The sequence below is a fragment of the Rathayibacter sp. AY1D2 genome, from assembly GCF_002932695.1.
In the GTDB taxonomy this organism is placed as follows: domain Bacteria; phylum Actinomycetota; class Actinomycetes; order Actinomycetales; family Microbacteriaceae; genus Rathayibacter.
Genome location: NZ_PSVX01000030.1, coordinates 1 through 47,062 on the forward strand (window position 1 = coordinate 1; position 47,062 = coordinate 47,062).

The following is a 47,062-nucleotide window of genomic DNA, read 5'->3' on the forward strand; positions in this document are numbered from 1 at the left end:
CCGGTAGGTCCCGTCGGCCTGCCAGCGGAGGCCCCACGTGCCCTCCAGGCCCTCGAGGGCGGGCTTCGCGGGGAGGCGGTCGGCGAGGGTCAGGGGGTAGGTCACGTGCGGTCTCCTGGCAGTGCTGCTGGTCTGCACGAGGACGGCCCGCCCGGATCTCAGACCCCGGGCCGGGTCGCGGTACCACCTCGCTTGGACCGGTCGGCCGGTCGCTCCCGGAGGAGTGCCCGCTGACGCGTTCCCACTCGATCGGCTGTCACGGGCCGCACCCGTCCGGTTCTACTGGGCGCAGGCCGGAGCCGGCGCCGTTCTTCCGGAGACTCACCGGTGATGGCCGGGTCGAAGTCGTCCGGCGCTATCCTAGCGCGTCGGGGGAAGCGGAGCAGGAGCGGGTCATGGTGCGAGGAGTGCAGCGCGGACGGCCCCGCGCGTCGTCGCGCTCCATGCTCGAGGACGCCGCACTGGACCTCTTCGTCGAGCAGAGCTACGCGGGCACGACGATCGAGCAGATCGCTCAGCGCGCGGGCGTCTCGCGCAACACCTTCTTCAACTACTTCGAGTCCAAGAGCGACGTCTTCTGGGTCCTGGTCGACGACCGGCTGGCCGAGCTCCCGGAGGCGCTGGCCAAGACGGCGGCAGAGGCGCCGGTGATGGACGCGCTCGGCGACGCGCTGCTCGCGATCGGCTCCGGCTTCGGACCCGCGACGGTGCCGTGGGTGCTCACCCAGTCCGACATGATCGGCAGCGTCCACGAGCTGCAGGCGTCGGCCCTCGGCCGCCTCGCCCGGCAGGCGGCCGTCATCGCCCGCTTCGTGGAGGAGCGGAGCGCGCGCCCGCTGCCCTCGCACCTCTCGCGCGCCATCGCCTACGCGAGCGTCGGAGCCGCGGTGGCGGCCGTGCAGGCGTGGGCCGCGGCGGGCCCCACCCGCGGCGAGCTCGTGCCCTATCTCGACGAGGCGCTCGCGCCCGTCCGCGCCGGCTTCACCCCCGTCGTCGACTGACCCGGCTCCCGCCGCTCCGGTAGAATCGTCGCGGCCGGCGGGCGACTCGCCCCGGAGCCCCCATCCAGGCACCATCACCACCGACACGGTGCCGCCCATAGCGAACCGGAGCATCATGACCCTCGCCGACCGCCTCCCCGCGAAGCCCGCCCTCGAGGGCCTGGAGGGCACGTGGGGCCTCCGCTGGCAGGCCGACGGGACCTACCGGTTCGACCGCACCGGCCTCACCCGCGCCGACGTCTACTCGATCGACACCCCGCCGCCCACCGCGTCCGGGTCGCTGCACATCGGGCACGTCTTCTCCTACACGCACACCGACGTCGTCGCGCGGTTCCAGCGGATGCGCGGCAAGAGCGTCTTCTACCCGATGGGCTGGGACGACAACGGCCTGCCCACCGAGCGCCGCGTGCAGAACTACTACGGTGTGCGCTGCGACCCGACGCTCCCCTACGAGCCCGGCTTCACGCCTCCGTTCGAGGGCGGCGACAACAAGAGCAGCAAGGCCGCCGACCAGAAGCCGATCTCGCGCCGCAACTTCGTCGAGCTGTGCGAGCGCCTCACCGTCGAGGACGAGAAGCAGTTCGAGGACGTCTGGCGGGCCCTGGGCCTGTCCGTCGACTGGTCGCAGAGCTACCGGACCATCGGCGACGAGTCGCAGGCCGCCTCGCAGCGCGCCTTCCTCCGCAACCTCGCCCGCGGCGAGGCCTACCAGGCGCAGGCCCCGACGCTCTGGGACATCACCTTCCGGACCGCCGTCGCCCAGGCGGAGCTCGAGGACAAGGACCAGCCCGGCGCCTACCACCGCCTCGGCTTCCACCGCGAGGGCGGCGAGGACGTCTTCATCGAGACGACCCGTCCCGAGCTGCTGCCGGCCTGCGTCGCCCTCGTCGCGCACCCCGACGACGAGCGCTACCAGGCGCTGTTCGGCACCACCGTCCGCACGCCGCTCTTCGACGTCGAGGTCCCGGTGCTCGCGCACCACCTCGCGCAGAAGGACAAGGGCTCGGGCATCGCGATGATCTGCACCTTCGGCGACATCACGGACGTGGTCTGGTGGCGCGAGCTCGACCTGCCCAACCGCGCGATCATCGGCTTCGACGGTCGCCTGATCTCGGAGGCGCCCGCCGCGATCACGAGCGACGGGGGCCGCGCCGCGTACGAGCAGCTCGCCGGCAAGACCGTCTTCTCCGCGAAGCAGGCCGTCGTGGCACTGCTGAAGGAGTCCGGCGAGATGGTCGGCGACCCGCGCCCCATCACCCACCAGGTGAAGTTCTTCGAGAAGGGCGACAAGCCGCTCGAGATCGTGTCGACCCGCCAGTGGTACATCGGCAACGGCGCTCGCGACGCGGTGCTCAAGGAGCGCCTGCTGGAGCTCGGCCGCGACGTGCGCTTCGTGCCGGAGTTCATGCGCGTCCGCTACGAGAACTGGGTGAACGGCCTCTCCGGCGACTGGCTGATCTCGCGCCAGCGCTTCTTCGGCGTGCCGATCCCGGTGTGGTACCCGCTCGACGGCGACGGCAACCCCGTCTTCGACTCCCCGATCGTGCCGGACGAGGCGGCGCTGCCGGTGGATCCCTCCAGCGACCCGGCCCCCGGCTACACGGAGGACCAGCGCGGAGCGGCGGGCGGCTTCCAGGGCGAGCTCGACGTGATGGACACCTGGGCGACCTCCTCGCTGACCCCGCAGCTCGCGGGCGGCTGGGAGCGGGACGACGAGCTCTGGCAGCTGGTCGCTCCCTACGACCTGCGCCCGCAGGGCCAGGACATCATCCGCACCTGGCTCTTCTCGACCCTCCTGCGCTCGCAGCTCGAGGACGGCCGCGCCCCGTGGAGCACGGCGACCGTGTCCGGCTTCATCGTCGACCCCGACCGCAAGAAGATGTCGAAGTCGAAGGGCAACGTGGTCACTCCCGCCGCGATGCTCGAGCAGCACGGCTCGGACGCGGTCCGCTACTGGGCCGCCTCCTCGCGCCTGGGCACCGACGCGGCCTTCGACCCGCAGAACCCGACGCAGATCAAGATCGGCCGCCGACTGGCGATCAAGATCCTCAACGCGGCGAAGTTCATCCACGGCTTCCCTCTCGCCGAGGGCGCCGAGGTCACCGACTCGCTCGACCTCAGCATGCTGGCCACCCTCGACACCGTGGTCGCCGACGCGACGACGGCGCTCGAGAACTACGACCACGCCCGCGCCCTCGAGACGACGGAGGCGTTCTTCTGGACGTTCTGCGACGACTACCTGGAGCTGGTGAAGGAGCGCGCGTACAGCGAGGACGGCGCGTCCGCCGCGGCCGCCCTGCACCGGGCGCTCGACGTCCTCCAGCGCCTGTTCGCGCCGTTCCTGCCGTTCGCGACGGAGGAGACCTGGTCGTGGTCGCACGACGACTCGGTGCACCTGCGCCCCTGGCCGGCCGTCGAGGGCCTGGGCGGCGACCCCGCCGTCCTGGCCACGGCGAGCTCGGTCCTCACGGCCATCCGGCGCGCGAAGACCGATGCGAAGGCCTCGCAGAAGACGCCGGCCCGCTCCGCCCTGGTGACGGCGCCCGCCGAGCTCGTCGCGTCTCTCCGACTCGCCGCGGGAGACCTCGCGGCCGTCGGCAGGATCGCGACGCTCGACTTCGCCGAGGGCGACGCCGTCGCGGTCGGCATCGAGCTCGAGACCGAGGCGTAGCGCCGCTCCCGGGAGGCGGGAATGGTCCCGCCTCCCTCCCCACCGTCGAGAGGACCCCTCCCATGCAGCTCGGAACCCGCTGGTCGGTCGGCCAGGTGCCGCCGCAGACCCTCCCCGAGATCGTCGTCACCGCCATCGGCGACGTCGAGGGCGAGCTCACCGCGGCCGGCACGGCGACCGCCGACTGGCGCTGGACGCTCACCTGGCTCGAGGGCAGGCCCGTCCTCGAACTCGACGACGGCACGACGATCACCTACCGTCCTGACGATGATGCTGCCTACATCACGCAGCCGCAGGGCCGCGTGGAGGGCGAGGACGACGACGACTGGGGCTGACGCCCCTTCGCGGCGCGGTCGTCGAGTCCGGTGAGCGCGCGCGTCCTGCGATCCTGAGTCGGAGCCCTCTCCCCCGCTCGCGCTCTAGGCTCGCAGGATGAGCGCACCCGATCCCGTCGCCGTCCTGCTCGAGCCGAGCGGACTCCCCCACGGGCTCCCCGACTTCGCCGCCGTCGACCCCGAGGCCTACCGCCCGGCGTTCCTCGAGGCCCTCCGCCGGCACCGCGCCGAGATCGACGCGATCGCCGGCGCCTCCGAGCCGCCGACCGTCGAGAACACCCTCGTCGCCCTCGAGCGGGCGGGCCGCGAGCTGCGCCGGGTGAGCGCCGTCTTCTTCACCGTCGCCGCCTCCGACCGCACTCCGCTCACCGACGCTCTGGAGGCCGAGCTCGCTCCGCTGCTCTCGGCCCACAGCGATGCGATCAGCCTCGACCCGCGCCTGTTCGCCCGTCTCCGCGCTCTCGCCGAGCAGTCGACGGAGCTCGACCTCGACGCCGAGACGGCCTACCTCCTCGAGCGGAGGATCACCGGGTTCGAGCGCTCCGGTGCGCTCCTCGACGACGCGGGGAAGGCACGGCTCGGCGAGCTGAACGAGCAGCTGTCGACCCTGACCACGCGCTTCGAGAAGGACCTGCTCGCCGAGTCGAACGACCGGGCGGTCCTCCTCGAGGACGTCGCCGGCCTCGACGGGCTCGACGAGTCCGACGTCTCGGCCGCCGCGCGCGCCGCCGCCGACCGCGGCGTCGACGGCTGGCTGATCACCCTGCCCCTCTACTCCGGCCACCCCTGGCTCGCGCGTCTGCGCGACCGCGGCGTCCGCGAGCGCGTCCTGCGCGCCTCTGTCGGCCGCGGTGCCGAAGGCGGGCCGCACGACACCACCGCGACTCTGCAGCAGATCGTCGCGCTGCGGGCCGAGCGCGCAGCTCTGCTGGGCGCGGCCTCGCACGCCGATTTCGTGATCTCGGGCCAGACCGCGGGCTCGCCGGAGCGCGTCCTGTCGCTGCTGCGCGAGCTCGCCGCTCCCGCCGCCCGGAACGCGAGGATCGAACTCGAGCGGATGCAGGCCTCCGCCGACGCCGAGCAGGACGCCGCCGGAGCGCCGCGCTTCACGATCGAGGCGTGGGATCGCGCCTACTACGAGGAGCGCGTGCGGTCGGAGAGCTACTCCGTCGACTCCAGCGCACTGCGTCCCTTCTTCGAGCTGGAGCGGGTGCTCCGGCACGGCGTGTTCGCCGCCGCCACCGGTCTCTACGGCGTCCGCTTCTCGGAGCGGAGCGACCTGGCCGGCTACAGCGAGCACGTCCGCGTGTTCGAGGTGCACGAGGAGGACGGGACGCCGCTGGGCCTGTTCCTGCTCGATCCCTTCACCCGCGACTCGAAGCGCGGCGGGGCGTGGATGAACTCCCTGTCCAGCCGCACCTCGCTGCTCGGCGACTCCGCCGTCGTCGTGAACAACCTGAACCTGTCGGCTCCGGGCGCGGGCGAGCCCGCCCTTCTCAGCCTCGACGAGGTGGAGACGCTGTTCCACGAGTTCGGGCACGCCCTGCACGGCCTGTTCGCGAGCACGCGGTACCCGCGCTTCGCCGGTACCGCGGTGTTCCGGGACTTCGTCGAGTTCCCGAGCCAGGTGAACGAGACGTGGGTGCACCGCCCCGGGCTCCTCGCCGAGTACGCCCGCCACGTCGAGACCGGCGAGGCCCTGCCCGCGGGGACCGTCGAGCGCCTCGAGGCGTCCGCGCTGTGGGGCGAGGGCTTCGCGACGAGCGAGTACCTGGCGTCCGCCCTGCTCGACCTCGCCTGGCACTCCCTGCCGGCCCCGGTCGAGCCGCGCGACGCGGCCGCCTTCGAGCGCGACGTGCTCGACGGCGCGGGCCTCCTCCTTCCCGCCGTGCCGCCCCGCTACCGCAGCACGTACTTCGCGCACGTCTTCTCCGGCGGCTACTCCGCGGGCTACTACTCCTACATCTGGAGCGAGATCCTCGACGCGGACACGGTCGAGTGGTTCGAGGAGAACGGCGGCCTCGACCGCTCGGCGGGCGAGCGCTTCCGCCGCGGGGTGCTCGAGCTCGGCGGCTCCCGCGATCCGCTCGACGCGTACCGCGCGTTCCGCGGGCGGGATGCGCGGACCGAGCCGCTGCTCGCGCGCCGCGGCCTCCTCTAGCGGCGCCGGGGGACGAGCCAGGCGAGGAGGACGAGTCCCACGACCAGGCCCCAGAACGCCGATCCGATCCCCGCGATGGTCGTGCCGGAGGCTGTGACCAGGAGCGTCGCCGCCGCCGGCAGCCGCAGCCGCGCGTCCTCCACAGCGGCCTGCACCGCCGACACGAACACCCCCAGCAGCGCCAGACCGGCGACCGCCTCGATCAGCAGCGGGCTCGCGGAGGACACCAGCGCGGCGGCCGCTCCGGCGAACACGCCCAGCACGAGGTAGGAGGCGCCCGCCGAGACCGAGGCGACCCAGCGCTGCTCCGGCCGCGGCGAGGCCTCGGGACCCGCGGTCAGCGCGGCGCTGAGCGCGGCGTAGTTGATCGGCACGCCGCCGAAGATCGCCGAGACCCCGGAGAGAGCACCGGTCGAGACGATCCCGGGACGCGAGTGGGCCGCGAAGCCGAAGCTCGTCAGCACCGCGATGCCCGGGATGTTCTGCCCGGCCATGGTGACCACGTAGAGCGGCAGGCCGATCCCGACCATCGCTCCGATCTCGAACACCGGAGCGACGAACTGCGGCACGGGGAGCAGCGGCGCACCGGCGAGTGCCGCGCCGTCCGTCACGATCAGCAGCACGATCGCCAGGGCGATCGCGGCCGGCACCGCCCAGCGGGGCAGGAGCCGCAGGAGCAGCAGCCAGAGCAGGATCACCGGCAGCGCGAGCGCGGGGATCTCGACCGCCGCGCGCACCGGCGCCAGGACGAGCGGGAACAGGATGCCCGCGAGCATGGCGTTCGCGAGCGGCCGCGGGATGCGCGCGACGAGCCTCCCGAGCGCCGGCCACAGCCCGGTGACCACCAGCAGAGCGGAGGCGACCAGGAACGCCCCGACCGCGCGGTCGAAACCACCGGGGAGCGTCGCGGTCGCGGCCAGCAGGGCGGCTCCCGGCGTGCTCCAGGCGAAGGTCATCGGCACGCGGTAGCGGATGCTCAGCACGATGCAGAGGACCCCCTGCAGCACGCAGACCGCGAGGAGGCCCGACGCGGCCTGCGCGTCGGTGGCGCCCACCGCGACCACCCCGGCGAGCACGATCGCGAACGAGCTCGAGAAGCCGGTCAGGGCGGCGACGATCCCGGCGAGCAGCGGCTGGACGATGGCGGAGCCTCCCGGAGGATCGACCGGCACCGAGGCGACCGGACGCGCCGTCGGCGCGCTCCGCCAGGTTAGGGAAGCGGGAGCGCCTCGCCCGACGATCCGCCGGGCCAATCGCGGTGAACTGGCAGAGCGGGGCGGGGAGCGACTAGGCGCTCTTCTCCTGGCGACGGGGAGCGTGGGGGACGATCGTCGGGGCCGCGTTGTCGAGCACCGCGGCGCGGGTGACGACGACCCGAGCCACCTCGTCCGAGGAGGGCACCTCGAACATGATCGGGCCGAGCACCTCCTCGAGGATCGCGCGCAGTCCGCGGGCCCCGGTCTGGCGGAGGACCGCCAGGTCCGCGATGGCCTCGAGAGCGCCCCGGTCGAACTCGAGCTCGACGCCGTCGATCTCGAACATCCGCTGGTACTGCTTCACGAGCGCGTTGCGCGGCTCGGTGAGGATCTGCATGAGCGCGTCCTGGTCGAGCTGCGTGACCGTCGTCACGACGGGGAGACGCCCGATGAACTCGGGGATCAGCCCGAACTTGTGCAGGTCCTCCGGGAGGACCTCGCTGAAGATGTTGATCTCGTCTTCCTTGTTGTGCAGCGGGGCGCCGAAGCCGATGCCGCGCTTGCCTGCCCGCGACGAGATGATGTCCTCCAGCCCGGCGAAGGCGCCGGCGACGATGAAGAGGACGTTCGTCGTGTCGATCTGGATGAACTCCTGGTGCGGGTGCTTCCGCCCGCCCTGCGGGGGCACGGAGGCGACGGTGCCCTCGAGGATCTTGAGCAGTGCCTGCTGCACTCCCTCGCCCGAGACGTCGCGCGTGATCGAGGGGTTCTCGGCCTTCCGCGCGATCTTGTCGACCTCGTCGATGTAGATGATGCCGGTCTCGGCACGCTTGACGTCGTAGTCGGCGGCCTGGATGAGCTTGAGGAGGATGTTCTCGACGTCCTCGCCGACGTAGCCCGCCTCGGTGAGGGCCGTGGCGTCCGCGACGGCGAAGGGCACGTTGAGGCGCTTCGCGAGGGTCTGGGCGAGGTAGGTCTTCCCGCATCCCGTGGGGCCGATGAGCAGGATGTTGCTCTTGGCGATCTCGACCTCGTCGTGGATCGCGTCGGCGGCGGTGATGGTGTTGCGGGCGCGCACGCGCTTGTAGTGGTTGTACACGGCGACGGCGAGGGCCTTCTTGGCCTGCTCCTGCCCGATCACGTACTCCTCGAGGAAGCCGAAGATCTCCTTCGGCTTCGGGAGGTCGAACTCGTGGCTCGTCTCCTCGCTCGACTCGGAGAGGCGCTCCTCGATGATCTCGTTGCAGAGCTCGACGCACTCGTCGCAGATGTAGACGCCCGGTCCCGCGATGAGCTGCTGGACCTGCTTCTGGCTCTTGCCGCAGAAGGAGCACTTCAGCAGGTCGGCGCTTTCGCCAATACGTGCCACGGGGATGCCCCACTTCCTTGTCGTGCGTCTGTCGTGCGTCGGTCGGTCGTGCAACGGAGCCCGGAGCTCCGGCCGGTGCGAGCGGGACGAGCCCCCTGACACTGCTCCGAGCCTAGCCGCTGAGCCGCGAGGGCTCGGCAGGCGGGCCGGATTCGCCGTGCCTTGCGCCTCGTGTGGCGCTTTGCTACGGCGACGGAGGACGCAGAGAGGGGCCGGGCGGCGGATCGCTCCGCCACCCGGCCCCTCCCGGACGCCCTACGCCGTGAGAGCCGGCAGGCTCTTGCGGCTGGTGAGCACCTGGTCGATCAGCCCGTACTCGAGCGCGTCGCTCGCGCCGAGGATCTTGTCGCGGTCGATGTCCTTCTTGACCTGCTCGATCGAGCGGTTCGAGTGGTGCGACAGCGTCTCCTCGAGCCACTCGCGCATGCGCATGATCTCGGCGGCCTGGATCTCGATGTCCGAGGCCTGGCCCCCGCCCTGCTGCACGGCGGGCTGGTGGATGAGGATGCGCGCGTTCGGCAGCGCGAGGCGCTTGCCGGGCGTTCCCGCGGCGGTGAGCACGGCGGCGGCCGAGGCGGCCTGGCCGAGCACGACGGTCTGGATGTGCGGGCGGATGTACTGCATCGTGTCGTAGATCGCCGTCATCGCGGTGAAGGATCCACCGGGCGAGTTGATGTACATGACGATGTCGCGGTCCGGGTCCTGGCTCTCGAGCACGAGGAGCTGGGCCATGATGTCGTCCGCGGAGGCGTCGTCGACCTGGACGCCGAGGAAGATGATGCGGTCCTCGAAGAGCTTGGCGTACGGGTCCTGGCGCTTGTAGCCGTAGGCCGTGCGCTCCTCGAACGTGGGGAGGATGTAGCGCGAGGACGGTGCGGCTCCGGAGCCGAACGCCGTTCCGCCGAAGGTGGGTGTGGTCATTGTCTGTTCCTGATCTCTCGGCGCGTTCGCTGGACTACTCGTCGATGGCGGTTCCGCCACCGCCGGCCACGTCGGTCGCCGACGAGCGGATGTGGTCGACGAAGCCGTAGGCCAGGGCCTCCTCGGCGCTGAACCAGCGGTCGCGGTCGCCGTCCTCGTTGACCTGCTCGACGGTCTTGCCGGTCGCCTTGGCGGTGATCTCGGCGAGGCGCTTCTTCATGTCGAGGATGAGCTGCGCCTGGGTCTGGATGTCGGAGGCCGTGCCGCCGAAGCCGCCGTGCGGCTGGTGGAGGAGCACCCGCGCGTTCGGGGTGATGTAGCGCTTGCCCTGGGTTCCGGCGGTGAGGAGCAGCTGGCCCATGGAGGCCGCCATCCCGATGCCCACGGTCACGATGTCGTTCGGGACGAACTGCATCGTGTCGTAGATCGCCATGCCCGCGGTGATGGAGCCGCCGGGCGAGTTGATGTAGAGGTAGATGTCCCGCTCGGAGTCCTCGGCTGCCAGGAGCAGGAGCTTCGCGGCGATCTCGTTCGCGTTCTCGTCGCGCACCTCGGAACCGAGCCAGATGATCCGGTCCTTGAGCAGGCGGTCGAAAACACTGTTGGGCATAACCATGTCGGCCATGTATTGCTCCGTTTCAGTTGTCGCTTCGGAGGCGAATCTATCGGACGCCGCCAGGCCGATCCGGCCGTGTTCGCCCGGGGCGGAGCGGGAGTCGCCCGTGTTCGCCCGGGGCGGACCGGAGCCCCGCAACGAGAGGAGCCGCCCTCCGACGGATCGGGGGGCGGCTCCTGACGTGCTCGCGGGGACTACTCCGCGGCCGGGGTCTCCTCGGCGGGAGCGGCGGCCTTCTTCTTGGCCGGCGCGCGCTTCTTCTTGGGGGCCGGGGCGGGCTCCTCCTCGGCGGCGGGCTCCTCGGCGACGGGCTCGGCGGGGACCTCGGCGTCGGCGGCGGCCTGAGCCTCCTCCGCGACCTCGGTCTCGTCCGAGGCGACGGCCTCGTCGGAGGCCTCGACGGCCTCGTCGTCACCGGGGACCGCGGTGAACGCGGTCAGGTCGACGGCGTTGCCCTCGGTGTCGGTGACCTTCGCCTTGCCGAGGACGATCGCGAGCGCCTTGTTGCGGGCGACCTCGCCGACCATCTGGCCGATCTGGTTGTTCTCGGACAGGATCTTGATGAACTCGTTCGGCTCCATGCCGTACTGCGCCGCACCCTGGATGAGGTACTGCGTGAGCTCGTCCTGGCTGACCTGGACCTTCTCCTGCTCGACGACGTGGTCGAGGAGGATCTGGGTCTTGAAGGTCTTCTCGCTGGCCTCCTTGACCTCGGCGCGGTGCTCGTCGTCCTCGAGGCGGTTCTCGCCCTCGAGGTGGCGGTGCACCTCGTCCTCGACGAGACCGGCGGGCACGGGCACCTCGACGAGGGCGAGCAGCGCCTCGACGAGCTTCTCGCGGGCCTCGCCGCCCTGGCCGAAGGTCTTCTGCTGAGCGGCCTGCTCCTTGAGCGACTCGCGCAGCTCGGCGATGGTGTCGAACTCGCTGGCGATCTGCGCGAAGTCGTCGTCGGCCTCGGGGAGCTCGCGCTCCTTGACGGCGGTGAGCGCGACGGCGATCTCGGCCTGCTCGCCGGCGTGGTCGCCGCCGAGCAGCGGAGCGGTGAACGTGGTGCTCTCGCCCGCGGTGAGCGAGTCGAGCGCCTCGTCGATGCCCTCGATCAGCTCGCCCGAGCCCAGCTCGTAGGAAATGGCGTTGGCGGTGTCGACCTCGACGCCGTCGATGGAGGCGACCAGGTCGATCTGCGCGAAGTCGCCGTTCTTCGCCGGGCGGTCCACGGTGACCAGGGTGCCGAAGCGGCTGCGGAGCTTGTCCAGCTCGGCGTCGACGTCGGCGTCGGTGACCTCGGCCGCCTCGACGGTGAGCTCGATGCCGTCGTAGTCCGGGACGGTGATCTCGGGGCGCACGTCGACCTCGATGGCGAGCTCGAGGTCGCCGGTGAAGTCCTTGTCGCTCGGCCAGGCGACGATGTCGGCCTGCGGGCGGCCCAGGGGGCGGACCTCGGTCTCGCGGACGGCCTCGCGGTAGAAGCCGTCGAGGCCCTCGTTGACCGCGTGCTCGAGCACCGCGGCCTTGCCGACGCGCTGGTCGACGATGGCGGGCGGGACCTTGCCCTTGCGGAAGCCGGGGACGTTGATCTGCTCGGCGATGTGGCCGTAGGCGTGCGTGATGCTGGGGCCGAGCTCGTCCGGGGTGACCGAAATCGCGAGCTTCACGCGGGTCGGGCTCAGCTGTTCTACCGTGGTCTTCACGTGAGGGGATCTCCTGTGCTGGTTGGTGTCGGCGCCGGATGACGGTCGTCACGGGTCGATGTCGTCACGATGAGTACTCGTGGTCGGGGCGACAGGATTCGAACCTGCGACCTCCCGCTCCCAAAGCGGGCGCTCTAGCCAAGCTGAGCTACGCCCCGGATGCGCGGGCCTGGGCACCGTGCGTGAGACTCTCGTCGAGCCGTCCCCGCACGTGCGCTTGCGCGACACGCCGAAATGGCCTTCGCAAGTGTACTGCACCGCGGCAGCGGCGACCGGAACCGCACGGCGGAGGACGACCGGGGTGTCCACGGTGCTCGCGCGATGTACTACGCTGTCCTGGTGCCCGGTCGAGAGACCCGGTCGCACCGGTTCGCGGTCGTCAGACCAGCGATTCGGGGCTGTAGCTTAGTGGTAAAGCCTCTGTCTTCCAAACAGATGATGCGAGTTCGATTCTCGTCAGCCCCTCTCCTCTCGAAGAGCCCCGGACGTCCGGGGCTCTTCGTCGTTCCGGGCGTGCTCAGCCGACCGCGCCGCGGTGCTCCTCCGTCAGGACGAGGTACGTGGCGGCGTTCCGGCGGATGCCCTCGCGCTCCTCCTCCGTCAGCTCCCGCCGGACCCTCCCGGGGACGCCCGCCACCAGCGAGCCCGGCGGGACGACCGTCCCCTCGAGGACGACGGCGCCCGCGGCGATCAGCGAGCCGGTGCCGACGACGGCCCCGTTCAGGACGGTCGCGCTCATGCCGACCAGCACGTCGTCCTCGAGGGTGCAGCCGTGCAGCACGGCGTTGTGCCCGACCGAGACTCCGGCGCCGATGACCGCGTCGTAGTCGGCGTCGACGTGGACGACGACGCCGTCCTGGAGGTTGCTGCGGGCGCCGAGCTCGATCCGCGCGTGCTCGGCGCGCAGGACGGCGCCGTACCAGACGCTCGCCCGCTCCCCCAGGCGCACGGAGCCGATCACGGTGGCGCCCGGAGCGACCCACGCGGTGTCGGCGATCTCCGGGGCGCGTCCCCCGGTCAGGGCGAGGACGCGGGCGCCCTCCGCGGGACTCGACGGCATCGGGTTCTCCTCTTCTCCGGTGGTCAGCGCCCGGCGCGCAGGAAGGCGAGGACCGCCAGCACCCGCCGGTGGTCGGAGCCCGAGTCCTCGAGCCCGAGCTTCTGGAAGATCGCGGTCACGTTCTTCTCCACGGCGCCCACGCCGACGAAGAGAGCGGAGGCGATGCCCGCGTTCGTGCGCCCCTGGGCCATCTGCTCCAGCACCTCCCGCTCCCGCGGGGTCAGCGAGGCGAGCGGGTCGCGGTTGCGCTGCAGGAGCGAGGCGACGACCTGCGGGTCGAGGACGGTTCCGCCCGCCGCGACGCGCTCGACGGCGTCGCGCAGCTCCTCCACGGAGGCGACCCGGTCCTTCAGGAGGTAGCCGAGTCCGCCGTCGCCGGAGCCGAGCAGCTCCTGCGCGTAGGTGACCTCGACGTACTGGCTGAGCAGCAGGACCGACACCTGCGGGTAGCGCCGGCGGATCTCCAGCGCCCCGCGGACGCCCTCGTCGCGGAAGGTCGGCGGCATCCGGACGTCGAGCACGACGACGTCGACGCCGGCTGGGTCCCGCGCCAGATCGGCGAGCAGGGCGTCCGCGTCCCCGAAGGCGCCGACGGAGGCGAACCCCGCGTCCCCGAAGAGGCGGACCAGGCCCTCGCGCAGGAGGACCGAGTCCTCGGCGATGGCGACGCGGATCACGGGCACGCCCTCAGGATAGGACGGCCGGGCGGTAGGGGACGTGCACCCCGACCGTGGTCGGCCCGCCGACCGGCGACTCCACGCTCAGGATCCCGCGCAGGCCCCGGACGCGCCCGCCGACCCCCTCGAGACCGTGACCGGCGACCGGCGACGCCCCGCCGACTCCGTCGTCGACCACCCAGGCGTCGAGCCAGCGCTCCCCCGGAGCGCCGGAGTCGCGGGTGTCGAGGTGCACCCGCACCGATCGGGCACCGGAGTGCTTGGAGACGTTGGCGAGCAGCTCGGCGACGACGAAGTAGACGCTGCGCTCGACCTCGGGCGGCACGTCCGCCACGGGGTGCTCGGTGAGGACCTCGACCGGCACCGGGCTGAGCTCGGCGAGCGAGTGCACCGCCGCCTCGAAGCCCCGGTCCTGCAGGATCGGCGGCGCCACTCCGCGGGAGAGGGCGCGCAGCTCGTCGAGCGCGGCGCGCACGTGCTCGCGAGCCTCGTCGACCAGGCGGGCGGCGGACTCCGGGTCGGCGGCGAGTCGGTTGCGGGCCGAGGCCAGGTCCATCTGCACCCGGATCAGGCGCTGCTGCGGGCCGTCGTGGATGTCGCGCTCGAGCCGGCGCAGCGCGCGGTCCTCGGCGGCGACGGCTGCGCCGCGGGAGGCGCTCAGCTCGGCGACCTCGCGCTGGAGCGCCTCCGACTCCCACGGGCCGAGCAGGAGACGGTCGACCAGCCAGTGCAGGAGGGAGAGGCCGCGGGTGGCGAACGGCAGGGTCGAGACGAAGAGGACGGTCGTGGCGACCGTCGCCGCGGCGACCAGTCCCGCCGGAGGCTGCGGGGCGCCCAGCAGAGCTGCTCCGCTCTCGGCCAGCAGGCGGGCCGGACCGGGGGCCCCCGTGAGCGCGGCGGCCACCGTGCCCGGGCCCGCCCAGGTCCACAGCGCGAGGAGCAGTCCGGACAGCAGCGCGAGCACCGGAGCCACGACGAGCGTGTGCAGGAGAGCGAGCCAGTAGTGCCCGTCGATCACCGGACCGTAGAGGGCGAAGGTCGAGGGAGTGACGGCGGAGGGCGGTCGCCGCCACTGCGGCCGGGGGACGGCGGGCCGTCCGGCCAGCACGTCGAGGCCGACGGCGGCCCGCGAGAAGAAGCGCGCCGTGTAGAGGGCGGCGGGCAGGAACACCAGGCCGATCAGGACTCCGACGAGCCCGAGCGCGACGGCCAGCGCGACGCCGGCGCAGAAGGCGCCGAGGAGCGCGACCGGGATCGCGGCCACCAGCGCGACCACCTCCCGGGGCAGTCCGCGCCAGAGCCGGAGGTAGGCGCGCGAGGCCTCGCCGAGGGCCGTCGATGCTCCGCTCATCCGCGCCTCCTGTCCGCTCCCGCCGCCGCCGCGACCCGGTCGAGCGTACCGGCGGCACGGCTCCGGGCACCCGGGGGGAAGCCCCCGTGACGCCCCTCCGCGACCGAGGTGAGCCTGTCCTTCACCGGACTGAGCCGAGCCTGCGCTTCCTTGCGGCGCCGGGGGATCTGCGTACTGTTGACGATCAGTCACCCCCTCTCGAAAGGACCAGACGATGTCCACCACGTCCGTCACGTCGCTCACCTCGTCGAACCCGGATGTCGCATCCGGAGTCGCCCAGTTCCTCAGCCCCGTCGTCGTCGAGATGACCGCGCTCGCCGTCAACGGCAAGCAGGCGCACTGGCACGTCCGCGGCGCCAACTTCATCGGCGTCCACGAGCTGCTCGACGCGATCGTCGGCCGCGCCATCGAGTGGGCCGACCTCGCCGCGGAGCGCGTCGTCGCCCTCGGCCTCCCGGTCGACGCCCGCATCCAGACCGTCGCCTCGGAGACGCGGTCCGAACCCCTCACCCCCGGCTTCCAGCGCTCCGAGAACGCGATCGTCGAGATCATCCGCCAGATGGACGTCGCCATCGCGACCGTCAACACGGCGATCGCCGAGCTCGCCGAGATCGACTCGAGCAGCCAGGACGTCGCGATCGAGATCGGCCGCGGCCTCGAGAAGGACCGCTGGTTCCTCTTCGCCCACGTCAGCGAGAGCTGAGCACCACGCCTCGACCGGCCCGCGGATCCTCGGATCCCGCGGGCCGTCGTCGTTCCCGGGCCCGTTCGCGCGATCCGGAGCAGCCGATGTCGCGACGGGCGCGGGTCAGCCGCCGTGCGTGAAGCGGCCCGCCAGGAGGGTCGCGGCGACCGGCATGGATCGGAGGGCTCCCGCGTCGGCGGCGAGCGGATCGCGGTCGACCACCACGAGATCGGCTGGATCGCCGGCCGCGGGCCTGAGCCGGCGCACCCGGGTCGAGGCGACGATCGCCTCCTCGACGCTCACCCGCTGCTCCGGATGCCAGGGCTCGTCGCCGGGCAGCGCCCGCGCGACCGCGGCCGAGATCGCGACCCACGGGTCGAGCGGAGCGACCGGAGCGTCCGAGCCGAGCACCACGCGGGCCCCGGAGTCGAGCAGCGAGCGCAGCGGGAACGCCCGGCCGGTGCGTCCCGGCCAGTACCGCTCCGCCACCTCGCGGTCGTCGAGCGCGTGCGCGGGCTGCACTCCGGCCTCCACGCCGAGCGCGGCGAACCGCGGAAGGTCGGTCTCCGCGAGCAGCTGAGCGTGCTCGATCCGGCCCCCGCCGACCCGGCCGAGCGCGTCCAGAGCCAGCGTCGCCGCGGCGTCTCCGATCGCGTGCACGGTGGAGCGGATGCCCCCGGCGGCCGCGCGGGCGAGCAGCTCGTCCAGCTCGGCGGGCTCCACGGTGAGGACGCCGTAGCCGTCGTGGTCGGCGTACGGGTGGGCGCAGTAGGCGGTCCTCGTGTTGAGGGAGCCGTCGATCAGGACCTTGAGCGGGCCCATCCGCAGCAGGCCGTCACCGCCGTCGAGCTCGTCGCCCGTGCGCAGTCCCTCCGCGAGGGCGCGGTCGAGGTGGTCGCGGTAGACGCCGGTGTCGACGCGGAGGGAGCGGGTTCCGCCGTCGACGCGACGGGTCCAGTCCCCCGCGTTCCAGCGCATCTCGAGGTCGACGACGCCGACCACCCCGCGGGCCGCAGCCCGCCGGGCCGCCGCGTCGGCGAGCGCGTCGAGCTCGTCGTCGCCGAGGGCTCCGAGTGCGGTGACGAGCTCGAAGCAGGCGTCCTCGCGCAGCAGCTCGGGCTCGGGAGCGACGGCGTAGCGCCGGTACGCGGCGGAGTTCAGCCAGGCGCAGTGCAGGTCGCCGCTGATCAGCACGACGGGCCGCTCCGGAGAGACCTCGTCCAGGAGCGCGGTCGTCGGCGGCTCCGGCCAGAGGCCGTCGCGGAAGCCGAAGCCGATCAGCGTGCCGGTAGCGGGCTCCTCCGCCAGGCGACGTCGGACCGCGTCCGCCGTTCCGCGGGCCGAGTCCGCCGACGAGACGTCCAGGCGCGGGGCCGTCATCGCCCACTGGGAGAAGTGGACGTGCTCGTCCCAGAGGCCGGGGAGCACCCAGCGCCCGTCGAGGTCGCGCACCTCGTCGCCCGGGGCGGCGGCGGCGTCCGGTCCGACTGCTTCAACGCGGCCGTCGCGCAGGAGCACGGCACCGGGTCGGGACGAGCCGAGGAGGCGGGCGCCCCGGAGCAGGAGACCGCCGGTCATCGGGCGGCCTCGCGGAGCGCGGGGCGGACGGCTCGGCGGGCGCGGGACCGGGCCGGCGTCTCTCCACCGGCGCTCACGACTGGCACACCGGGCACCAGTAGAGCTTGCGCGCGCCGATCTCCTCGAGCAGCACGTTCGTGCCGCAGACGCGGCAGGGCAGGCCCTCGCGCTTGTAGACGTAGTTGCGCTCGGCGCGGCTGCGGACGGCTTTCGAGCGCTCGGTCTTCGTCAGGCCGCGGCGCGTGATCATCATCCCGGTCCGGATGCCGTCCTCGAGCAGGTCCGCCCAGTCCCGCCACAGCTCCTGTGCGAGCTCCAGCGGCACCTGCTTGCCGGGAGTGTGCGGGTCGAGGCCGGCGCGGTAGAGCAGCTCCGCGCGGTAGATGTTGCCGATGCCGCTGACCACGGACTGGTCCATCAGCACCAGCCCGACCGGCGTCGCCGTCCTGCGGAGCCGGTTCACGAAGCGGTCGCGCGCCTCGTCGGAGTCGTCGTCGGCCGGATCCGGACCGAGGCGGGCGAGGAGGGCCTCCACCTGGGCGGGGTCCATCACCTCGCAGGCGGTGGGGCCGCGCAGGTCGGCGACGGTCTCGTCCGTCATGATGCGCACGCGCACCGCGCCCACGGGCGGCGGCGGGAACTCGTCGAGATCGGAGTCGGTCTCGTGCTCCGTCTCGGAGAGGCGCACGGCGCGGCGACGCCGGGGAGCGCCGATGCTGCTGCCGGCCTTCCCGTCCGGGAACAGCGGCGAGACGTGCCCGAGGAAGTCCCACGCGCCGTAGAGGCCGAGGTGGACGTGCAGCGTCAGGTCGCCCTCGAAGCGCAGCAGCAGGTGCTTGCCGACGGCCGTGGACTCGAGGACCTCGCGCCCGTCGAGGAGCGCGGCTCCCTCGGTGAAGCGGCCCTGGGGGCTGCTGGTCGCGACGCGGTGCCCGACGACGTCGCGCTCGAACTGCAGGGCGATCCGGTGGACGGAGTGCCCCTCGGGCACTCAGCGCTCCTTCGCGGCGGAGTCGACGACCCGGCCGGCGATGTCGCCGGTGGCCTCGTACTCGGCGAGCTGCGCGATGCGGCGCACGTGCCGCTCCTCGAAGGTGAAGGGCTCGGCGACGAACGCGTCGATGAAGCCGGTGGCCTCCTCGACGGAGTGCTGGCGGGCCCCGATCGAGATGACGTTCGCGTCGTTGTGCTGGCGTGCCAGCACGGCGGTGCTCAGGTTCCACACGAGCGCCGCGCGCACGCCCGCGACCTTGTTCGCCGCGATCTGCTCGCCGTTGCCCGAGCCGCCGAAGACGACGCCGAGGGCCTCGACCCCCGCCTCCTGATCGCGGACGACCGCGGCGGCGGCGTTGATGCAGAAGGACGGGTAGTCGTCCAGCGGGTCGTAGGACGTGGGGCCGTGGTCGATCACGTCGTGACCGGCGGCGCCGAGGTGCTCGATCAGGTGACGGCTGAAGTCCAGCCCTGCGTGGTCCGTGGCGATGTGGATGCGCACGAGAGAACTCCTTCGGAAGAGCCGTCTGGGGCCCGCGGTGCCCGGGCCGGGAGCCAGAGTACCGCGGGTCGGCTCAGTCGAACTGCGGGTCGCGGGTCCGCGAGCGCTTGAGCTCGAAGAAGCCGTCGAAGGAGGCGGCGGCGACGATGCCGTCCCAGAGGGTCAGCGCCTGCTCGCCCCTCGGGATCGGCGAGATGACGGGGCCGAAGAAGGCGACGTCGCCGATCGCGATCACCGGAGTGCCGACGTCCTGGCCGACCCGCTCGATCCCGTCGAAGTGGGAGGCGCGCATCGGCTCGTCGTACTCGCCCGAGTCGGCGTGGGCGGCGAGCTCCGCAGGCAGGCCGAGCTCGGCCAGCGACTCGGCGATCACCGCGTCGACGTCGGTGCGCCCCCCCGGATGGATCCGGGTGCCGAGCGCGTCGTAGAGCGGCTTCACGTGCTCGCGGCCCTCGCGCTCGGCGACGGCGGCCACCAGGCGCGTGTAGCGCAGCGCGCGCGGGAGGAAGGCGCGGTACGAGTCGTCCACGTCCTTGTCCTCGTTGAGGACGGCGAGGCTCATGATGTGCCACTGCACGTCGAGGTCGCGCGCGGGGGTCACCTCGTCCACGAATCGCGAGGTCATCCAGGCCCACGGGCAGGAGGGGTCGAACCAGAAGTCCACAGAGGTCATGGGGACACGCTACGCCGCTCGCCGGGGCCGCGTCCGCGGTCCCCGGCGGCTCCGCAGGATCGGCGCCGCGGGGCTCCACGGCGGGTCCCGGCAGCTCTAGGGTGGACCGGCGGCGCCCGCACCCCGGCGCCCGCGGCAGCGCCCGAGACGAACGGATGGAGCACCCCCGTGCCAGGAGACAACCTCACCCGGAGCGAGGCGCAGGAGCGCGCCTCGCTGATCCAGGTGCACGACTACGACATCGCCCTCGACCTGACCCGGGGAGCCGAGACCTTCCTCAGCACGACCACGGTGCGCTTCTCCGCCACCGAGGGCGCCTCGAGCTTCATCGACGCCGTCACGGGCACGGTCCACTCCGTCACCCTCAACGGCGCGGAGCTCGACCCCGCCGACGTCGCCGACGGCGTCCGGATCCGCCTCGACTCCCTGGCCGCGGACAACGAGCTCACCGTCGTCGCCGACGCGCTCTACACCAACACGGGCGAGGGCCTGCACCGCTTCGTCGACCCCGTCGACGGCGAGGTGTACCTGTACTCGCAGTTCGAGGTGCCCGACTCCCGCCGCGTCTTCGCGGTGTTCGAGCAGCCGGACCTCAAGGCCGAGTTCCGCTTCACCGTCACCGCGCCGGCGCAGTGGCAGGTCGTGTCGAACCAGCCCACTCCCGAGCCGGTCCCGGCGGGCGAGGGGATCGCGACCTGGAGCTTCGAGCCCACCCCGCGCATCTCCTCCTACATCACGGCCCTCGTCGCCGGACCCTACGTGGTCGAGACCGACTCGCTCGTCTCCTCCGACGGCCGCACCATCCCGCTGGGGGTCTTCGCGCGGGCCTCGCTCGCGCCGTTCCTCGACGCCGACTACGTGTTCGAGAAGACGAAGCAGGGCTTCGCCTTCTACGAGGAGAAGTTCGGCGTCCCGTACCCGTTCGCGAAGTACGACCAGCTGTTCGTCCCCGAGTTCAACGCCGGCGCGATGGAGAACGCGGGAGCGGTGACCTTCACCGAGACCTACGTGTTCCGCTCCAAGGTGACGGACGCGATCAAAGAGCGCCGGGTCGTCACGATCCTCCACGAGCTCGCCCACATGTGGTTCGGCGACCTGGTCACGATGAAGTGGTGGAATGACCTCTGGCTCAACGAGTCGTTCGCCGAGTACGCCTCCACCCTCGCCACCGCGGAGGCGACGGAGTGGACCGAGGCGTGGACCACCTTCGCCGCGATGGAGAAGAGCTGGGCCTACCGCCAGGACCAGCTGCCCTCGACCCACCCGATCGTCGCGACCATCAACGACCTCGAGGACGTCCAGGTCAACTTCGACGGCATCACCTACGCCAAGGGCGCCTCGGTGCTCAAGCAGCTCGTCGCGTGGGTCGGCGAGAAGGAGTTCCTCGCCGGCGTCCACGAGTACTTCGTCAAGCACGCCTTCTCGAACACGGAGCTGCGCGACCTGCTGGTCGAGCTGGAGGCCACCAGCGGGCGCGACCTCACCGAGTGGTCGGCGCAGTGGCTCGAGACGGCCGGCGTGAACACGCTCCGCCCCGAGATCGCGGTCGACGAGAGCGGAGCGATCGCGTCCTTCGCGATCCTGCAGACCGCGGTCGAGGAGTACCCGACGATCCGCCCGCACCGCCTGGCGATCGGCCTGTACGACTTCGAGGGCGAGCGCCTCGTCCGCGTCGACCGCCTCGAGCTGGACGTCGACGGGGAGCGCACCGAGGTGCCCGAGCTGATCGGCCGCACCCGTCCGGCGCTCGTGCTGCTCAACGACGACGACCTCGCCTACGCGAAGGTCCGCCTCGACGACGCCTCGCTCGCCGTGGCCGTCGAGCACCTCGCGAGCATCGACAGCCCCCTGGCCCGCTCGCTGGTCTGGGGCTCGGTCTGGGACTCGACCCGCGACGCCGAGTCGGCGCCGCGCGACTTCGTCCGCCTCGTCCTGGGCAACGTCGCGACCGAGACCGAGTCCACGACCCTGCGGACGGTGCTCAACCAGCTCGTCGCCACAGCCACCCAGTACGTCGCTCCGGAGTACCGGGCCGAGGTCGTCGAGGAGGCGGGCGATCAGCTGTGGACGCTCGCGCAGAGCGCCGAGCCGGGCAGCGACGCGCAGTTCCAGTTCGTGAAGTTCTTCGCCGCGATCGCGTCCACCCCTGCGCACCTCGAGGCCGTGCAGGCGCTGCTCGACGGCTCCACCGCTCTCGACGGCCTCGACATCGACACCGACCTCGGCTGGGAGCTGCTGATCGCTCTCGTCGCCGGCGGGCGGGCCGGTGCGGACGACATCGACGCGGCGCTCGCCTCGGACAACACGGCGACCGGCCAGCAGTCGGCCGCGCACGCCCGTGCCGCACTGCCGACCGCGGAGGCGAAGCGCGCGGCGTGGGACTCCGTCACGGCCGACGACTCGGCACCGAACACGATCGTCCGCTCGACGGGCCTGGGCTTCCAGCGCGCCGCCGACCCGCGCCTGCTCGACGCGATGGTCCCGGTCTACTTCGACGCTCTCCGCTCCCTCTGGGAGTCGAAGAGCTACAAGATCGCCGAGTACCTGGTCGTCGGCTTCTACCCGGCCGCCACGCCCTCGCAGGAGATCGTCGACGCCACCCGCGCCTGGCTCGACGCGAACCCGGAGGTCCCGGCGCTGCGCCGACTCGTGATCGAGAACCTGGCGGGCGTGGAGCGTGCGCTCCGCGCCCAGGAGCGCGACACCCGGGCCTGACAGCGAGCCGCCCGGTCCCCCGGCGCTCGGCGCTGCGGGACCGGGCGGCTCTCCCCGCTCCCGGCGCCTAGCGCTGCGGGACCGAGCGGCGCTCCGGCCCGTCATAGGCGGACAGCGGCCGGATGAGTGCGTTCGAGCCCCGCTGCTCGATCACGTGGGCCGTCCAGCCCACCACCCGCGCGGCGACGAACAGCGGAGTGAAGATCCCGGTGTCGAAGCCCATCAGCCGGTAGGCGGGGCCGGACGGGTAGTCGAGGTTCGGCAGGATCCCCGTCCGCTCGGCCATCGCCGCGGCCAGGGCGTCGTACAGCTCCATCATCTCGCCGGCCCCCTCGTGCTCGGCGAGCCGCCGGAGAGCGGCGTCCATGGTCGGCACCCGCGAGTCGCCCGACTTGTAGACCCGGTGGCCGAACCCCATGACCTTCCGGCGCTGTCCGAGAGCCTCGGCGAGCCACTCGCGGGACCGCCGGTCCGCCTCCGGTCCGGTGCCGACCTCGTCGAGCACGTGCAGCACGGCCTCGTTCGCCCCGCCGTGGAGCGGTCCCTTGAGCGCTCCGACAGCGGCGGTCACGGCGGAGTGGACGTCCGACAGCGTCGACGTCACGACGCGGGCCGTGAAGGTTGAGGCGTTGAAGGAGTGCTCGGCGTAGAGCACCAGCGAGACGCGGAACGCGTCGACGACGACCGGCTCCGGCACCTCGCCGAAGGTCGTCCAGAGGAAGTTCTCGGAGTAGTCGAGGTCGTCGCGCGGCTCGATCGGCTCGAGGCCGCGCAGGCGGCGCTGGGCGTAGGCGACGATCGCCGGCAGTGCCGCCCAGAGCCGCACGGAGCGCTCCAGCACGGCCTCGGGAGCGTCGGCGTCCGGATCCTCCTCGAGCGCGCCCAGGACGCTCACCGCCGTCCGCACCACGTCCATCGGGTGCGCCGACAGAGGCAGCAGGTCGATCACGGTGCGCACCTCGGGGGCCAGGGCGCGGTGGGCCCGCTCCACGGCGGCCAGCCCGGCCGTCTCCTCCGCAGTGGGGAGCTCGCCGTGCCAGAGCAGCCAGGCCACGTCCTCGAACGAGGTCCCCGCCGCGAGCTCCTGCACGGGGTAGCCGCGGTAGAGCAGCGAGTTCGACGCCGGGTCGACCTTCGAGACGGCCGTCGTGTCGACGACGACCCCCACGAGTCCCTTGCGGATGTCCTGATCGGTCGTGCTCATCCTTCGCTCCTTCGCGAGAGGCGGGCGGCGGCGCCGGGGAGCGCCGCCGGTTCGTGCGGGTCGGCGCGCTCAGGCGCCGTAGTGGTCGGCGAGCGAGAAGTCGAAGACGCCCTCGTCGAAGCGGCTGTACGAGGCGTAGTCGAGGAGCTCGTAGAGCTCGGCGCGCGTCTGCATGCCCGGGACCTCCGAGCGGAGCGAGCCCTCCGCCTTGAGGGCGTCGAGTGCCCGCATCGCGGCGCCCATCGCGATCCGGAGCAGCGAGACCGGGTGGATCACGACGTTCACGCCGACGTCGGCGAGCTGCTGCGCGGTGAACAGCTCGCTCTTGCCGAACTCGGTCATGTTGGCGAGGATCGGCACGTCGATCGCGGCGCGCACGGCCTCGAACTCGGACAGGTCGCGCATCGCCTCAGGGAACACTGCGTCGGCTCCGGCGTCGACGAGGCGCTTGGCGCGGTCGATCGCGGCCGGCAGGCCGTCGAGGGCGCGGATGTCGGTGCGGGCCATGATCACCAGGTCGGAGTCGCGGCGCGCGTCGACGGCGGCCGCGATCCTGCGCACCGAGGTCGCCTCGTCGACGACCGCCTTGCCGTCGAGGTGCCCGCAGCGCTTGGGGTTCACCTGGTCCTCGATGTGCAGCCCCGCGACTCCGGCGTCCTCGAGCATCTGCACCGTGCGAGCGACGTTCAGCGGCTCGCCGAAGCCGGTGTCCGCGTCGACGAGGACGGGCAGGTCGGTCAGGCGCGCGATCTGCTGCGAGCGGCCGGCCACCTCGCTGAGCGTGGTGAGCCCGATGTCCGGCAGCCCCAGCTCGGCCGAGAGCACGGCGCCCGAGACGTAGATCCCGTCGAAGCCCTTCGCCTCGATGAGGCGCGCGGAGAGCGGAGTGAACGCGCCGGGCAGCTGCAGCAGCTCGCCCGAGGCGAGGCGCTCGCGGAAGAGGCGGCGCTTCTCGGCGGGAGTCCGGGTGGAGTGGAGCATCGGGCGTCCTTCCCAGGGCGGTGTCCGGGTCCGAGCGGACCCGCCTCGAATCTATACGCGCTCGGGGCTCGTGCACCCGTCTCGGAGGGAGGCGTCCCGTAGCCTGGAGCGGTCATGCTGCTTCTTCAGACCTCCACCCCGGACCCTGTCGCCGCCACCGTCTCCTTCTTCGAATCCGAGCCCTTCTGGAAGGTGGTCGCGATCCTCGGGATCGTGCTGGGCGCGCTGCTGGTGCGCGTCATCGCCCACTTCGTGATCGGCCGCGTCGTCGATCAGATCGTGTCGGGAGTGAAGCGCCGCCAGCGCGTCGAGGACACCCAGTCGATCGCCGCGTCGCCGCTCGCGGCCGTGCGGGTGGTGCAGCGCACGCGCACGCTCGGGTCGATCCTCAACAACCTGAGCTCGATCCTGATCGTCGTCATCGCCCTGGTCATGATCGTGACGACGATCGACAAGGACCTCATCGGCTCCTTCGCCCTGCTGACGGCCGCCCTCGGCGCGGGCCTCGGCTTCGGCGCGCAGAACATCGTCAAGGACGTCCTGAACGGGCTGTTCATGGTCGCGGAGGACCAGCTCGGGGTCGGCGACGTCGTCGACACCGGGCAGGCGACGGGCGTGGTCGAGTCGGTCGGCGTCCGCGTGACGCAGATCCGCGACGTCAACGGCACCCTCTGGTTCGTCCGCAACGGCGAGATCGTCCGGGTCGGGAACATGTCGCAGGGCTGGTCGCGCGTCATCGTCGACCTGGCCGTGCCCTACGAGACGGACCTCGAGCAGGTGCAGTCCACGGTCCTCGCGACCGCGAACGAGCTGGCGGCGAGCAGCCGCTGGCGGGCCCGGATCATCGACAAGCCCGAGCTCTGGGGCCTGGAGTCCATCGCCGACGACGCCCTGGTCATCCGGGTGGTGGTCAAGACCCGCACCACCGCGAAGGACGACGTCGCCCGCGAGCTGCGCCTGCGCCTGAAGAAGTCGCTCGACGCGCTCGACGTGAAGCTCCCCTCGCTGGCCACCGTCGTCCTCGAGGGCTTCGAGGGGGCGACGAGCGTCGGAGGCGCCAAGCCGCCGCGGACCACGCCCTCCCCCACGATCAGCACCGAGCACGGCAAGCCCGTGCGGCTCCCCCGCGCGCTGCGGCGCGGGAGCGGGACGCCGCCCCAGGACGGCGGCGGCACCTCCGGCGCGACGGGAGCGCGCTCGTGAGCGGCCTGCAGATCGGCGGCACGCCTCCGCTGCGCAGCTTCTGGGAGCACATCGGCGGCCGGCCGACGTTCGAGCGCCTGGTCCGCCGCTTCTACGAGGGCGTCCGCGAGGACGAGGTCCTCTGGCCGATGTACCCCGAGCACGACCTCGAGGGCGCGATCCAGCGGCTGACCGGCTTCCTCGAGCAGTACTGGGGCGGCCCGGGCACCTACAGCGAGGAACGCGGCCACCCGCGCCTGCGGATGCGGCACCAGCCGTTCCGGATCAACCCCGAGGCCCGCGACCACTGGCTCCAGCACATGCGGACGGCCGTCGACGATCTCGAGCTCGCTCCGGCCGACGACGCCCTGCTCTGGGACTACCTGGAGCGCGCCGCCCACGCGATGGTGAACACCTTCGAGGAGTAGCCGCTCAGCCCGGGGTGCGGACCAGCACGTGTCCGCGCCGTGAGGTGAGGCGGCGCCAGGCGCCGCTCTCGAGCAGGGCGACCGGGTCGTCGGCGCCGAGGAACCCGAGCGCGAAGAGGGCGAACGCCGCTCCCGCCGGGACGTCCTCGAGGCCGTCGAGCGGGCGGCCCCAGACGCTCGACCTCACGCGGCCGACGATCTGCTCGCCCGTCTCGGAGCCGACGGCCGCCGCGATCTCATCGATCCCCTCGCGCGCGACGCGCTCCAGGAAGCCCGGGTCCACGGGCTCGCGCCGGGTCCAGCCGCCGCGGGGCGGGGAGACGCCCGCCCAGGGCCCCGCCGTCGCGTCGTCGCCGTCGGGCAGCACGACCGGCTTGCCGTCCGCTCCGCCCGGCTCCCACTGAAGGCGGGCGATGCGGTCCGACAGCGCACGGATCGGCACGACCCGGTCGAAACCGGCGGGCTCGTCGAGCGCGAAGACGCGCAGGCCCAGCACGGTCGCGGAGCGGTCGAGCAGACCGCGGGGCTGGAGGATCGGCGTGTAGGCGGCCAGCACGTGGTCGTCGGCGAGGAGCCGGACCGCACCGTCCTCGACCCGGGCCGAACGGCCGAGGAAGACGCGCAGATCCGACAGGCTGGGCGGATCCGCCAGGGAGAAGGACGAACTCATCGCGTCGATAAACTTACCCGAGGCCGCTCGCCCGACCGCCCGACACCCCGGAGGTACCGTGCCCGATCCCCTGTCCTCGTTCCTCACCGCGCTCGACCTGACGGACAACGGCGCCCGCACCAGCGAGGACATCTCGACGGGTCCCTCGCAGTGGATGCCCGAGGGGCGAGTCTTCGGCGGCCAGGTGCTCGCGCAGTCGCTCATCGCGGCCGGTCGCACCGTCGAGGGGCGCTCCGTGCACTCGATGCACGGGTACTTCCTCCGCCCCGGGGACGTCTCCCTGCCGATCACGTTCTCTGTCGACCGGATCCACGACGGCCGCTCCTTCTGCACCCGTCGGACGCAGGCCTACCAGAACGGACGCCCCATCCTCTCGATGATCGCCTCGTTCCAGATCGAGGACGAGGGCCTCGACCACCAGGCGCCGATGCCGGAGGGGATCCCCGACCCGGAGTCGCTGCCGAGCACCGCTGAGATCCTCGCGGGGGTCGACCACCCGGTCGGCAGCTTCTGGGCCACGCAGCGCCCCTTCGACGTGCGGCACGTCGAGCAGCCGGTGTACCTCCGGGCCGACCCCGAGCGGGTCGCGCACCAGAGCGTGTGGATGCGCTCGCTCGGACCGCTGCCGGACGATCCGATGCTGCACCGCGCCGCCCTCGCCTACGCGAGCGACTACACGATCCTCGAATCCACGCTCCGCCGGCACGGTGCGGCCTGGACGACGCCCGGCCTGCGGATCGCGAGCCTCGACCACGCGATGTGGTGGCACCGCCCCGCGCGCGTGGACCAGTGGCTCCTCTACGTGCAGGAGGCGCCGAGCGCGTCCGGCGGACGCGGGCTCTCGCTCGGGCGCATCTACACGCAGGAGGGCGTGCTCGTGGCGAGCGTCGCCCAGGAGGGCATGGTCCGCGTCCCCCTGGGCTGAGCTCAGCCCCGCTTAGAGAAGGTGATGGGCTCCTCGACGTAGGGGCCCCACGCCTCGCGGAGCTCCTCCGGGATGCGCTGGGGCCTGCCCGTCGCGGCGGTGACCAGCACCAGAGTGGTGGCCGCCTTCGTGAAGAGCACCCGCGGGACGACGCCGGCGGGCGAGTAGAGCTCGTAGCAGACCTCGAGGCTCGCCCCGCCGATCCGCCCGATCCACAGCTCCACGTCGATCGGCGCGCGCATGTACGGGATCGGCGCGAGGTACTCGATCTCCTGCCGGGCGATGAGGCTGATCGACTCGGCGCCCGGCCGTGCGTCGAGCACCGCCGTCGCCATCCCGCCGGGCTGCGGCGAGTCCGGCTTCCAGAACGCCTGGATGCGCGCCTCCTCGAGCAGGCGCAGCATCTCGGCGTTGTTCACGTGCGCGTAGGCGTCGAAGTCCGACCAGCGCAGCGGGATGGCGACGTGCAGGCGCATCAGTCGCGGGTGAGCTTGCGGTACGCGGAGCGGTGCGGCTTCGCCGCGTCCGGGCCGAGGCGCTCGATCTTGTTCTCCTCGTACGCCTCGAAGTTGCCCTCGAACCAGTACCAGGTGGCCGGATCGTCCTCGGTGCCCTCGTAGGCGAGGATGTGGGTCGCGATGCGGTCGAGGAACCACCGGTCGTGCGTGATCACCACGGCGCAGCCCGGGAACTCGAGGAGCGCGTTCTCGAGGCTGCCCAGGGTCTCGACGTCCAGGTCGTTGGTGGGCTCGTCGAGCAGGAGCAGGTTGCCGCCCTGCTTGAGCGTCAGCGCGAGGTTGAGGCGGTTCCGCTCGCCACCGGAGAGGACGCCGGCCTTCTTCTGCTGGTCCGGGCCCTTGAAGCCGAACTGCGAGACGTAGGCGCGGGAGGGGATCTCGGTCTTCCCGACGGTGATGTAGTCGTGCCCGTCGGAGACGACCTCCCACAGGTTCTTCTGCGGGTCGATGCCGCCGCGGCTCTGGTCGACGTAGGAGATGTCGACCGTCTCGCCGATCTTCAGGTCGCCCGAGTCGAGCGGCTCGAAGCCCACGATCGTCTTGAAGAGCGTTGTCTTGCCGACGCCGTTCGGGCCGATGACGCCGACGATGCCGTTGCGGGGCAGCGTGAAGCTGAGGTCGTCGATGAGGACGCGCTCGCCGAACTGCTTGTGCAGCTTCTTCGCGTCGATGACCTGGGAGCCCAGACGGGGTCCCACCGGGATGACGATCTCCTCGAAGTCGAGCACGCGCGTCTTCTCGGCCTCGGCCGCCATCTCCTCGTAGCGCGCCAGGCGCGCCTTCGACTTGGCCTGACGGCCCTTGGCGTTGCTGCGCACCCAGTCGAGCTCGGTGGTGAGCCGCTTGGCGAGCTTGGCGTCCTTCTTGCCCTGGACCTCCAGGCGGGCGCTCTTCTTCTCGAGGTACGTCGAGTAGTTGCCCTCGTAGGGGTAGAGGTGGCCGCGGTCGACCTCGGCGATCCACTCCGCGACGTTGTCGAGGAAGTACCGGTCGTGGGTGACGGCGAGCACGGCGCCGGGGTACTTCGAGAGGAACTGCTCGAGCCAGAGCACGCTCTCGGCGTCGAGGTGGTTGGTGGGCTCGTCGAGCAGCAGCAGGTCGGGCTTCTGCAGGAGGAGCTTGGTGAGCGCCACGCGGCGCTTCTCGCCACCCGAGAGGTTGGTGACGAGGGAGTCCCCCGGCGGGGTGCGCAGCGCGTCCATCGCCTGCTCCAGCTGCGAGTCCAGGTCCCAGGCGTCGGCGGCGTCGATCGCCTCCTGCAGGGTCCCCATCTCGGCGAGGAGACTGTCGAAGTCGGCGTCCGGGTCGGCCATCGCGAGGGAGATCTCGTTGAAGCGGTCGATCTTGCCCTTGATCTCGCCCACGCCCTCCTGGACGTTCTCGAGTACCGTCTTGGTCTCGTCGAGCTCGGGCTCCTGCATCAGGATGCCGACGGTGTAGCCCGGGCTGAGCCGCGCCTCGCCGTTGCTCGGCGTGTCCAGCCCCGCCATGATCTTCAGGATCGTCGACTTGCCGGCGCCGTTGGGCCCGACCACGCCGATCTTCGCTCCCGGCAGGAACGACATGGTGACGTCGTCCAGGATCAGCTTGTCGCCGACCGCCTTCCGCGCGCGCACCATCGAGTAGATGTATTCAGCCATGCCCAGTCCTCAAGTCCGTCGGTCTGCGCGGAGTCGGGTCGCCCGCCGGTCCCCTGCTCCGCGCGGAGGCGCTGACGGAGGCTCGGACCGGGGCGGGACGCCGGGCCCCGGCCGACGCGGAGCGCAGGCCGCGGGACCGTCCGCACCAGTCGAGGATAACGGGAACTCGCCGGTCCGCGTCGGAGGGAGCGCCTGAACGCGGACCGCCCTCCGCTCCGGCCGGGCCGGTGGGGAGGGCGGATCGCGTCAGCGGACGACGGTGCGGATCAGCTGCAGGGCGTCAGGCGCTCCACCGCCTCGGACAGCGTGTCCGTGCTGCCGAGCAGGATCACCTGCGTCGCCTTGGACGCGGTGATGTCGGCGAGGACCGCCCGGGGCACGCAGGTGGGCTGGACCGCGAAGAGCGGGCTCCCGGTGTAGCCCGCCGCCGTGGCTCCGGCCAGGGCGTCGGGGAACTTCTCACCGGTCGCGAGGTAGACGGTCTTCGCCGAGGTGAAGGCCGCCTTGTTCAGCTTCTCCGAGGTGTCGTACCGGTCGGTCCCGCCGATGCGGGTGATCATCGGGCCCGTGATCGAGCGCTCGATGCCGGCGCTGACCGAGAGCGAGGAGCCCGCGATCGTCAAGCTACTGACCTTGAGGTCGCTGATGATCTGCTGGGTGAGGGGGTCCACCGTGGAGCCGGTTCCGTTGGTCAGCACCACCGGAGCGCGATTCGCGCCGGCTGCGGCGCTGGCGCTCAGGGCGTCGGGGAACTTCTCGCCCGTGGCCAGCCAGGCCATCGAGGAGCCGCCCCTGAAGGCGTCCTGGAGGATCAGCTTCGAGGTGTCGTAGCGGTCGACTCCGCCGATGCGTGTGGTCTTCCCCTTCGGCGCATACGCGGCCAGGTCGTTGTAGACCTGGCTGCCGACGCTGAGCTCGGAGCCCACGACGACGATCTTCGCGGGCTTGAGACGCGTCAGCTCGGTGCGGACGACCTGGCTCATCGAGTCGCGGTCGACCAGGAGCAGCGGCCCGCCCGCCTTGGCCGCGGCGGGTCCGGCGCTGAGCGCGTCCGGGAAGTTCTGCCCGGTGGCGACGTAGACGACGGGGACGTTCGCCGGGAAGGTGCGCTTGGACACCTCGACCGCGGTGCCCTGACGGTCGGTGCCCGAGATGCGCGAGACGACCGGCGAGCCGGCGGGCGGGGCCGTCGGCGTTGCGGTCGGCGTGGGCGTGACCGGAGGAGTGGTCGGGGTCGGCGTGACCGGCGGGGTGGTCGCGGTGGCCGTCGGGGTCGGCGTGACCGGCGGGGTGGTGGCTCCGCTTCCCGTGACGCGGACTGCGGCGTCCGACGTGATGGTCGCTCCGCGGGGCTGGTCCACCCTGCCGTTGCTGACGCCGGTGACCTGGAGCAGGCTGCTCACGCGGTCCTTATAGGCGTCGTAGGCGCTGGACGGGATCGTCACGGTGACCTTGGACTGATCGTTGTCCGCGACCACCTGGGCGGGGATCCGCTCGGTCCTGCTGGGACCGACGTAGGCGGCGAGCCCCTGGAGGTCGTAGAAGCCTTCCCGGTTGGACTCGAGGACGACGGTGTCGCCGCCCTTGACCTCCACGACGTCGACGTACTTCTTGTACGCGAAGTACGCGGCGCTCCGCTGCAGCGTCTGCGCGGTCCCGCTGAGGTCGACCCCGCCGACGCCGCCGCTGCCGGAGGCTCCGGCGACGGAGAGGGTCGCCGACGTGGTCAGCTCGTAGCCGCTGTCGACCGGCTGGCCGATCGGCTCCTCGGGGTTCTTGATCGGCTGCTTCTGCGCAGTGATCTGCAGAGCGACGGTTCCACTGCCGAACGAGGCGAGGGGCTGCTTCAGGTCGATGCGGAAGCTGCGACTTCCGGACGCGAGGGTCGCCGACCCGGCGAGGTCGTAGTCCCCGATGGCCCAGTTGTAGGTCGTGAACGCCGGGTACGGTCCCGTCGGCCGAGCGGAGTCGGAAAGCGTGACGTCGAGCCCGGTGACGTCGCCCGCGACGGCAGCGGTCTGGGCGGCCGAGAAGGTCTCCGTCGTCGACCAGTTATAGGGACTGACCTGCGCGGACAGACGCTCCTGCTCGGCGGCGGCCGCTCCGGCTCCTGTCGTCACTCCGAGGACGACGGCTGCCGTGCTCGCGACCGCGATGGCGGCGCGCCTCCACCTCGCTCGCGTCGTCGTCTGCGGTCGGGATGTGGTCATGGCGAGTTCCCCCTCGTCGTGGTCCTCGTGCCGAGCACTCCCGTCGGCACGTCCGTCGCGGTGCCCGCGCTGGGGCACACGTGTCGGTCAGGGCAGCCTAACCGTGCTGAGCGGCGTCCCGGGGAGGGGAGGGCGCCGCCGACCACCGGGATCGTCGACCGGTCCGCTCGCACGAGGCTGTCCTCCTGCTCGGATCCGCACCGGTCGGAGGGGTCCTGCAGGAGCGACGGGCGAACACAGGGCGCTCTCGGACTCGACGGGCGAGGGGCCTTGTCGAGGATCCTTTCGTCCTTTCCGACCCCGACCGGGGCTCATGGTGGAGCGGTTCCCGGTCGAGGCCGGCGCGTCAGCCCTGGATCGGGACGGTCCGGCCGACCAGGCAGGCGCCGGTCGCGATCGGTGCCGCGATCACCGCCCGCACCCCGCCGCTCTTCGGGCCGTACTGGCCGATGAGGCACGACTCCCCGAGCTTGACGGAGACCTGCACCGAGTCCGCGTCGAGTCCGACCGAGGTCTCGTCCGCTGTCAGCTGCATCGACTCGCGGGAGAACCCCGCCGCGACGAGCGCGTCGACCACGCTGGAGCCGCTCACCTCCGGATCGGGCTCGGCCGCCGCGCGAAGGGTCTGCTCGAACACGGGGAGGTTCTGCTCCGTCGTCCCGCCCGGCACGAAGGCGACGGGTGCGGCGGACTCCGCCGGTGCCGGCGCCTCGGCCGCGGAGGAGGACACCACGGGATCCGGTGCCGACGGCGACGTGCAACCGGAGAGGCAGACGGCGAGACCGCCGAGCACGAGCGCGATGCGGGCCGCTCGGTTCCGTGTCACGCCCGGCTCCTCCCGACCGGGACGGCTCTCGCTCCGGTCCCCCGGATCAGAACGGGGTCTCCCCGGATCCTACCGAGAGACCGGGAGCGCCTCCGCCGACGCCCGCCGCCACCGGCGGATCGGGCACGGCATCACCGCGGTCATGGCCCGACGCGCCCCAGTCCCCCGCCGCGGCGCCCTCGCGCGGCGCCTCCTCGCTCCACGCGGGCTCGGCGGCAGGGGCGGGAGCAGAGGCGCGCCCGACGGTCTTCGTGAAGCTGCTGGTCCCCCAGGCGAGGTCGTGCCCGATGCCCTCGGCCGTGAGGACCACATCGGTACCGGCCTTGCCTCCCGCCTCCCAGGCCCTCACCCCGAGCCGCCCGGTGACGAGGATCCGGTCGCCGCGCGACAGGGAGGACAGCGCGTTGCCGGCCAGGCCGTTGAACGCGGTGACGGTGTACCAGTTGGTCGAGACGTCGACCCAGCGCTGCTCCGAGCGGTCGTAGCGCCGCTGCGTCGAGGCGAGCCGGAAGCTGGTCATCGCGGTGCCGCTGGAGGTGTCGATGCTCCGGGGCTCGGTGCCGATGGTCCCGATGACGGTCAGCGTGTCGGTCATGGTCGTGTCCTCTCTACTCCTGCCCCGCCACGACTGCGACGGGCACGGCGCCCGGGCGGAGGGGGCTGGTACCGCTCGGGCGCCGCAGGGCCAGTGTCGCGACGAAGGGCCCGCCTCCGAGGTGGAGGCGGGCCCTTCTGGGGAGAGGACGAGCGGATCGTCCCCTGTGGAGGAGCGTTACGACGCGGTGATGTACCTCGAGTAGGACTTGCGGATCTTGTTCACCTTGGGCAGTGCGACCGCCATGCAGTAGCCCTGGCCCGGGTTCTTCGCGAAGAAGTCCTGGTGGTAGTCCTCGGCGGGGTAGTAGACGCCCAGCGGCGAGATCTCGGTGACGATCGGGCCGTCCCACCACTCGGACGCACGGTCGCGCGCGGTCTCGAACAGCTCCTTCTCCTCGTCGGAGGAGTAGAACATCGCCGAGCGGTACTGCGTGCCGACGTCGTTGCCCTGGCGGTTCAGCTGTCGCGGGTCGTGCAGGGTGAAGAAGACGTCGAGGACGACCTGCTCGGGGATGACCTCGGGGTCGAAGGTGACGGCGACGGCCTCGGCGTGGCCGGTGCGCCCGGAGCAGACGTCCTCGTAGTCGGGCTCGGTCGTGCGGCCGCCGGTGTAGCCGGAGACGACGTCGGTCACGCCGTCGAGGACGCGGTAGACGGCGTCCAGACACCAGAAGCATCCTCCGGCGAGTACGAATGTGCGCATTGCGTGTGACTCACTTCCTGTCGCGTCGACGCGTCCGGGGTGCCGGAGGCGTCAGTCGGTCCAACACGCTCACCGCCCCCTGCATTCCGCGGATCCGCCCCCTGCAATAAAGTCGCGGCGTGAGCTACGACGCCGCCCCCGCCCGCTACGACCGCATGGACTACCGACGCACCGGACGGAGCGGCCTGCTGCTGCCCGCCCTGTCGCTGGGCCTCTGGCACAACTTCGGATCCGACCGCTCCCTCGACACGCAGCGCGCGATCCTCCGCCGCGCGTTCGACCTGGGCGTCACCCACTTCGACCTCGCGAACAACTACGGACCGCCCTACGGCGCCGCCGAGACGGCCTTCGGCCGCATCCTCGCGGAGGACCTCCGCCCGTACCGCGACGAGATCGTCATCTCGTCCAAGGCCGGATACGACATGTGGCCCGGCCCGTACGGGGACGGCGGCTCGCGCAAGTACCTGCTCTCCTCGCTCGACCAGAGCCTGCAGCGGATCGGCGTCGACTACGTGGACGTCTTCTACTCGCACCGGCCGGACCCGGAGACTCCGATCGAGGAGACCATGGGCGCTCTCGTCTCGGCGGTGGAGTCGGGCAAGGCGCTCTACGCCGGCATCTCGAACTACTCGCCCGAGCAGACCCGGGCCGCGCAGGCGGCACTGGCGGGCAGCGGAGTGCCGCTCCTCCTGCACCAGCCCCGCTACTCGCTCTTCGACCGCGGACCCGAAGACGGCCTCTTCCCCGTGCTCGACGAGCTCGGCACCGGCTGCATCGTCTTCTCGCCGCTGGCGCAGGGGCTCCTGACGGACCGCTACCTCGACGGCACCGTGCCGGAGGGGTCCCGTGCGGCGACGTCGCGCTTCCTCTCCTCCGACCGGATCGACGAGGCGTACCTGGAACGGGCCCGCGGCCTGAACGCGATCGCGCAGCAGCGCGGCCAGTCGCTGGCCCAGCTCGCCCTGAGCTGGGTGCTCCGGGTGCCCACCGTCACGAGCGCCATCATCGGCGCGTCGAGCGTCGCGCAGCTCGAGCAGAACGTCGCCGCGCTGGACGCCGGCCCCCTCTCGCAGGAGGAGATCGACGCGATCGAGGAGTTCGCGGTGCACGGCACGACCTTGCGCTGACGCCCCGGCGGGGATGTCGGTGGTCGGCCGTAGTCTGCGACAGCACTCGGCCGGTGGGTGCTCCGAGACTCGAGCAGGAGGAACCGATGTCCCTGTCCACGCTGCACGCCACCCGCACCCCGCCGACGCTCACCCGGGTCAACGCCCGGCTGTGGCGCGTGAGCACCGGCTCGGGCGCCGTGGTCGGTCACATCGAGCTGGTCGAGGATCCGCTCGGCGAGCGGTACCGCGCCAGGCTGCTGCGGGCGGGCATGCCCGCCGGCGCCGAGCTCGGCGAGTTCTGGAGCGTCGACGACGCGATCGAGGTCTTCCGCGTCGCCTGACGCGCCGATCCGCCCGGTCGGCGGCGTGCCGACCGGGCCGCGGCGACCGCCCCGGATAGCGTTCGCCCCATGCAGTGGTGGAACGAGTTCATGTCCTGGATCCGCACGAGCGACGGGCACCAGGCGGTCTTCACGGCCGCTGTGGTCCTGCTGGCCGTGGTGGTCGGAGCGATCGTGATCGCCTCCGTCTTCCGAGCGTCCATCGCGCGCCTCATCCGTCAGCAGGATCACGAGCGGAAGAACGCGGTCATCGCGACGCTCGTCGACGCCGCGGTCGACGCCTCGGCCTGGAACGTCCTCAGCAGCCCGGAGCGCGTCCTCAGCGACCGCGCGTCCGCGCAGGCCGAGACGCACCTCCGCCTCCTGCCCGTCAAGGGCTCCGGCGTCGCGGCCAACTGGGCCGCTCACGAGCTCGCCGAGCTGAAGCACACGTCGAGCACCGGCGGCTACCAGACGCAGGCGAGCGTGGGCGAGTTCCGCGACCGCCTCGTGCAGTGGCGGGACAAGCCCGGGCGCGCCCGGAAGGCCTTCCTCGCCGACCTCGAGCGCTGGCGCTTCTCGGAGACGGGTCGAGACCGCTCCGCCGAGTCCGCTCCGTCGTCCGATCGGGCCGCGAGCACCGCCGAGGCCGCTCCCCAGCGCACCGCTCCCCCGGCCGCCGCACCGACCGCCGTCGCACCGGTCGTCGTCGGCGCGGGCTCCGCCTCCGGCTCTGCAGCCCCGCAGACGCCCACGATCGTCCTCCCCGCGTCGGCCGGGGACGCCTCGCAGGAGGAGACCCGCCGCCTGCTCGCCGACGTCGACCGCCTGGAGGTGCCGTCGCGCGAGCGTCCCGTGGAGGAGCTGCCGCCCGTCGACCCGCAGCGCTCGGCTCCTGCCGCCGAGCCGCAGCCGGACGCGGAGCACGACGCGACGCCGTCGGCTCCGGCCGACGGAGACCGCGCCGACGTGCCGGCCGATGACGAGGCCGTCGTCCGGGCGGACGAGGCCCGGTTCGAGCGGTCCGCCTCGGATGACGACCGAGGCCAGGAGCGCAGCTCGTTCTGAGTGCTCCCGACTACGAGAAGAAGGCCCCGATCGCGAGTGCGATCGGGGCCTTCTCCGTGGTGCGGGCGGTGCGTGTACTGACTAGCTGTGTGCATCACGTGCACGGGCGACTCGGCCGACCAGTACGGCGAGGGGCGCCGCGACGATCGTCCACGCGACGGCGATTCCACCGAGGATGGCGAGGAGCAGCATGGTCGTACCTCCGTTCGTTACGTCGTTGTAATTCCGGACACCCCAAGATTAGGTGCCTGAATGACACTCAAACGACTTCGGGTGGGAAACACGCCGGTGTTGCCTCCGATTTGCCGGTGTGTTACTGGTGGAGCGACCGCGAGTCCTCGTCCGAGGGTCACCGGAGCGGAGGAAAACCCCGTGGGTGCCGGGCGTCACTCCTCGGAGGAGCGCAGCGCAGCGCCGCTCGAGGAGAGGCCGCGACGCGGTCGAAGGACGGGCGCGAGGCGTCGACGCTGATCCGCACGCCACCGGGACAAGCTAGGGACGGCGACCGGCGCGCTCCCGATCCGATGGTGCCCCCGGCAGGAATCGAACCTGCGACCAAGAGATTAGAAGGCTCCTGCTCTATCCGCTGAGCTACGGGGGCGGACTCCGACCACGATACCGAAGCACAGAGGCCGCGCCCGCCGGGGCCTAGGCGCCCCGGACGAGTCCCAGCACTCCCACGACGAGGGAGACCACGGCGAGGGCGAGCGACACGCCGATGAGCACCGTGTGCACGCGGAGGAAGGTCGTCGCGCGGCCGTCCGCGTCGCGCGCCCGCGGGTCCTTGCGGACGCGGCGGAGGAAGGGCGGCCAGACGATCGCGTTCCACACGGCGTTGACGATCAGGAGGCAGCAGGCGAGCGTGATCACGAGGGTCCAGTGTAGGAGGAGCGAGGCGGCCGGACCGGGTGTCGGCGGCCGCCGATAGACTGCCCCGCATGAGTAGCGCCCCCGACCGTCTTGTCTGGATCGACTGCGAGATGACGGGGCTCGACCTCTCCGTCGACGAGCTCGTCGAGATCGCCGTCGTCGTCACCGACTTCGAGCTGAACCCGCTCGACGAGGGGCTCTCCCTCGTCATCCGGCCCGACGCGACCGCGCTCGAGAACATGGGCGACTTCGTCCGGTCGATGCACGAGACCTCCGGGCTGCTGGTCGAGATCCCCTCCGGCGTCAGCGTCGCGGAGGCCGAGTACGAGGTGCTGGAGTACGTGCTGAAGCACGTCCCGGCGGAGCAGCAGGCCCCCCTCGCCGGCAACTCGATCGGCACCGACCGCGCCTTCCTCGCGAAGTTCATGCCGCGCCTCGACGGCCACCTGCACTACCGCAACGTCGATGTCAGCACGATCAAGGAGCTGGCACGGCGCTGGTTCCCGCGCATCTACTTCAACGCGCCCAAGAAGCACGGCGGACACCGCGCTCTCGCCGACATCCTCGAGAGCATCCGAGAGCTGCAGTACTACCGCCGTGCCGTGTTCGTGGAGCAGCCGGGGCCGAGCACCGCCGAGGTGCAGGCCGTGTCGGCCGCCGTCGTGGACGAGTTCGCCTCGCGGATGTAGTACTCTCGTACAGTTGCTTCGGCGGGTCACCCCGCCGGAACACGCTCCTGGTGGGTATAGCTCAGTTGGCAGAGCGCCTGGTTGTGGTCTAGGAGGTCGCGGGTTCGAGCCCCGTTACTCACCCCAGTGGCTGTGCATGCAGCGGAAGAGGCCCGGAGTTCCGACTCCGGGCCTCTTCGCACATCCGGCGACCGGCAGCGATCGCCGACGCAGAGAGGTCCCGGATGCTCGAGCTGGACGAGGACGCCTTCGAAGCCCTGGTGATCTCCGAGCTCGACGCGCTCCCGGACGACATGGTCGACGGGCTCGACAACGTCGTGTTCGTCGTGGAGGACCGGCCCGAGGACGGGACCCTGGATCTGCTCGGCTACTACGACGGCGTCGCCCTCACCGAGCGCGAGCGCTACGGCTTCGGCGAGATGCCCGACCGCATCGTGCTGTTCCGCGAGCCGCACCTCGCCGCGTGCGACGATCTGGACGCGCTGCGCGACGAGATCCACGTCACCCTCGTCCACGAGATCGCGCACTTCTACGGCATCGACGACGACCGGCTGCACGAGCTCGGCTGGGCCTGATCGCCGCCGAGGGAGAGCCCCCCACCGGCATCCGCGCGTCGCCGCGCTCGGAGGGGACCCCTCAGCCGCGCACCGCTCCCCCGCCGCCCGTGTCCAGCACGAGGTCGGCGTTCTCCCGGGGCCGCTCCCGAGCGCAGTAGGAGCGGAAGTCGCGGTCCCAGGCGTCCCAGTGCGGAGCGAAGAGCTCGCCGTCGCGCTCGAGCGCGCGCACGCGCCGCACCTCGTCGTCGGCCTCGAGCCAGACCACCAGATCGGCGTGGCGGCGCGCGGCGGCGCCGGCCGATCCGCAGCCCTCGAGCACGAGAAGCGTCTCGCGGACGACGCGGCGCCCGGCCGTCGTCCCCGCGGCCCAGTTCCAGGGCCGCCAGTGCGCCGCGAGGCCGAGGCCGTGGGGGCGGACGAGCGTCCCGGCCGTCTCCCGCGACGCCCGGTCCAGGCCCGTCCAGCCGGGGTAGAGGTCGTCCATCCGCACGAGCGCGACCGACGATGCCGCCGGCGCGAGACGGAGCTGCTCGACCAGCGCGCGCGCGAACGTCGACTTGCCGGAGCCGCTCGGTCCGTCCAGCAGCACCGTCCGACGGCGACGCGCGATCAGCGAGCGGGCGAGGTCGCCCGCCGTCCGATCCGTCAGCGGCAGGATCCGCTCAGCCATGCAGGACGAAGCTCCAGGAGCCGGTGACGACGGCGGCGGTCACGGCGACGGCAGCGATCAGCACTCCGCCCGCGAGCAGCAGGAGGTCGCCGGCTCCGAGGCGCGACTGCCGCGCCCAGGTGCGCGGGACGCCGGAGCCGAAGCCCTTCGCCTCCATCGCCGTCGCGAGCCTGCTCCCCCGCCGGATGGCCAGCACGAGCAGCGAGAACGTGCGGGCCGCGAGGCTGCGGAGCGCCTCGATGGGCCCGCGGCCGTCGGCGACCCCGCGGGCCCGGCGGGCCATCGACAGGGTGCGCCAGTCGTCGACGAGCAGACCGACGAGCCGCATGCCGGCGAGAGCGCCGAGCACGAAGCGCGAGGGCAGGCGCAGGATCTGCGCGAGGCCGTCCGCCAGGTCCGTCGGGTCGGTGGTGGCGATGAGGACCACGCTCGGCAGTCCGATCGCCAGGACGCGCAGCGCGATGGCCAGCCCGAGGGCGACGGATCCCTCTGTGACCGACACGATGAGGAACTCCGCGTAGACGGCGCCGCTGTCGCGCCCGTAGAGGACTGTCGAGAGGCCGGCGAGCGGAGCCGCGATCCAGACGGGAGCCGTCCGCCGCACGAGCTCACCCGCTCGGAGCCCCGCGAAGGGCAGAACCAGCAGCTCGAGCGCCAGCGCCGTCGCCGCGGAGACCGCATCGACCGTGAGGAGGAGCGCGAACGCGATGACCAGGCTGGCGAGGAGCTTGGCGACCGGGTTGGCCCGGGCGATCCGGCTGCGCGCGGGAACGGAGTCGAGGAGCGTCATCCCGACACCGCCTCGCGGGCGCCGAGGGTGACGACCGAGTCGGCGAGGGCGGCGACCAGCGCCTCGTCGTGGGTGACGGCGAGCACCGCCGTGCCCGCGTCGCGCTGCTCGGCGAGGAGGTCGACGAGCACCTCCCAGGTCAGGCGGTCCTGCCCGAACGTCGGCTCGTCGAGGACGAGCACGGACGGCGACCGGGTGAGGGCGGACGCGACGGCCAGGCGCCGCTTCTCGCCTCCGGAGAGGGTGAACGGATTGGCGTCGGCGAGGTGCGCGAGGCCGAGGCGCTCCAGGAGCTCCTCCGCCCGATGCCGCTCCGTCTCGTCGCGGGCGCCCAGCGCGAGCTCGGCGCGCACGCGAGCGGTGAGGAACTGGTGCTCCGGCTCCTGGAACACCATCGCGATCCGTCCGGCGAGCTGAGCCGAGGTCCAGCGGATCGGCTCCGGGCCCGCACCGGCGCGGAGCGACTCGGAGGCGGTCACCCGCCCCGCGACCGGCGGCAGGAGACCGGCCAGCGTGAGCGCGAGGGTCGACTTCCCCGCGCCGTTGGGTCCCAGCACGGCCGTGGCCCGCGCGGAGTCGACGGCGAGCTCGAGCCCCGAGGCCACGATGGTCGAGCGGCGGCGCCCGAGGACGGGCCGGCCGATGGCGAGGTCGTGCGCGCTCAGGGCGGCGGGCGAGGGCAGCACGCTCGCCCCGCGCCGGGCGGGGGTGTCACCGGGCAGCCAGACGCCGGAGGCGCGGAGCACGTCGTGCGCCCGATCGAGGACCTCGACCGGAGCGCCGTCGGCGACCACCGCGCCGTCCCGCCCGAGCACCACGACCCGGTCGACGAGGCCGACCCACACGTCGACCCGGTGCTCGACGACGATCAGCGTCGCCCCCGTGCGGGCGGCCGTGCGCTCCACCGCCGCCCGCACCTCGCGTACACCGTCCGGATCGAGGTTGGCGGTGGGCTCGTCGAGGAGCAGGAGCCGCGGACGCATGGCGAGCACGCCCGCCAGAGCGAGCCTCTGCTTCTGCCCGCCCGAGAGCGCCGAGGTGGAGTGGTTTAACGGGACGTCGAGCCCGACGTCGCCGAGTGCCTCCCGCACCCGCGCGGGGATCTCCTCGCGCGGCACGCCGAGGTTCTCGCAGGCGAATGCGACGTCGTCGCCGACCCGCGCCAGGACCGCCTGAGTGTCCGGATCCTGCAGCACGAGCCCCGCGACACCGCGCCGGGTGAGCGGCGCGGCTCCGTCGATCTCGAGCTCGCCCGCCGCGGAGCCGTCCTCCTCCCCGCCGAGGACGCCGGCCAGGGCGTGCAGCAGCGTGCTCTTTCCCGCGCCGGAGGGGCCGAGGAGCAGCACGCGCTCCCCCGGCTCCAGCGCGAGATCGAGGCCGGAGAGGGCGTCGCGGGAGCGTCCCGCGTGCCGCCAGCTCCAGCCCCGCGCCCGGACGTAAGCGCCGCTCATCGAGCGCCCGCGCCGGCTCCCTCGACCGTCCGGCCCTCGCGCCCGGAGGCGAAGCGGTCCAGCGCTCCCGAGGCCGCGAGCCCCCGTACCGCGAACCAGGACAGCAGCCCGGCCAGGAGCGCGCCCGAGACGATCGAGGAGGCGACGTAGACGGTCTTGAAGAGCGCGTCGTTGACGGCGTAGTAAGACAGCAGGTCGTTGATCGCGAGGGCGAGCCCCGCACCGGCACCGGCCAGCATCGCGACGAGCGGACGGCCGCTGCGGTAGAGGAAGAGCGCCAGGACGATCTCCGCGCCGAGTCCCTGCACGAGTCCGGAGATCAGCACGGTGAAGCCCCACTGGGTGCCGATCAGAGCCGACACGGCCGCGGCGACCAGCTCGGTGTAGAGCGCGGCTCCGGGCTTGCGGATGATCAGGCCGCCGAGGACGCCGGCGAAGAGCCAGCCGCCGCCGAGGAGCCCGCCGAGCCCGGGCAGGAACTCGAAAGCGAGGCCGAGGACGTTCGTCGCCAGGCCCCAGGCCCAGAAGACGATCCCGCTCGCGACGGCGACGACGCTCGCCACCACGATGTCGACGACCCGCCAGCGCAGATCGCGCCGGGCCGGGGCGGAGGAGGTGAGGTTCTGCGCGTTCGTGTTCTGCGCGTTCGTGTTCTGCACTGACGTGCCCTTTCGTGGAAGCGAATGGAGGGCACGGGTTGGTAAGAGGAGATCGAAACGTTCCTTCGCTGGCATGACCCAGATCAGGTTCGACGGTCGAAGGCTGCTGCCTTCCTCTCAGCCCGGTGCACCGGACTCCCGTGTTCGTCGGCAATCATAGACGTCATGTCGTGGTCGGTGGTCGTCGTCCTGGCCGTGCTGCTGATCGTCCTGCTGCAGGCCCTGCTCTGGCAGCGCCGTGCGCGGATCCGCCGCGAGCTGCTCAGCTACGGCACGCGGGTGCCGGCGCGCGTCGTCGGGCCGGATCCGGCACGCGGCGATCGCGATTCGGCACGGGATCTGGGCCGGCTCCTGGTCGTCTACCGGACCGCCGAGGGTGTGGAGAAGCGCGCGCAGAAGTACCCGCTGAAGCGGGGGGACGCGTGGATGGCCGGTGAGCCCGCCGCGGTGATCTACGACCCCCGCCGGCCGGACGACGCCGAGCGTCTGATCGTCGGCTTCGGCCGGACGAAGAAGAAGTGGTACCCCGCGCGCCAGCAGCGCGCCAGCTGACGCGGGGCCGCTCCGGCTACTTCTTGAGGGCGCGGATGATGCGCGCGAGGGCCTTGCCGGTCACCCACACGAAGGGGATGCCGACGGCGAGGACCGAGATCACGTTCGGCTGGAACCGCAGGCCGAGGTCGTCCTTGATGTAGGCGCCGATCGGGATGACCGTGGCGCCGCCGCCTCCACCGCCGCCCTCCTGGCCGTCCTCGGAGCCGCTGCCTCCGCCGAAACCGAACCAGCGGAGGGCGACGGGGACGAGCGAGACGCCGTCGACGGTGACGGGCTCGCCGTAGATCGTCGCGGTACCCGCGGTGGTGACGGTGTCGGCCAGGGAGACTGCGATGTTGGGCATGGTGCGACGGTACTCCGCGGCTCTCCGCGGCGACAAGCGGCCCGCCGGGGCGCACAGGACTCGTCCATGGACCTCCGGGGACCTGCTGCCATGATCGACGGATGTCCGCCCGCACCCGCCGCCGCCGCCCCGTGCGCTCGGCCGCGGTGGCGGTCGCGAGCCTCGTGCTCGCCGCCTTCCTCGCCTTCCACCGCGCGCTGCCCGATCCGATCGGCTGGCTGTCGGTCCTCGAGGTCGGGATCCCGTGGACGGGGCTCGTCGTGCTGCTCCTCATCGCGGCCGCGGCGGCCCTCCGGTCGCGCCGGACGGCGGCCGCGGTCACCGTGCTGGCGATGGTCTACGGCGTGCTGGTGCTGCCGGTCGCGCTTCCGGCGCCGGCCGTGCGCTCCGGCTCGTTCACCGTCGTCAGCCAGAACATCGAGACGAGCAGCGACGCCGGTGGGCTGGCCGCCTCGCTCGCCGCCCGCGGCCCCGACGTGATCGCGCTGCAGGAGCTCGACGGAGACGCCGTGGACGCGGTCGACGCCGAGCTGGCCGACGAGTATCCGTACTCGTCCGTCTCGAGCACCGTCGGCGTCTGGAGCCGGACCGAGCTGACCGACGAGGAGCCGCTCGACCTCGGTCTCGGCTGGGAGCGCGCGCTCGCCGTCGACGTCGACACGCCGGTCGGCAGCGCGCGCCTGTTCGTGGTGCACCTGGCCTCGTTCCGGCCGGGCGACCACGAGGAGCGGGACACCATGCTCTCGAACCTCGCCACCGCTCTTCGAGACGACGCGTCGGAGCGGACACTGGTCATCGGCGATTTCAACACGCCGACGGACGACCACCTGTTCGCTCCGGTGCTGGCGGAGGCGGGTCTCGTCCGCACGGGCGGAGTCGGCTTCCCGGCGACCTGGCCGTCCCTGCTGCCGCTCGTCTCGCTCGACCACGCGCTCGCCGACGGCGTCACCGCCGCGACCGTCGCGGTCCTGCCGCCGAACGGCTCCGACCACCGCCCGATCAGTCTGACGATCGGTTCCGCGTAGCGAGCGTGTCGCTGAGGTCGATCCCCTTGGCCGACTCGGGAGCCGACCGGGACAGGAGCGAGGCGGGACGCACGGCCCCGGAGCCGAAGCGGGCGGCCACGCCGTCGACCGCGAGCTCCGCGTCGCGCCAGTCGTCGGAGTCGCTCCACAGCGAGAACGCGACGTCGTCGCCCTCGACCAGCTGCTCGCCGCGCACGCCGATCAGCCGCACGGGCCGCCGCATCGGGTTGGCCGCCTCGAGGAGCGCGGAGGAGGCCTCGTAGAGGACCCGGGCCACGTCCGTCGCCTCGACGAGCGTGCGGGAGCGGGTAAGGGTGCTGAAGTCGCCGAAGCGCACCTTCACCGCGACGGTGCGGCAGCGCACTCCCGAGCGGCGCATCCGCACGGCGACCTTGTCGCAGAGCCGCAGCAGCTCACGACGGACGAGCTCGGGGTCGGCCACGTCGTCGGCGAACGTGATCTCGTGTCCGGCGCTCTTCTCGATCTGGCGGGTGTCGACCGGCCGCGGATCCACCCCGTTCGCCAGGGCGTGCAGGCGCCTCCCGGTCGCCTCGCCGAGGGCGGACACCAGCGACGGCAGCGGGGTGGTCGCGACGTCGGCGACGGTGCGCAGACCGCGGCGGACGAGCGCCTCCTCCGTGCTCGCGCCGACTCCCCACAGCGCGCTCACGGGCAGCGGATCGAGGAACTCGCGGACGCCGTCGGCGGGGACGACCAGCAGACCGTCGGGCTTGGAGCGGCCGGAGGCGAGCTTGGCGACGAACTTGGTGCTGGCGATCCCGACCGAGCAGGTCAGCCCGAGCTCGGCGTGCACCCGGCGGCGGATCTCGGTGCCGATCGCGAACGGCGAGCCCGAGATGCGGCGGGCACCCGCGACGTCGAGGAACGCCTCGTCGATGCTCAGGCGCTCGACCAGCGGCGTGAAGGAGTCGAAGATCGCCATGACGCGGCGAGAGGCCTCGCGGTAGCGCTCCATGTGCGGCTCGAGGACCACGGCCTGCGGGCAGCGGCGGAGGGCGACCGCCATGGGCATCGCCGAGTTGACGCCGTAGCGGCGCGCCTCGTAGGTCGCCGCTGTGACGACGGAGCGCGCTCCGTGGTGGCCCACGATGACCGGCCTCCCGCGCAGATCCGGCCGGTCGAGCAGCTCGACGGAGGCGAAGAACGCGTCCATGTCGATGTGCATGATGCTCGCGCGCGGGTCGTCGAAGGGCTCGGTCGTGACCTGCCGCCCCGTGCCGTCCTGCTTGCTCACGCGGTGCCGTCCTGCCTGCTCACGCCGCTCCGTCCTGCTCGCCCACGCCCTGGGACATGCTCGCACGCACCACCGACATCGGCCGCTCGACCGCTGCGCGCGGGCCGGCCGGGAATGAGCGCCGACCACTCGCGGTTGACCCGAGCACCACGACGCTCCGGAGAGACCATGACGCACGAGCAGCCCGACTCCCCCACCGCCACCGAGACCGGCCCCGGCGCCGAGATGAGCCGCTGGCTCGATCTGCAGGACCGCGCCCACCGCGCCTTCGAGCTCCGGCTGAGCGCCGTCGAGGACTGGTCGGCCCCCACGCCCGACACCGAGTGGGACACGCGCGCGCTCGTGCTGCACGTCGTCCGCGAGCAGCAGCGCGCGCACACGCTCCTCTCGGGCGGCGACGAGTCGGCGCTGCGACTCGAGTCCGTCGCCACCGATCTGAGGAGCGAGTGGCGCCGCGTGACCGACCGCCTGCGCGTCGCTGTCCGCACCGTCGACCCGGCGGCGACCGTGCAGCTGGGGCGCGACACCGTCAGCGCCGTCGAGCTGCTGCAGGAGCAGACGGCCGATGTGACCGTCCACGCCTGGGACCTCGCCCGCGCGACCGGCAGCGACGAGCGGCTGGACGAGGAGCTCGTCGCAGCGGTCTGGGAGCTCTTCGCACCCCAGGAGGAGACCCTGCGCGCGAGCGGCCTCTACGCCGCGCCCGTGCCGGTCGACGACGCCGCCTCCCTCCAGAGCCGCCTGCTCGCCATCACCGGACGCGACGACCGCCTCGCCGCCTGACGGCCCGGCGCCCGGACGCCGTCAAGGCCTGGGGGCGTCCAGGGACGCCGCGGCAGGATGGAGGGGACCACGAACACGGGGCGACCCGCCCCGACGAGGAGAGGAACGTCCATGACACGCATCGCCGTCATCGGAGCCCACGGCAAGGTGGGGCAGCAGATCCTGCACCTGCTGTACGACGCCGGCCACGAGTCGGTCGGAGTGATCCGCAACCCCGATCACGCCGAGGACATCGTCCGGCTGGGCGGCGAGCCGCTCGTGCACGACCTCGAGGACACCACGCCCGAGGCCTTCGCCGAGGCGCTGGGCCACGTCGACGGCATGGTATTCACCGCCGGAGCCGGACCCGACTCGGGCCCGGAGCGCAAGCGCACCGTCGACCTGGGGGCGTCCGTCCTCAGCCAGAAGGCCGCCGCGATCGTCGGGGTCCAGCACTTCGTGCAGGTCAGTGCGATCGGTGTGGACGAGCCGCTCCCCGAGGACACGGAGGAGGGTTGGAAGGCCTACGTCGAGGCCAAGCGCGACGCCGACGCGGCACTGCGCGACTCCGGCCTCGACTACACGATCCTCCGCCCGGGCGGGCTGACGGACGACGAGGGCACCGGCACGATCACGCTCGGCACCTCCGTCGAGAAGGGGAGCATCCCGCGAGCGGACGTCGCCGCGACGGTGATCGCCGCCCTGGCGCAGCCGACCTCCATCGCGAAGACGTGGGAGATCGTCTCCGGTCCCACCCCGATCGAGGACGCGGTGGCTCAGGGAGCCTGAGCCCCGGCCCCTCCTCCTAGAGTGGGGCGGGTGAGCACCCACCCGCCCCACTCTAGGAGGAGGGGCCGGGG

At 72.2% G+C, this 47,062-nt stretch carries 46 protein-coding genes, 4 tRNA genes and 1 riboswitch; of the genes, 20 read left to right on the plus strand and 30 right to left on the minus strand.

All coding sequences use genetic code 11. The annotated features are described in order from the left end of the window. Nucleotides 1-395 precede the first annotated feature (395 nt). From C5D04_RS09355 to C5D04_RS09370, 4 genes are all read left to right on the plus strand, one after another. Entirely contained in the window at nt 396-1,001 is a 606-nt protein-coding gene (locus C5D04_RS09355; protein ID WP_104347631.1) for a TetR/AcrR family transcriptional regulator, read from the plus strand. Nucleotides 1,002-1,116: 115 nt separating this feature from the next. Continuing rightward, nucleotides 1,117-3,672 carry a valine--tRNA ligase gene (gene valS / locus C5D04_RS09360; protein ID WP_104347632.1) on the plus strand — a complete coding sequence of 852 codons (2,556 nt, stop codon included), beginning with the start codon at nt 1,117-1,119 and terminating at the stop codon, nt 3,670-3,672. Nucleotides 3,673-3,734: 62 nt separating this feature from the next. Then, nucleotides 3,735-4,007 carry a hypothetical protein gene (locus tag C5D04_RS09365; protein WP_104257386.1) on the plus strand — a complete coding sequence of 91 codons (273 nt, stop codon included), beginning with the start codon at nt 3,735-3,737 and terminating at the stop codon, nt 4,005-4,007. Between the two features lie 97 nt (nt 4,008-4,104). Continuing rightward, nucleotides 4,105-6,168 (plus strand): M3 family metallopeptidase, encoded by a 2,064-nt coding sequence (locus C5D04_RS09370; RefSeq protein WP_104292155.1) that lies wholly within the window; start codon nt 4,105-4,107, stop codon nt 6,166-6,168. Here C5D04_RS09370 and C5D04_RS09375 read toward each other — a convergent pair. The 6 genes from C5D04_RS09375 to C5D04_RS09400 form a co-directional block, all read right to left on the minus strand. Continuing rightward, nucleotides 6,165-7,340 (minus strand): benzoate/H(+) symporter BenE family transporter, encoded by a 1,176-nt coding sequence (locus tag C5D04_RS09375; RefSeq protein WP_104292156.1) that lies wholly within the window; start codon nt 7,338-7,340, stop codon nt 6,165-6,167. The two genes, C5D04_RS09370 and C5D04_RS09375, sit on opposite strands and share 4 nt — an antisense overlap. Before the next feature lie 115 nt (nt 7,341-7,455). Next, nucleotides 7,456-8,733, minus strand: coding sequence for an ATP-dependent Clp protease ATP-binding subunit ClpX (gene clpX / locus C5D04_RS09380; protein WP_104247278.1), 1,278 nt, complete (start codon nt 8,731-8,733; stop codon nt 7,456-7,458). Between the two features lie 255 nt (nt 8,734-8,988). Further along, nucleotides 8,989-9,654, minus strand: a complete 666-nt coding sequence (locus C5D04_RS09385; protein ID WP_068253282.1) for an ATP-dependent Clp protease proteolytic subunit — start codon at nt 9,652-9,654, stop codon at nt 8,989-8,991. Nucleotides 9,655-9,688: 34 nt separating this feature from the next. Next, the gene (locus C5D04_RS09390) at nt 9,689-10,279 is read right to left on the minus strand and encodes an ATP-dependent Clp protease proteolytic subunit (protein ID WP_097165884.1); all 591 of its coding nucleotides are present in this window, start codon (nt 10,277-10,279) and stop codon (nt 9,689-9,691) included. 185 nt (nt 10,280-10,464) lie between these two features. Then, on the minus strand, nt 10,465-11,961 hold the full coding sequence (gene tig / locus C5D04_RS09395) for a trigger factor (protein ID WP_104347633.1): 1,497 nt from the start codon (nt 11,959-11,961) through the stop codon (nt 10,465-10,467). A gap of 80 nt (nt 11,962-12,041) precedes the next feature. Continuing rightward, nucleotides 12,042-12,119, minus strand: a tRNA-Pro gene (locus C5D04_RS09400). Nucleotides 12,120-12,355: 236 nt separating this feature from the next. Between C5D04_RS09400 and C5D04_RS09405 the strand changes: the two genes are divergently transcribed. Continuing rightward, nucleotides 12,356-12,426, plus strand: a tRNA-Gly gene (locus C5D04_RS09405). A 52-nt stretch (nt 12,427-12,478) separates the two neighbouring features. Here the strand turns inward: C5D04_RS09405 and C5D04_RS09410 are convergent. The 3 genes from C5D04_RS09410 to C5D04_RS09420 are packed head-to-tail and all read right to left on the minus strand — an operon-like array spanning nt 12,479 to nt 15,049. After that, nucleotides 12,479-13,021 carry a gamma carbonic anhydrase family protein gene (locus C5D04_RS09410; RefSeq protein ID WP_104347634.1) on the minus strand — a complete coding sequence of 181 codons (543 nt, stop codon included), beginning with the start codon at nt 13,019-13,021 and terminating at the stop codon, nt 12,479-12,481. A gap of 23 nt (nt 13,022-13,044) precedes the next feature. Beyond that, nucleotides 13,045-13,704, minus strand: a complete 660-nt coding sequence (locus C5D04_RS09415; RefSeq protein WP_104347635.1) for a response regulator transcription factor — start codon at nt 13,702-13,704, stop codon at nt 13,045-13,047. A 4-nt stretch (nt 13,705-13,708) separates the two neighbouring features. Beyond that, complete coding sequence (locus C5D04_RS09420) at nt 13,709-15,049, minus strand: histidine kinase (RefSeq protein WP_181137692.1); 1,341 nt, start codon at nt 15,047-15,049, stop codon at nt 13,709-13,711. 214 nt (nt 15,050-15,263) lie between these two features. Between C5D04_RS09420 and C5D04_RS09425 the strand changes: the two genes are divergently transcribed. Then, the gene (locus C5D04_RS09425; RefSeq protein WP_104347636.1) at nt 15,264-15,752 is read left to right on the plus strand and encodes a Dps family protein; all 489 of its coding nucleotides are present in this window, start codon (nt 15,264-15,266) and stop codon (nt 15,750-15,752) included. Between the two features lie 105 nt (nt 15,753-15,857). Here C5D04_RS09425 and C5D04_RS09430 read toward each other — a convergent pair whose 3' ends face one another. From C5D04_RS09430 to C5D04_RS09445, 4 genes are all read right to left on the minus strand, one after another. After that, nucleotides 15,858-17,312 (minus strand): amidohydrolase, encoded by a 1,455-nt coding sequence (locus C5D04_RS09430; RefSeq protein WP_104347637.1) that lies wholly within the window; start codon nt 17,310-17,312, stop codon nt 15,858-15,860. Between the two features lie 73 nt (nt 17,313-17,385). After that, the gene (locus tag C5D04_RS09435; RefSeq protein ID WP_104254926.1) at nt 17,386-18,303 is read right to left on the minus strand and encodes an Fpg/Nei family DNA glycosylase; all 918 of its coding nucleotides are present in this window, start codon (nt 18,301-18,303) and stop codon (nt 17,386-17,388) included. Next, a complete protein-coding gene (locus C5D04_RS09440) occupies nt 18,304-18,807 on the minus strand; it encodes a ribose-5-phosphate isomerase (RefSeq protein WP_104223700.1) in 504 nt (167 codons plus the stop codon). Between the two features lie 73 nt (nt 18,808-18,880). After that, entirely contained in the window at nt 18,881-19,480 is a 600-nt protein-coding gene (locus C5D04_RS09445) for a DsbA family protein (RefSeq protein WP_104347638.1), read from the minus strand. Between the two features lie 168 nt (nt 19,481-19,648). On the opposite strand from C5D04_RS09445, the gene pepN reads away from it, so the two are divergent. Then, nucleotides 19,649-22,195, plus strand: coding sequence for an aminopeptidase N (pepN, locus tag C5D04_RS09450; protein ID WP_104347639.1), 2,547 nt, complete (start codon nt 19,649-19,651; stop codon nt 22,193-22,195). A gap of 67 nt (nt 22,196-22,262) precedes the next feature. Here the strand turns inward: pepN and C5D04_RS09455 are convergent, their stop codons facing one another. Then, nucleotides 22,263-23,399, minus strand: coding sequence for a bifunctional 2-methylcitrate synthase/citrate synthase (locus tag C5D04_RS09455; RefSeq protein ID WP_104267232.1), 1,137 nt, complete (start codon nt 23,397-23,399; stop codon nt 22,263-22,265). A 69-nt stretch (nt 23,400-23,468) separates the two neighbouring features. Continuing rightward, nucleotides 23,469-24,380 carry a methylisocitrate lyase gene (prpB, locus tag C5D04_RS09460; protein ID WP_104223704.1) on the minus strand — a complete coding sequence of 304 codons (912 nt, stop codon included), beginning with the start codon at nt 24,378-24,380 and terminating at the stop codon, nt 23,469-23,471. Between the two features lie 114 nt (nt 24,381-24,494). On the opposite strand from prpB, the gene C5D04_RS09465 reads away from it, so the two are divergent. Both C5D04_RS09465 and C5D04_RS09470 read left to right on the plus strand, forming a co-directional pair. Beyond that, on the plus strand, nt 24,495-25,583 hold the full coding sequence (locus C5D04_RS09465) for a mechanosensitive ion channel family protein (RefSeq protein WP_104347640.1): 1,089 nt from the start codon (nt 24,495-24,497) through the stop codon (nt 25,581-25,583). Next, nucleotides 25,580-25,990, plus strand: coding sequence for a globin (locus tag C5D04_RS09470; protein WP_279630823.1), 411 nt, complete (start codon nt 25,580-25,582; stop codon nt 25,988-25,990). Before C5D04_RS09465 ends, C5D04_RS09470 begins: the two co-directional genes overlap by 4 nt. 4 nt (nt 25,991-25,994) lie before the next feature. Here C5D04_RS09470 and C5D04_RS09475 read toward each other — a convergent pair whose 3' ends face one another. Beyond that, entirely contained in the window at nt 25,995-26,660 is a 666-nt protein-coding gene (locus C5D04_RS09475; protein ID WP_104347641.1) for a hypothetical protein, read from the minus strand. A 58-nt stretch (nt 26,661-26,718) separates the two neighbouring features. On the opposite strand from C5D04_RS09475, the gene C5D04_RS09480 reads away from it, so the two are divergent. After that, nucleotides 26,719-27,585: an acyl-CoA thioesterase II gene (locus C5D04_RS09480; RefSeq protein WP_258068879.1), complete on the plus strand. Its 867-nt coding sequence runs from the start codon at nt 26,719-26,721 to the stop codon at nt 27,583-27,585. 2 nt (nt 27,586-27,587) lie between these two features. Here C5D04_RS09480 and C5D04_RS09485 read toward each other — a convergent pair whose 3' ends face one another. From C5D04_RS09485 to msrA, 6 genes are all read right to left on the minus strand, one after another. Then, nucleotides 27,588-28,061 (minus strand): thioesterase family protein, encoded by a 474-nt coding sequence (locus C5D04_RS09485; RefSeq protein WP_104223707.1) that lies wholly within the window; start codon nt 28,059-28,061, stop codon nt 27,588-27,590. Further along, nucleotides 28,061-29,743: an energy-dependent translational throttle protein EttA gene (gene ettA, locus C5D04_RS09490; protein ID WP_104347642.1), complete on the minus strand. Its 1,683-nt coding sequence runs from the start codon at nt 29,741-29,743 to the stop codon at nt 28,061-28,063. Before ettA ends, C5D04_RS09485 begins: the two co-directional genes overlap by 1 nt. A 266-nt stretch (nt 29,744-30,009) precedes the next feature. Continuing rightward, nucleotides 30,010-31,953 carry a cell wall-binding repeat-containing protein gene (locus C5D04_RS09495; RefSeq protein ID WP_104347643.1) on the minus strand — a complete coding sequence of 648 codons (1,944 nt, stop codon included), beginning with the start codon at nt 31,951-31,953 and terminating at the stop codon, nt 30,010-30,012. 346 nt (nt 31,954-32,299) lie between these two features. Beyond that, on the minus strand, nt 32,300-32,779 hold the full coding sequence (locus C5D04_RS09500; RefSeq protein WP_104223710.1) for a DUF6993 domain-containing protein: 480 nt from the start codon (nt 32,777-32,779) through the stop codon (nt 32,300-32,302). Between the two features lie 46 nt (nt 32,780-32,825). Further along, complete coding sequence (locus C5D04_RS09505) at nt 32,826-33,374, minus strand: single-stranded DNA-binding protein (protein WP_104347644.1); 549 nt, start codon at nt 33,372-33,374, stop codon at nt 32,826-32,828. Nucleotides 33,375-33,551: 177 nt separating this feature from the next. Further along, nucleotides 33,552-34,079 (minus strand): peptide-methionine (S)-S-oxide reductase MsrA, encoded by a 528-nt coding sequence (gene msrA, locus C5D04_RS09515; RefSeq protein ID WP_104223713.1) that lies wholly within the window; start codon nt 34,077-34,079, stop codon nt 33,552-33,554. 119 nt (nt 34,080-34,198) lie between these two features. Between msrA and C5D04_RS09520 the strand changes: the two genes are divergently transcribed. The 3 genes from C5D04_RS09520 (at nt 34,199) to C5D04_RS09530 (ending at nt 36,576) form a co-directional block, all read left to right on the plus strand. Continuing rightward, entirely contained in the window at nt 34,199-35,206 is a 1,008-nt protein-coding gene (locus C5D04_RS09520; protein WP_104267238.1) for an aldo/keto reductase, read from the plus strand. Between the two features lie 86 nt (nt 35,207-35,292). Beyond that, the gene (locus C5D04_RS18190; protein ID WP_104223715.1) at nt 35,293-35,529 is read left to right on the plus strand and encodes a hypothetical protein; all 237 of its coding nucleotides are present in this window, start codon (nt 35,293-35,295) and stop codon (nt 35,527-35,529) included. A gap of 69 nt (nt 35,530-35,598) precedes the next feature. Next, nucleotides 35,599-36,576, plus strand: a complete 978-nt coding sequence (locus C5D04_RS09530) for a hypothetical protein (protein WP_104347646.1) — start codon at nt 35,599-35,601, stop codon at nt 36,574-36,576. Nucleotides 36,577-37,101: 525 nt separating this feature from the next. Here C5D04_RS09530 and C5D04_RS09535 read toward each other — a convergent pair. Together C5D04_RS09535 and C5D04_RS09540 are read right to left on the minus strand one after the other, a co-directional pair. Further along, nucleotides 37,102-37,177 (minus strand) — tRNA-Arg (locus tag C5D04_RS09535). A gap of 47 nt (nt 37,178-37,224) precedes the next feature. Further along, nucleotides 37,225-37,446 carry an SCO4848 family membrane protein gene (locus C5D04_RS09540; protein WP_104223717.1) on the minus strand — a complete coding sequence of 74 codons (222 nt, stop codon included), beginning with the start codon at nt 37,444-37,446 and terminating at the stop codon, nt 37,225-37,227. Between the two features lie 68 nt (nt 37,447-37,514). On the opposite strand from C5D04_RS09540, the gene orn reads away from it, so the two are divergent. The 3 genes from orn (at nt 37,515) to C5D04_RS09555 (ending at nt 38,710) form a co-directional block, all read left to right on the plus strand. Next, nucleotides 37,515-38,135 carry an oligoribonuclease gene (gene orn / locus C5D04_RS09545; protein WP_104223718.1) on the plus strand — a complete coding sequence of 207 codons (621 nt, stop codon included), beginning with the start codon at nt 37,515-37,517 and terminating at the stop codon, nt 38,133-38,135. Nucleotides 38,136-38,185: 50 nt separating this feature from the next. Then, nucleotides 38,186-38,261 (plus strand) — tRNA-His (locus C5D04_RS09550). A gap of 98 nt (nt 38,262-38,359) precedes the next feature. Continuing rightward, on the plus strand, nt 38,360-38,710 hold the full coding sequence (locus C5D04_RS09555; RefSeq protein WP_104223719.1) for a metallopeptidase family protein: 351 nt from the start codon (nt 38,360-38,362) through the stop codon (nt 38,708-38,710). A 61-nt stretch (nt 38,711-38,771) separates the two neighbouring features. On the opposite strand, the gene C5D04_RS09560 is transcribed toward C5D04_RS09555, so the two are convergent. From C5D04_RS09560 to C5D04_RS09575, 4 genes are read right to left on the minus strand one after another with little or no spacing between them, the layout of a single operon-like run. Beyond that, nucleotides 38,772-39,362 carry an AAA family ATPase gene (locus tag C5D04_RS09560; RefSeq protein WP_219815020.1) on the minus strand — a complete coding sequence of 197 codons (591 nt, stop codon included), beginning with the start codon at nt 39,360-39,362 and terminating at the stop codon, nt 38,772-38,774. Further along, nucleotides 39,355-40,152, minus strand: coding sequence for an energy-coupling factor transporter transmembrane protein EcfT (locus tag C5D04_RS09565; protein ID WP_104336999.1), 798 nt, complete (start codon nt 40,150-40,152; stop codon nt 39,355-39,357). The genes C5D04_RS09560 and C5D04_RS09565 overlap by 8 nt, the downstream gene beginning before the upstream one ends. Further along, the gene (locus tag C5D04_RS09570; RefSeq protein WP_104347647.1) at nt 40,149-41,603 is read right to left on the minus strand and encodes an ABC transporter ATP-binding protein; all 1,455 of its coding nucleotides are present in this window, start codon (nt 41,601-41,603) and stop codon (nt 40,149-40,151) included. The genes C5D04_RS09565 and C5D04_RS09570 overlap by 4 nt, the downstream gene beginning before the upstream one ends. Beyond that, nucleotides 41,600-42,262, minus strand: coding sequence for an ECF transporter S component (locus tag C5D04_RS09575; protein WP_104226742.1), 663 nt, complete (start codon nt 42,260-42,262; stop codon nt 41,600-41,602). Before C5D04_RS09575 ends, C5D04_RS09570 begins: the two co-directional genes overlap by 4 nt. A gap of 43 nt (nt 42,263-42,305) precedes the next feature. Continuing rightward, nucleotides 42,306-42,413: riboswitch (TPP riboswitch) on the minus strand. A gap of 14 nt (nt 42,414-42,427) precedes the next feature. Here C5D04_RS09575 and C5D04_RS09580 point away from each other — a divergent pair. After that, the gene (locus C5D04_RS09580; RefSeq protein WP_104223723.1) at nt 42,428-42,814 is read left to right on the plus strand and encodes a DUF3592 domain-containing protein; all 387 of its coding nucleotides are present in this window, start codon (nt 42,428-42,430) and stop codon (nt 42,812-42,814) included. Between the two features lie 16 nt (nt 42,815-42,830). On the opposite strand, the gene C5D04_RS09585 is transcribed toward C5D04_RS09580, so the two are convergent. After that, on the minus strand, nt 42,831-43,160 hold the full coding sequence (locus C5D04_RS09585) for a hypothetical protein (protein WP_104223724.1): 330 nt from the start codon (nt 43,158-43,160) through the stop codon (nt 42,831-42,833). Between the two features lie 101 nt (nt 43,161-43,261). Here C5D04_RS09585 and C5D04_RS09590 point away from each other — a divergent pair, with 101 nt between their 5' ends. Next, entirely contained in the window at nt 43,262-44,185 is a 924-nt protein-coding gene (locus C5D04_RS09590) for an endonuclease/exonuclease/phosphatase family protein (RefSeq protein ID WP_104292172.1), read from the plus strand. Here C5D04_RS09590 and dinB read toward each other — a convergent pair. Then, entirely contained in the window at nt 44,160-45,440 is a 1,281-nt protein-coding gene (gene dinB, locus C5D04_RS09595) for a DNA polymerase IV (RefSeq protein ID WP_104223726.1), read from the minus strand. The genes C5D04_RS09590 and dinB overlap by 26 nt on opposite strands. Nucleotides 45,441-45,608: 168 nt before the next feature. On the opposite strand from dinB, the gene C5D04_RS09600 reads away from it, so the two are divergent. Both C5D04_RS09600 and C5D04_RS09605 read left to right on the plus strand, forming a co-directional pair. Then, complete coding sequence (locus tag C5D04_RS09600; protein WP_258059445.1) at nt 45,609-46,223, plus strand: TIGR03086 family metal-binding protein; 615 nt, start codon at nt 45,609-45,611, stop codon at nt 46,221-46,223. 111 nt (nt 46,224-46,334) lie between these two features. Continuing rightward, entirely contained in the window at nt 46,335-46,991 is a 657-nt protein-coding gene (locus tag C5D04_RS09605) for an SDR family oxidoreductase (RefSeq protein WP_104223727.1), read from the plus strand. Nucleotides 46,992-47,062: the final 71 nt, after the last annotated feature.

What these genes read in the sequence shown, in the direction of transcription:
- prpB (WP_104223704.1), bottom strand. Translation starts at nt 24,380, where the DNA reads ATGCTCCACTCCACCCGGACTCCCGCCGAGAAGCGCCGCCTCTTCCGC.
- C5D04_RS09465 (WP_104347640.1), top strand. Translation starts at nt 24,495, where the DNA reads ATGCTGCTTCTTCAGACCTCCACCCCGGACCCTGTCGCCGCCACCGTC.
- C5D04_RS09365 (WP_104257386.1), top strand. Translation starts at nt 3,735, where the DNA reads ATGCAGCTCGGAACCCGCTGGTCGGTCGGCCAGGTGCCGCCGCAGACC.
- C5D04_RS09590 (WP_104292172.1), top strand. Translation starts at nt 43,262, where the DNA reads ATGTCCGCCCGCACCCGCCGCCGCCGCCCCGTGCGCTCGGCCGCGGTG.
- C5D04_RS09555 (WP_104223719.1), top strand. Translation starts at nt 38,360, where the DNA reads ATGCTCGAGCTGGACGAGGACGCCTTCGAAGCCCTGGTGATCTCCGAG.
- C5D04_RS09585 (WP_104223724.1), bottom strand. Translation starts at nt 43,160, where the DNA reads ATGCCCAACATCGCAGTCTCCCTGGCCGACACCGTCACCACCGCGGGT.
- C5D04_RS09355 (WP_104347631.1), top strand. Translation starts at nt 396, where the DNA reads ATGGTGCGAGGAGTGCAGCGCGGACGGCCCCGCGCGTCGTCGCGCTCC.
- C5D04_RS09600 (WP_258059445.1), top strand. Translation starts at nt 45,609, where the DNA reads ATGACGCACGAGCAGCCCGACTCCCCCACCGCCACCGAGACCGGCCCC.
- C5D04_RS09455 (WP_104267232.1), bottom strand. Translation starts at nt 23,399, where the DNA reads ATGAGCACGACCGATCAGGACATCCGCAAGGGACTCGTGGGGGTCGTC.
- msrA (WP_104223713.1), bottom strand. Translation starts at nt 34,079, where the DNA reads ATGCGCACATTCGTACTCGCCGGAGGATGCTTCTGGTGTCTGGACGCC.
- C5D04_RS09445 (WP_104347638.1), bottom strand. Translation starts at nt 19,480, where the DNA reads ATGACCTCTGTGGACTTCTGGTTCGACCCCTCCTGCCCGTGGGCCTGG.
- C5D04_RS09420 (WP_181137692.1), bottom strand. Translation starts at nt 15,049, where the DNA reads ATGAGCGGAGCATCGACGGCCCTCGGCGAGGCCTCGCGCGCCTACCTC.
- C5D04_RS09495 (WP_104347643.1), bottom strand. Translation starts at nt 31,953, where the DNA reads ATGACCACATCCCGACCGCAGACGACGACGCGAGCGAGGTGGAGGCGC.
- C5D04_RS09430 (WP_104347637.1), bottom strand. Translation starts at nt 17,312, where the DNA reads ATGACCGGCGGTCTCCTGCTCCGGGGCGCCCGCCTCCTCGGCTCGTCC.
- C5D04_RS09410 (WP_104347634.1), bottom strand. Translation starts at nt 13,021, where the DNA reads ATGCCGTCGAGTCCCGCGGAGGGCGCCCGCGTCCTCGCCCTGACCGGG.
- C5D04_RS09485 (WP_104223707.1), bottom strand. Translation starts at nt 28,061, where the DNA reads ATGCGCCTGCACGTCGCCATCCCGCTGCGCTGGTCGGACTTCGACGCC.
- C5D04_RS09505 (WP_104347644.1), bottom strand. Translation starts at nt 33,374, where the DNA reads ATGACCGACACGCTGACCGTCATCGGGACCATCGGCACCGAGCCCCGG.
- C5D04_RS09570 (WP_104347647.1), bottom strand. Translation starts at nt 41,603, where the DNA reads ATGAGCGGCGCTTACGTCCGGGCGCGGGGCTGGAGCTGGCGGCACGCG.
- C5D04_RS18190 (WP_104223715.1), top strand. Translation starts at nt 35,293, where the DNA reads ATGTCCCTGTCCACGCTGCACGCCACCCGCACCCCGCCGACGCTCACC.
- C5D04_RS09530 (WP_104347646.1), top strand. Translation starts at nt 35,599, where the DNA reads ATGCAGTGGTGGAACGAGTTCATGTCCTGGATCCGCACGAGCGACGGG.
- C5D04_RS09605 (WP_104223727.1), top strand. Translation starts at nt 46,335, where the DNA reads ATGACACGCATCGCCGTCATCGGAGCCCACGGCAAGGTGGGGCAGCAG.
- C5D04_RS09390 (WP_097165884.1), bottom strand. Translation starts at nt 10,279, where the DNA reads ATGGCCGACATGGTTATGCCCAACAGTGTTTTCGACCGCCTGCTCAAG.
- valS (WP_104347632.1), top strand. Translation starts at nt 1,117, where the DNA reads ATGACCCTCGCCGACCGCCTCCCCGCGAAGCCCGCCCTCGAGGGCCTG.
- C5D04_RS09385 (WP_068253282.1), bottom strand. Translation starts at nt 9,654, where the DNA reads ATGACCACACCCACCTTCGGCGGAACGGCGTTCGGCTCCGGAGCCGCA.
- C5D04_RS09580 (WP_104223723.1), top strand. Translation starts at nt 42,428, where the DNA reads ATGTCGTGGTCGGTGGTCGTCGTCCTGGCCGTGCTGCTGATCGTCCTG.
- C5D04_RS09370 (WP_104292155.1), top strand. Translation starts at nt 4,105, where the DNA reads ATGAGCGCACCCGATCCCGTCGCCGTCCTGCTCGAGCCGAGCGGACTC.
- ettA (WP_104347642.1), bottom strand. Translation starts at nt 29,743, where the DNA reads ATGGCTGAATACATCTACTCGATGGTGCGCGCGCGGAAGGCGGTCGGC.
- C5D04_RS09425 (WP_104347636.1), top strand. Translation starts at nt 15,264, where the DNA reads ATGTCCACCACGTCCGTCACGTCGCTCACCTCGTCGAACCCGGATGTC.
- orn (WP_104223718.1), top strand. Translation starts at nt 37,515, where the DNA reads ATGAGTAGCGCCCCCGACCGTCTTGTCTGGATCGACTGCGAGATGACG.
- C5D04_RS09560 (WP_219815020.1), bottom strand. Translation starts at nt 39,362, where the DNA reads ATGGCTGAGCGGATCCTGCCGCTGACGGATCGGACGGCGGGCGACCTC.
- C5D04_RS09475 (WP_104347641.1), bottom strand. Translation starts at nt 26,660, where the DNA reads ATGAGTTCGTCCTTCTCCCTGGCGGATCCGCCCAGCCTGTCGGATCTG.
- C5D04_RS09565 (WP_104336999.1), bottom strand. Translation starts at nt 40,152, where the DNA reads ATGACGCTCCTCGACTCCGTTCCCGCGCGCAGCCGGATCGCCCGGGCC.